General features: G+C 61.7%; 52 protein-coding genes (1 of these 52 cut by a window edge). 15 read left to right on the forward strand and 37 right to left on the reverse strand.

Annotation, left to right across the window (positions count from 1 at the left end; all coding sequences use genetic code 11):
* The 3 genes from ASE71_RS11850 to ASE71_RS11860 form a co-directional block, all read right to left on the reverse strand.
* A protein-coding gene (locus ASE71_RS11850; RefSeq protein ID WP_034799514.1) for an ABC transporter ATP-binding protein crosses the window boundary here: on the reverse strand, positions 1-244 show its 5' end (the start). It extends 695 nt beyond the left edge of the window; the window shows 244 of its 939 coding nt (coding positions 1-244); the start codon lies at positions 242-244; its stop codon lies off the left edge, out of view.
* Positions 241-1,410: an ABC transporter permease gene (locus tag ASE71_RS11855; protein WP_060518252.1), complete on the reverse strand. Its 1,170-nt coding sequence runs from the start codon at positions 1,408-1,410 to the stop codon at positions 241-243. Before ASE71_RS11855 ends, ASE71_RS11850 begins: the two co-directional genes overlap by 4 nt.
* Before the next feature lie 99 nt (positions 1,411-1,509).
* Complete coding sequence (locus ASE71_RS11860) at positions 1,510-2,421, reverse strand: ABC transporter substrate-binding protein (RefSeq protein ID WP_060518255.1); 912 nt, start codon at positions 2,419-2,421, stop codon at positions 1,510-1,512.
* Between the two features lie 335 nt (positions 2,422-2,756).
* Between ASE71_RS11860 and ASE71_RS11865 the strand changes: the two genes are divergently transcribed.
* Together ASE71_RS11865 and ASE71_RS11870 are read left to right on the forward strand one after the other, a co-directional pair.
* Complete coding sequence (locus ASE71_RS11865; RefSeq protein WP_060518257.1) at positions 2,757-3,224, forward strand: hypothetical protein; 468 nt, start codon at positions 2,757-2,759, stop codon at positions 3,222-3,224.
* Positions 3,221-4,597: an FAD-containing oxidoreductase gene (locus ASE71_RS11870; RefSeq protein ID WP_060518259.1), complete on the forward strand. Its 1,377-nt coding sequence runs from the start codon at positions 3,221-3,223 to the stop codon at positions 4,595-4,597. The genes ASE71_RS11865 and ASE71_RS11870 overlap by 4 nt, the downstream gene beginning before the upstream one ends.
* Before the next feature lie 26 nt (positions 4,598-4,623).
* Here the strand turns inward: ASE71_RS11870 and ASE71_RS11875 are convergent, their stop codons facing one another.
* From ASE71_RS11875 to ASE71_RS11910, 8 genes are all read right to left on the reverse strand, one after another.
* Positions 4,624-5,775, reverse strand: coding sequence for a M20 aminoacylase family protein (locus ASE71_RS11875; protein ID WP_060518261.1), 1,152 nt, complete (start codon positions 5,773-5,775; stop codon positions 4,624-4,626).
* Positions 5,776-5,785: 10 nt separating this feature from the next.
* Positions 5,786-6,550 carry an ABC transporter ATP-binding protein gene (locus tag ASE71_RS11880; RefSeq protein WP_090426603.1) on the reverse strand — a complete coding sequence of 255 codons (765 nt, stop codon included), beginning with the start codon at positions 6,548-6,550 and terminating at the stop codon, positions 5,786-5,788.
* A 36-nt stretch (positions 6,551-6,586) separates the two neighbouring features.
* Positions 6,587-7,288 carry an ABC transporter permease gene (locus tag ASE71_RS11885; RefSeq protein WP_060518265.1) on the reverse strand — a complete coding sequence of 234 codons (702 nt, stop codon included), beginning with the start codon at positions 7,286-7,288 and terminating at the stop codon, positions 6,587-6,589.
* Positions 7,288-8,001: an ABC transporter permease gene (locus ASE71_RS11890; protein ID WP_034799489.1), complete on the reverse strand. Its 714-nt coding sequence runs from the start codon at positions 7,999-8,001 to the stop codon at positions 7,288-7,290. The genes ASE71_RS11885 and ASE71_RS11890 overlap by 1 nt, the downstream gene beginning before the upstream one ends.
* A 160-nt stretch (positions 8,002-8,161) precedes the next feature.
* Positions 8,162-8,962 carry a transporter substrate-binding domain-containing protein gene (locus tag ASE71_RS11895; protein WP_060518267.1) on the reverse strand — a complete coding sequence of 267 codons (801 nt, stop codon included), beginning with the start codon at positions 8,960-8,962 and terminating at the stop codon, positions 8,162-8,164.
* Between the two features lie 28 nt (positions 8,963-8,990).
* Positions 8,991-9,794 (reverse strand): dimethylarginine dimethylaminohydrolase family protein, encoded by an 804-nt coding sequence (locus tag ASE71_RS11900; protein WP_034799482.1) that lies wholly within the window; start codon positions 9,792-9,794, stop codon positions 8,991-8,993.
* A 31-nt stretch (positions 9,795-9,825) separates the two neighbouring features.
* A complete protein-coding gene (gene ctlX / locus ASE71_RS11905) occupies positions 9,826-10,797 on the reverse strand; it encodes a citrulline utilization hydrolase CtlX (RefSeq protein ID WP_060518269.1) in 972 nt (323 codons plus the stop codon).
* A 1-nt stretch (position 10,798) separates the two neighbouring features.
* On the reverse strand, positions 10,799-11,881 hold the full coding sequence (locus tag ASE71_RS11910; RefSeq protein ID WP_060518271.1) for an ornithine cyclodeaminase: 1,083 nt from the start codon (positions 11,879-11,881) through the stop codon (positions 10,799-10,801).
* 92 nt (positions 11,882-11,973) lie between these two features.
* On the opposite strand from ASE71_RS11910, the gene ASE71_RS11915 reads away from it, so the two are divergent.
* From ASE71_RS11915 to ASE71_RS11935, 5 genes are all read left to right on the forward strand, one after another.
* Positions 11,974-12,399 carry an Lrp/AsnC family transcriptional regulator gene (locus ASE71_RS11915; protein WP_034799473.1) on the forward strand — a complete coding sequence of 142 codons (426 nt, stop codon included), beginning with the start codon at positions 11,974-11,976 and terminating at the stop codon, positions 12,397-12,399.
* A gap of 52 nt (positions 12,400-12,451) precedes the next feature.
* Entirely contained in the window at positions 12,452-12,973 is a 522-nt protein-coding gene (locus ASE71_RS11920; protein ID WP_060518337.1) for a hypothetical protein, read from the forward strand.
* A gap of 28 nt (positions 12,974-13,001) precedes the next feature.
* Positions 13,002-13,514, forward strand: a complete 513-nt coding sequence (locus ASE71_RS11925) for a GNAT family N-acetyltransferase (protein WP_090426536.1) — start codon at positions 13,002-13,004, stop codon at positions 13,512-13,514.
* A 69-nt stretch (positions 13,515-13,583) separates the two neighbouring features.
* A complete protein-coding gene (locus tag ASE71_RS11930; protein WP_060518273.1) occupies positions 13,584-13,979 on the forward strand; it encodes a MarR family winged helix-turn-helix transcriptional regulator in 396 nt (131 codons plus the stop codon).
* 185 nt (positions 13,980-14,164) lie between these two features.
* The gene (locus ASE71_RS11935; RefSeq protein ID WP_060518275.1) at positions 14,165-15,460 is read left to right on the forward strand and encodes an MFS transporter; all 1,296 of its coding nucleotides are present in this window, start codon (positions 14,165-14,167) and stop codon (positions 15,458-15,460) included.
* A gap of 81 nt (positions 15,461-15,541) precedes the next feature.
* Here the strand turns inward: ASE71_RS11935 and ASE71_RS11940 are convergent, their stop codons facing one another.
* The 3 genes from ASE71_RS11940 to ASE71_RS11950 form a co-directional block, all read right to left on the reverse strand.
* Positions 15,542-15,970, reverse strand: coding sequence for an OsmC family protein (locus tag ASE71_RS11940; RefSeq protein ID WP_060518277.1), 429 nt, complete (start codon positions 15,968-15,970; stop codon positions 15,542-15,544).
* Positions 15,971-16,095: 125 nt separating this feature from the next.
* Positions 16,096-17,685, reverse strand: coding sequence for an ABC transporter substrate-binding protein (locus ASE71_RS11945; RefSeq protein ID WP_060518279.1), 1,590 nt, complete (start codon positions 17,683-17,685; stop codon positions 16,096-16,098).
* A 10-nt stretch (positions 17,686-17,695) separates the two neighbouring features.
* On the reverse strand, positions 17,696-18,379 hold the full coding sequence (locus tag ASE71_RS11950) for a helix-turn-helix domain-containing protein (RefSeq protein ID WP_034799462.1): 684 nt from the start codon (positions 18,377-18,379) through the stop codon (positions 17,696-17,698).
* A gap of 129 nt (positions 18,380-18,508) precedes the next feature.
* On the opposite strand from ASE71_RS11950, the gene ASE71_RS11955 reads away from it, so the two are divergent.
* The 5 genes from ASE71_RS11955 to ASE71_RS11975 all read left to right on the forward strand — a co-directional run bounded on the left by ASE71_RS11955 (position 18,509) and on the right by ASE71_RS11975 (position 22,646).
* Positions 18,509-19,582 (forward strand): ABC transporter permease, encoded by a 1,074-nt coding sequence (locus ASE71_RS11955; protein ID WP_051659494.1) that lies wholly within the window; start codon positions 18,509-18,511, stop codon positions 19,580-19,582.
* A gap of 13 nt (positions 19,583-19,595) precedes the next feature.
* Positions 19,596-20,501 (forward strand): ABC transporter permease, encoded by a 906-nt coding sequence (locus ASE71_RS11960; protein ID WP_034799460.1) that lies wholly within the window; start codon positions 19,596-19,598, stop codon positions 20,499-20,501.
* Positions 20,501-21,334, forward strand: a complete 834-nt coding sequence (locus ASE71_RS11965) for an ABC transporter ATP-binding protein (RefSeq protein WP_034799458.1) — start codon at positions 20,501-20,503, stop codon at positions 21,332-21,334. The genes ASE71_RS11960 and ASE71_RS11965 overlap by 1 nt, the downstream gene beginning before the upstream one ends.
* A complete protein-coding gene (locus ASE71_RS11970; protein ID WP_060518341.1) occupies positions 21,331-22,071 on the forward strand; it encodes an ABC transporter ATP-binding protein in 741 nt (246 codons plus the stop codon). The genes ASE71_RS11965 and ASE71_RS11970 overlap by 4 nt, the downstream gene beginning before the upstream one ends.
* Positions 22,072-22,139: 68 nt before the next feature.
* Entirely contained in the window at positions 22,140-22,646 is a 507-nt protein-coding gene (locus ASE71_RS11975) for a GAF domain-containing protein (protein ID WP_034799456.1), read from the forward strand.
* Positions 22,647-22,689: 43 nt separating this feature from the next.
* Here the strand turns inward: ASE71_RS11975 and ASE71_RS11980 are convergent, their stop codons facing one another.
* The 15 genes from ASE71_RS11980 to ASE71_RS12050 form a co-directional block, all read right to left on the reverse strand.
* A complete protein-coding gene (locus ASE71_RS11980; RefSeq protein WP_060518281.1) occupies positions 22,690-23,781 on the reverse strand; it encodes an ABC transporter ATP-binding protein in 1,092 nt (363 codons plus the stop codon).
* A gap of 85 nt (positions 23,782-23,866) precedes the next feature.
* Positions 23,867-25,321, reverse strand: a complete 1,455-nt coding sequence (locus ASE71_RS11985; RefSeq protein WP_034799450.1) for an extracellular solute-binding protein — start codon at positions 25,319-25,321, stop codon at positions 23,867-23,869.
* Between the two features lie 40 nt (positions 25,322-25,361).
* Positions 25,362-26,390, reverse strand: a complete 1,029-nt coding sequence (locus ASE71_RS11990) for a carbohydrate ABC transporter permease (RefSeq protein ID WP_034799447.1) — start codon at positions 26,388-26,390, stop codon at positions 25,362-25,364.
* Positions 26,387-27,262 carry a carbohydrate ABC transporter permease gene (locus tag ASE71_RS11995; protein WP_034799444.1) on the reverse strand — a complete coding sequence of 292 codons (876 nt, stop codon included), beginning with the start codon at positions 27,260-27,262 and terminating at the stop codon, positions 26,387-26,389. The genes ASE71_RS11990 and ASE71_RS11995 overlap by 4 nt, the downstream gene beginning before the upstream one ends.
* Entirely contained in the window at positions 27,259-28,191 is a 933-nt protein-coding gene (gene rbsK, locus ASE71_RS12000) for a ribokinase (protein WP_060518283.1), read from the reverse strand. The genes ASE71_RS11995 and rbsK overlap by 4 nt, the downstream gene beginning before the upstream one ends.
* Positions 28,192-28,294: 103 nt before the next feature.
* Positions 28,295-28,747 carry an RbsD/FucU family protein gene (locus tag ASE71_RS12005; RefSeq protein ID WP_060518285.1) on the reverse strand — a complete coding sequence of 151 codons (453 nt, stop codon included), beginning with the start codon at positions 28,745-28,747 and terminating at the stop codon, positions 28,295-28,297.
* Between the two features lie 134 nt (positions 28,748-28,881).
* Positions 28,882-31,266 (reverse strand): aldehyde dehydrogenase family protein, encoded by a 2,385-nt coding sequence (locus ASE71_RS12010; protein WP_060518287.1) that lies wholly within the window; start codon positions 31,264-31,266, stop codon positions 28,882-28,884.
* A 5-nt stretch (positions 31,267-31,271) separates the two neighbouring features.
* The gene (gene deoC / locus ASE71_RS12015) at positions 31,272-32,285 is read right to left on the reverse strand and encodes a deoxyribose-phosphate aldolase (protein WP_060518289.1); all 1,014 of its coding nucleotides are present in this window, start codon (positions 32,283-32,285) and stop codon (positions 31,272-31,274) included.
* Positions 32,286-32,458: 173 nt separating this feature from the next.
* Positions 32,459-33,190 carry a DeoR family transcriptional regulator gene (locus tag ASE71_RS12020; protein ID WP_034799429.1) on the reverse strand — a complete coding sequence of 244 codons (732 nt, stop codon included), beginning with the start codon at positions 33,188-33,190 and terminating at the stop codon, positions 32,459-32,461.
* 222 nt (positions 33,191-33,412) lie between these two features.
* Positions 33,413-35,215 carry an aminopeptidase P family protein gene (locus tag ASE71_RS12025; RefSeq protein ID WP_082566306.1) on the reverse strand — a complete coding sequence of 601 codons (1,803 nt, stop codon included), beginning with the start codon at positions 35,213-35,215 and terminating at the stop codon, positions 33,413-33,415.
* Positions 35,216-35,225: 10 nt separating this feature from the next.
* Complete coding sequence (locus ASE71_RS12030; protein ID WP_063891153.1) at positions 35,226-36,248, reverse strand: ABC transporter ATP-binding protein; 1,023 nt, start codon at positions 36,246-36,248, stop codon at positions 35,226-35,228.
* A gap of 2 nt (positions 36,249-36,250) precedes the next feature.
* Entirely contained in the window at positions 36,251-37,264 is a 1,014-nt protein-coding gene (locus ASE71_RS12035) for an ABC transporter ATP-binding protein (protein WP_060518295.1), read from the reverse strand.
* Between the two features lies 1 nt (position 37,265).
* On the reverse strand, positions 37,266-38,135 hold the full coding sequence (locus tag ASE71_RS12040) for an ABC transporter permease (protein WP_034799417.1): 870 nt from the start codon (positions 38,133-38,135) through the stop codon (positions 37,266-37,268).
* Entirely contained in the window at positions 38,132-39,073 is a 942-nt protein-coding gene (locus ASE71_RS12045) for an ABC transporter permease (protein WP_060518297.1), read from the reverse strand. The genes ASE71_RS12040 and ASE71_RS12045 overlap by 4 nt, the downstream gene beginning before the upstream one ends.
* Positions 39,074-39,136: 63 nt before the next feature.
* Positions 39,137-40,714 carry an ABC transporter substrate-binding protein gene (locus ASE71_RS12050; protein WP_060518299.1) on the reverse strand — a complete coding sequence of 526 codons (1,578 nt, stop codon included), beginning with the start codon at positions 40,712-40,714 and terminating at the stop codon, positions 39,137-39,139.
* Between the two features lie 228 nt (positions 40,715-40,942).
* Here ASE71_RS12050 and ASE71_RS12055 point away from each other — a divergent pair, with 228 nt between their 5' ends.
* A complete protein-coding gene (locus ASE71_RS12055; protein ID WP_082566307.1) occupies positions 40,943-41,563 on the forward strand; it encodes a helix-turn-helix domain-containing protein in 621 nt (206 codons plus the stop codon).
* A gap of 71 nt (positions 41,564-41,634) precedes the next feature.
* Here ASE71_RS12055 and ASE71_RS12060 read toward each other — a convergent pair whose 3' ends face one another.
* Both ASE71_RS12060 and ASE71_RS12065 read right to left on the reverse strand, forming a co-directional pair.
* Positions 41,635-42,666, reverse strand: a complete 1,032-nt coding sequence (locus ASE71_RS12060; RefSeq protein WP_060518302.1) for a trans-3-hydroxy-L-proline dehydratase — start codon at positions 42,664-42,666, stop codon at positions 41,635-41,637.
* 685 nt (positions 42,667-43,351) lie between these two features.
* Complete coding sequence (locus ASE71_RS12065; RefSeq protein ID WP_060518304.1) at positions 43,352-43,879, reverse strand: hypothetical protein; 528 nt, start codon at positions 43,877-43,879, stop codon at positions 43,352-43,354.
* Between the two features lie 303 nt (positions 43,880-44,182).
* On the opposite strand from ASE71_RS12065, the gene ASE71_RS12070 reads away from it, so the two are divergent.
* The gene (locus ASE71_RS12070; RefSeq protein WP_060518306.1) at positions 44,183-44,536 is read left to right on the forward strand and encodes a hypothetical protein; all 354 of its coding nucleotides are present in this window, start codon (positions 44,183-44,185) and stop codon (positions 44,534-44,536) included.
* Positions 44,537-44,592: 56 nt separating this feature from the next.
* Here the strand turns inward: ASE71_RS12070 and ASE71_RS12075 are convergent, their stop codons facing one another.
* Entirely contained in the window at positions 44,593-44,952 is a 360-nt protein-coding gene (locus ASE71_RS12075) for a hypothetical protein (protein WP_060518308.1), read from the reverse strand.
* Positions 44,953-45,351: 399 nt separating this feature from the next.
* Between ASE71_RS12075 and ASE71_RS36905 the strand changes: the two genes are divergently transcribed.
* Positions 45,352-46,005 (forward strand): metallophosphoesterase, encoded by a 654-nt coding sequence (locus ASE71_RS36905; protein WP_274533435.1) that lies wholly within the window; start codon positions 45,352-45,354, stop codon positions 46,003-46,005.
* Between the two features lie 203 nt (positions 46,006-46,208).
* On the opposite strand, the gene ASE71_RS12090 is transcribed toward ASE71_RS36905, so the two are convergent.
* The 5 genes from ASE71_RS12090 to ASE71_RS12110 form a co-directional block, all read right to left on the reverse strand.
* The gene (locus ASE71_RS12090) at positions 46,209-47,372 is read right to left on the reverse strand and encodes a hypothetical protein (RefSeq protein ID WP_060518314.1); all 1,164 of its coding nucleotides are present in this window, start codon (positions 47,370-47,372) and stop codon (positions 46,209-46,211) included.
* Between the two features lie 672 nt (positions 47,373-48,044).
* The gene (locus ASE71_RS12095) at positions 48,045-48,377 is read right to left on the reverse strand and encodes a hypothetical protein (RefSeq protein WP_060518316.1); all 333 of its coding nucleotides are present in this window, start codon (positions 48,375-48,377) and stop codon (positions 48,045-48,047) included.
* Positions 48,378-48,645: 268 nt separating this feature from the next.
* Positions 48,646-52,146, reverse strand: a complete 3,501-nt coding sequence (locus ASE71_RS12100) for an AAA family ATPase (RefSeq protein ID WP_060518318.1) — start codon at positions 52,144-52,146, stop codon at positions 48,646-48,648.
* Complete coding sequence (locus tag ASE71_RS12105) at positions 52,146-53,408, reverse strand: metallophosphoesterase family protein (RefSeq protein WP_060518320.1); 1,263 nt, start codon at positions 53,406-53,408, stop codon at positions 52,146-52,148. The genes ASE71_RS12100 and ASE71_RS12105 overlap by 1 nt, the downstream gene beginning before the upstream one ends.
* A gap of 105 nt (positions 53,409-53,513) precedes the next feature.
* Entirely contained in the window at positions 53,514-54,446 is a 933-nt protein-coding gene (locus ASE71_RS12110; protein WP_060518322.1) for an ATP-binding protein, read from the reverse strand.
* Positions 54,447-55,847 lie beyond the last annotated feature (1,401 nt).

The raw sequence follows: 55,847 nt of genomic DNA on the forward strand, positions 1-55,847 counted from the left end.
GGATTGCGTAGCCGATCCGCCGGCGCAACTCATAACCGGGCAGCGAACGATTGTCCTCGCCATCGAGACGGATCGCGCCCGAGGTCGGCTCGACCAGCCGGTTGACCATGCGCAAGAGCGTGGTCTTGCCGGAGCCGGAGGTGCCGACGACGACGGTGACCGTACGCGGCGCGATCGTCAGGCTGACGTCGTCGACAACGGTGCTTTCGCCATATCGCTTGGTGATGTTCTCGATCTCGATCATGCGGCCTCTGCCTGCCTGGTGTTGGGTGTGGCCATCTCGATCACCGCGTCGAGCACGATCGCCGCGGCGAACGCCAGCACGACCGTCGGGACGGCGCCGAGCAGCACGAGGTCCATCGCGGTCTGACCGACGCCCTGAAAGACGAAGACGCCGAAGCCGCCGCCGCCGATCAACGCGGCAATGGTCGCAAGGCCGATATTCTGGACGAGCACGATGCGGATGCCGGTGAGAATCACCGGGAAGGCCAGCGGAAATTCGATGCCGACCAGCCGCTGCCAATCGGTCATGCCGATGCCACGCGCGGCATCATTCGCGTCCCGCGGAACGCCTGCCAGACCGACGACGGTGTTGGCGACGACAGGCAGCAGCGAATAGAGAAAGAGCGCAACAAAGGCCGGGGCAACACCGATGCCACGAATGCCGATCGCAGCCGCACCCGGCACATGGAGGGCGATCCAGCCGAGCGGCGCGATGAGAATGCCGAAGAGCGCAATCGACGGGATCGTCTGGATCGCGTTCAGGACGCCGAGCAACCCATCGCGCAGCCGCGTGACGCGGTGGCAGAGGATGCCGAGCGGGATGCCGACGAGGGTCGCAGCCACGAGCGAACCGAGCGCCAGGGTCACATGCTTGCGGCCCTCCGCCCAAAACGTGTCCACCCGGCTTGCATATTCCTTGAGAATCGACAGGCCGTCCCAGGCGCCTGCAAGAAGGATGGCCGAAGCAAAGGCCAGCACGACGGCGAGAACGACGACGCGCACGAAGGGCGCCGGGCGCAGTCGCGTCAAGGCGTCGGCAGCGAGCAGCCCGAAGGCAAAGAGCATGATCCAGAAGCCCGAAGCCGGCGAGACGCGGGCATAGGTGTTGGCTTCGGGTGTCAGATGCGTGGCGGCAACGCCTATGCCGAGCGCCAGCGCGGCGAGCGCGACAAAGGCGGCAGCGAGACGCAGGTAAGCGGGCGATCGGACCAGCGCGACGATGACCGCGCAGACCACGATGCCCAACAGCACGGCACTCCACCCCGAAGGCAGGGCGTCGGCCACCGACTTGACCTCACCGGCGACGATACGGTTGGCACGAAACGTTGCAAAAGGCGCTATGAAGGCGCCGCCGAGCGCCAGGGCCGCAATGATCGCTCCGAGCTTGTCAAAGCGGAGTGCTTTCAAACCACATTCCCTCCCCGCCTGTGCCGGCGCATCTCCGGCACCTGCAGGCCTATCCCCGGAACGCCAGCCATCCGACCAGCGTCCCGGATCTCCGTCAACTTATTTCAGAAAGCCGTTCTTCTTCAGGAAGTCCTCGGCGACCGCCTTGGCCGGTTCGCCGCCGACCTGCACGCGACCGTTCAGGTCTTGCAGCGTCACCAGGTCCAGTTTCTCGAACACGGGCTTCAAGAGTTCCTCGATCTGCGGGTTTTCCTTGAGCACCGCTTCGCGAATGATCGGGGCCGGCTGATAGACGGGCTGGACGGCCTTGTCGTCTTCCAGGACCACGAGCCCGGACGGGGCGATGCCGCCGTCGGTGCCATAGACCATGGCTGCGTTCGCACCGTTGGTCTGGTTCGCCGCGGCCGCGATCGTTGCTGCGGTATCACCGCCGGAAAGCGTGATCAGTTGGTCCTGCTTCAAGGTGAAGCCGTAGGTGGTTTGGAAGGCCGGCAGTGCGGCGGCCGAATTCACGAATTCCGACGACGCCGCCAGCACGACCTTGCCGCCGCCAGCAATGTACTTGCCGAAATCGCTCAGCGTCTTCAGCTTGTTTTCGTCAGCGACTTCCTTGCGCAGGCCGATCGCCCAGGTGTTGTTGGCCGGCGATGGCGTCAGCCAGACGATCTTGTTGGCATCGTAGTCTAGCTTCTTGGCCGTCTCGTAGCCCTTGGCAGCATCCTTCCAGACCGGATCGTCGGCCTTTTCGAAGAAGAAGGCGGCATTGCCCGTATATTCCGGATAGATGTCGATCTCGCCGGCGGTGATCGCCTTGCGTACGACCGGCGTCGCCCCAAGCTGGACGCGATCGACCGTCTTGATGTTGTTGGCGTTGAGCACGGCAAGGATGATGTTGCCGAGCACCCCGCCCTCCGTGTCGATCTTCGAGGATACGACCACATCGGCGCTCGCCGCGGCGGCAGTCAAGGTGAAGGCAAGGGCAGTTCCGATAAGCAGTCTGGTCAGGCGCATAGGTTTCTCCTCGGATTTCGATCCGCAAGTTTGATCACGGAACGTCCGCTCCGTCGGGGCAAGCCATTCCATATATGTCAGCCCCCGGCAAAAAATAGGGTTGCATCCAGAGACTGTGGCAGGCGAATATTTTCCTACATTGATAAACACGATCGAAAGCATAGACTACCGTTTATGGCGGTAGCTGATTGGGCGTTGCAATCGCCGGCGTTGTCGGCCACTCTGATCGCGGCCCGCCAGAAACATCCGCTTTCACTCTTGGTTGCGATGCCGCTCGACCCGAACCGCTTGGGGGCTGGTGGCTTGGGTTCGCCCGGCGAACGTTCGGGGACACGATGTCGATCTATTTTCTGACGCTCATTATCGGCGTGGTCGCTGGCCTGCGCACCATGACCGCACCCGCCGCCGTCAGTATTGGCGCAGCCGCGGGATGGCTGCCGCTCAGCGGTACCTGGGCGGCCTTCATGGGCTTTCGCTTCACACCTTACATCTTCGGCCTTCTGGCCCTAGTTGAGTTCGTCACCGACCAATTGCCGAGCACACCGAGCCGAAAGGTGCCGCAACAGTTCGGCGCCCGCATCGTCAGCGGCGCGTTCTGCGGGGCCGCGCTCGGATTGACCGGACATGCTATGCTCCAAGGATTGGTCGCCGGCATCATCGGTGCCGTCATCGGCACGCTCGGCGGCTATGAAGCCCGCAAGCGCCTCGTTGCGGCCATCGGCGGCAAGGACCTGCCGATCGCCCTTCTCGAGGATGCTGTTGCCGTTCTCCTCGCACTCTGGGTGGTGTCCTCGGTCTCATGACGAAACATTTCGACGCAATCATCATCGGTGCCGGCCAGGCCGGCCCATCGCTTGCCGGCCGGCTGACGGCAGCGGGCAAAAACGTCGCGCTGATCGAGCGCAAGCACTTCGGCGGCACCTGCGTCAACACCGGCTGCATGCCGACCAAGGCGATGGTCGCGAGCGCCTATGCCGCGCATCTGGCGCGACGGGGCGCGGACTATGGCGTGACGACCGGACCCATCACCATCGACTTTACCCGCGTCATGGCGCGCAAGGACACGGTGCGGTTCACGTCCAGGGGAAATATCGAAAACTGGCTGAAAGGCATGGAGAACTGCACCGTCTTCGAAGGCCATGCGCGCTTCGAAAGCCCGCATGAGATCCGAGTCGGCGACGCGCTGCTCTCGGCCGACCAGATCTTTCTGAATGTCGGCGGACGCGCCGCAACCCCGGATTTCCCTGGTGTCGCCGAGGTGCCCTATCTCACCAACGTCTCGATCATGGATCTCGACACCCTGCCCCGCCACCTGATCGTCGTCGGCGGCAGCTATATCGGACTCGAGTTTGCGCAGATGTTCCGTCGCTTCGGCTCCGAGGTCACCGTAATCGAGAAGGGGCCGCGGCTGATCGGCCGGGAGGATGCGGACGTTTCCGACGCCATTCTCGCGATCCTCGAAAAAGAGGGCATCCAGTTTCGCCTCAATGCCGAATGCATCCGCTTTGCCAGGAGCGGCGACGATGTCGTCGCCGGCGTGGATTGCACGGCGGGCGCACCCGAGATCGTCGGCTCTCACCTGCTGCTGGCAACCGGCCGCCGGCCGAACACGGACGACCTCGATCTCGGCCGGAGCGGCGTCAAGACTGACGCCCGCGGCTATGTTGAAGTCGACGAGACGCTTAAGACCAACGTGCCGCACATCTTCGCGATGGGCGACTGCAATGGCCGCGGCGCCTTCACCCATACGGCCTATAACGACTTCGAGATTATCGCCGCCAATCTGCTCGACGGAGAGGCGCGGAAGGTCAGCGATCGCATTTCAACCTACGGCCTATTTATCGATCCGCCGCTCGGCCGCGCCGGCATGACCGAGACCGAGGCGCGCAAGTCGGGGCGCAAGCTGCTCATCGGTACGAGGCCGATGACCCGCGTCGGCCGCGCCGTGGAAAAGGGCGAGACCGAAGGCTTCATGAAGGTGATCGTCGATGCCGACAGCAAGGAGATCCTCGGTGCATCGATCCTCGGAACGAGCGGCGACGAGGCAGTGCAGAGCATCCTCGACGTGATGTATGCGGGCAAGCCATACACGACGATCACGCACGCGGTTCATATCCACCCGACCGTGTCGGAACTGATCCCGACGGTCTTTGGAGACATGCACCCGGCGACCTGAGCGGCCGGGCAATTGATGCCGCGCGCTTAAACGAGCGCTGCGCGTGCGAGCTGGTAGAAATAGGTCGCGCCGCGCTCAAGGATGTCGTCGTTGAAATCGTAGCGGGTTGTGTGCAGCCCGCTGCTGTCGCCATTGCCGATCAGCACATAGGCGCCCGGCACCTTTTCCAGCAGGAAGGAGAAGTCCTCGCTGCCCATCAGCGGCTCGGGCAGTTCGACATAGGCATCCGCGCCGAATGTGTCGGCGATCACCGCACGCGCATCCTCGACCGCCTCAGCATCGTTGATCGTCGCGGGATACCCGACCTGCCAGTCAAAGACGGCTTCGGCGTTGTAGCTTTCCGCCTGCAGGCGGGCGACCTGCTCGACGCGCTCCTGCAACTGCTTGCGGACAACAGGATCCATCGCGCGCATGCTGATTTCCAGCACTGCGGTATCCGGAATGATATTCGAGGCCGAACCCGCCTGGAACGAACCGACCGTCAACACGGACGGCTGGTGCGGCGACACATTGCGCGACACCAGCGTCTGCAGCGCCATCACCACGCTGGAACCGATGACGACCGGATCGACCGTCAGTTCCGGCTGGGCGCCGTGGCCGCCCTTACCCTTGATCGTCAGCGTCAGCACGTCGATCGATGCCGCCATGGCACCGGCGCGGCTGGAGAACTGGCCGACTGGAAGACCCGGCCAGTTGTGAAGCGCATAGACCCGCTCGCAAGGGAAGCGCTCGAAAAGGCCGTCTTCGATCATCAGCTTGCCGCCGCCGAAGTTTTCCTCGGCCGGCTGGAAGATCAGATGAACCGTACCGTTGAAGCTTTCGTCCTTCGACAGCGCCCAGGCGGCACCGAGCAACATGCTGGTGTGACCGTCGTGGCCGCAGGCGTGCATCGCGCCAGGATGCTTGCTCTGGTAAGCAAGACCGGTCTCTTCGTGCATCGGCAGCGCGTCCATGTCGGCGCGAAAGCCGATGGCGCGGTTGCTGTTGCCGCGCTTCAGCGTCGCAACGATGCCGGTTGTCGCAAGACCGCGGGTGACCTCGAAGCCCCAGGACTGCAGCAGTCCCGCAACGAACTCGGAGGTCTTCACCTCGGAAAGGCCGATCTCGGGCATTTCGTGCAGCTTGTGGCGGATATCGACGAGTTCGGGCAGGAACTCGGAAAAATTGGTGTCGCGCATCGGGGCCTCCTCAAGCCATCTGCAGGAACTGGCGCAGCCGCGCCGATTGCGGGTCACGCATCATCTGCTGGGGGGCGCCGCGTTCTTCGACCAAACCCTTGTGCAGGAAGATCACTTCGCTGGAGATATCACGGGCGAGTGACATTTCGTGGGTGACCATCACCATGGTGCGGCCCTCTTCGGCAAGCTTCTTGATGACGAGCAGCACCTCGTTGACGAGTTCCGGATCGAGCGCCGAGGTCGGCTCGTCGAAGAGCATCACTTCCGGCTTCATTGCCAACGCGCGGGCGATTGCCGCGCGCTGCTGCTGACCGCCCGAGAGCTGATTGGGATAATGGTCGCGCTTGGGCGTGATGCCGACCTTCTCCATCAGCAGTTCGGCTTCGCCGATCGCATCCTTCTTGGTCATGCCGAGCACGTGGATCGGCCCTTCGATGATGTTTTCGAGAATGGTCTTGTGGGACCAGAGGTTGAAGCTCTGGAACACCATGCCGAGGCGCGTGCGGATATGTTCGAGCTGCCGCTTGTCGGCTGCATGGAACTTGCCGTCCTTGCCCTTGACGGTGCGGATCACCTCGCCCGAGACGGAGATCTCGCCCTCGTCCGGCGTCTCCAGATAGTTGATGCAGCGCAGAAGCGTGCTCTTGCCCGAGCCGCTGCTGCCGATCAGCGAGATGACGTCGCCGGACTTCGCCTCGAAGGAGACGCCTTTCAGCACCTCGACGGACCCGAAGCTCTTGTGAATGTTCTTCACCGAAAGCGCTGATGCGACCATGTTCATTCCTCTCGCGCGCCGTGGCGCGTCTCCTCTTTATGCCTTCGCCGTGCGGTAGCGCGTGAGCCGCTTCTCGACGACGCCCATGATGCGCGTCAGGATGAACACGACGGTGAAATAGATGATGCCGGCGGCAATCAGCGGTTCGAAGATCAGCAGCGACTGGCGCTGCAGCATGCGGGCGGTGCCCATGACCTCAAGAATGGTGATGGTCGAGGCAAGCGACGTCGTCTTCAGCAGGATGATCAGGTCACCCGTCAAAACCGGCAGGCACGAGCGGAACGCCTGCGGCAAGGTGATGCGGCGCAGGACCATCAACGAGCGCATGCCGATCGATTTTGCCGCCTCGATCTGGCCGCGCGGGATCGCCTTGATCGCGCCGCGGATGACCTCGGCATTGTAGGAAGCCTGGTTGAGGCTGAGTGCAAAGATCGCATACCACAGGCCATCACGCAGATAGGGCCAGAGGAAGCTATGGCGCACCCAGGTGCCGGGTAGGATTTGCCCGAGGCCGTAATAGATCAGGTAGATCTGCACCAAAAGCGGCGTACCACGGAAGGCGAAGGTAAAGACATAGGCCGGAACCGAAAGCACGCGGCGACCGGAAAGCCGGGCGAGCGCCACGAGCGTGCCGATGACGAGGCCGAAGACGCCGGCGACCGCCGTCAGAAGCAGCGTGAGCGGTGTCGCCTTGATCAGCGCCGGCAGGAAGCCGACGACGTTGGAGATCGTTTCCATCAGTTGTGCCCCCGATTGAGGCGGCGCTCGATCTGGGCGATCACCAGGACGGACACGAGCGTAATTGCCAGAAACAGAATGGCCGTCAGCCCGTAGAAGAAGATGTACTGCTTGGTGCCTGCCGCCGCGCGATAGCCCGTGTAGAGCAGCTCGCTGAAGGAGCCGAGCACGCTGATGATGGCGCTTTCCTTGGTGATAGACAGCCAGAGATTGCCCATACCGGGGACCGCGTGGCGCATCATCTGCGGGAAGATGATGCGGGTGAAGACCTTGCGCCTGTTCATGCCGATCGAAACCGCCGCCTCGATCTGGCCCGGCGGCACGGAGAGGAAGGCCGAGCGCAGCACCTCGGTCATGAAGGCGCCGGAGACGAAGGCGAGCGCGATGATCGCCGCCCAGAACGAGCTGAACTGGAAGGTTTCGGCGACGAGCCCGAAGTGCTTCAACAGCCGCTCGGCACCGCTCGCGACCGAGAAATAAAGAAGCAGGATGACGAGCAACTCAGGCAGCGAGCGCACGACCGTCGTGTAGATATCGGCAAGGAAACGCGGGATCCGGTGCTTCGACAGTTTGCCGGCAGCGCCCAGGAAGCCGAAGAGAACCGCAACCGCATAGGCGACCACGGAGACCTGAAGGGTCATCACCAGGCCCCAGGCGAAATCGTCGCCCCAGCCCTCGCCGCCCCAGGCAAGCAATTGCCAGTAATAGTCCATCCGTCGTTACCTGTTCCCGATTGTCTCGTCAGCCCCTACGCCGCTGCCCGATCGGTGCGGGCAAGGTGGCTGTAGCGGTTGCTGCGATGGTGCCCCGGCGCTGCGGCCGGTTTTGGCGAATGAGGGCGGCGACGCTGGCCGCCGCCCTCCAAAATTCGGTTTACTTCTTGCCGAAGATCCACTTGTCGACGAGCTTCTGCGTCGTGCCGTCCTTTTCGAGCGCGGCAAGGCCGGCATTGACCTTGTCGAGGGTCGCAGCGTCACCCTTGCGGACGGCATAGGCGACGCCTTCGCCGAGCGTGACGTTCTTCGGCACTTCGACCTTGACCTCGTAGTCGGCGCCTTCAGGCGTCTTCAGGAAGGTCTGGATGTAGAGGTCGGGGATGAGCACGTAGTCGACGCGACCGGCGATGAGGTCGGCGACCGAGTTGTCGGCGGTGTCGTAGCTCTTGGCTTCGGCGCCGGTCAGGTACTTGGCGACATAGGCCGACTGCACGCTCGACGTCTGCACGCCGATGATCTTGCCCTCGACGCTTGCCGGGTCGATGATCTTGCCAGAACCGTCGGCGGCGTCGGCCGTCTTGATCTCGCTCGTGTCACCCTTGGAGCCAACGAAGGACGTGCCTTCGGTGTAATAGGGCGTCGAGAAATCGACGACCTGGCGGCGCTCGTCGGTGATCGAGAAGGCGCCGATGATGAAATCGACCTTGTTTTCCTTCAGCGACGGGATGAGACCGTCCCAGGCCATCTGGTTGATGTCGCACTTGACAGCCATCTTATCGCAGAGCGCGCGGGACAGATCGGCTTCAAGGCCCTCCCACTCGCCGCCGGCGTTCACCTGGGTGAAGGGCATGTAGGGCTCTGGCGTCATGCCGAGGCGCAGCGTCTCCTCGGCATACGCGCTGCCGGCAGCCATGGAAAGGGCGATCCCTGCGAACAGGGCGGTCTTCAACGTCTTCATAATGTTCCTCCTCGGGGATTGCGTCGGATCACAGCGTGTTGCTGAACCAGCGTAGCGACATGCAGGAAAGACCTGCGTCAATCTTGCCGATCTCCGTCGTCTTCATCGGCACGACCTTGTAGCCGAGCTTGTCGAGCATCTCGATCGTGCGCGGGAAGTCCGAGCCGACCATGACGACGTCGTTGACGCGCAGCGCATTCGCTGCCGGCTCTTCGCCTTCGGGAATGATCACCTGCTTGAAGCGCTCGAAGGCGCCGGACTTGGCGAGGCGCGCGGTCGAAAGCACGGTCTCGTCGTCGAGCAGCGAGCAATCGGTCTTGAAGTGCAGCACGCCTTCCGGCGTCGCAACGATCTCGCTCTTGCGGCCGAGCTTGGTCAGGCAGGCCTGAAGGGCTTCGGCGCCAACCTTGTTGGTACGGGCCGAAAGACCGATCATCACGCTTTCGCGGGTGGTCAGAACGTCGCCGCCATCGGCAAAGCCGGTGCCTGGCAGATCGAGAACCGTTTCGAACATGGCGCGAAGCGTCGGCTCGATCTCCGGCGTTTCCTTGACGCGGGTTTCGGCACCCGGACGCAAGAGGATCGCGCCTTCGGTGAAGACCAGCGCCGGATCTTCGACGAAGATCGAGTCCGGGAAGGCTTCGAGCGCCGGCAGCACCGTCACCTTGACGCCCGCGTCCTTCATCGCCGCGATATAGGCATCGTGTTCTGCCTTTACACCTTCGAAGGTGGGGTTGCCGCGGTCATCGGCGCGAAGGCCGTTGACGACCGACTTCGACGGGGTGCGGACGATGATGTTGTTGAACTGGTAGACGGGGCGTGACTGCGACATTTGTAGTACCTTTGGCTTGGATGAGGTGCTTCTATCGATCGGACATGGCGGCGTAAAGCGGTTGCTTGTTCACGTTTTCCCGACGTGACAGGTGAACGCCAGCGAGCATGCAGCGCACGGAGCCGCCCGCGAGCTCGATGGTCGGAACGTCGAAGGCGAGAACACGGGCAGAGATTTCGAGCGCCTTGATCTGGTCGGCGCGGAGCGAAGCGAGCGCGCGAGCCGACATGACCACGACGCGGCCATCGGCACCGTCGAGTTCGATGGCATTGCCGGCGAAGTTCTCGATTTGCTCCAGCGTCAGATCGATGACCTGGCGGCCGGTTTCCTCAAGCCGCAAGCAGATCTCCTGGCGACGGGCGAGATCCGGGATCATGCTCGTGCCGATCAGCGCAAACTCGGTGCCAATGCACATCAGCACGTTGGTGTGGTAGATCGAGTTGCCCTGGCGATCGACCGCGCCGAAGATCATCGGCTCGAAATTGAAGTGTGTACAGAAGCGTTCTAGCGCCACTTCATTGGTGCGGTTGGAACGTGCGGCATAGGCGACGCGACCGATATGGTCGAGCACCATGGCGCCCGTGCCTTCGAGATAGACGCCGTCCTTTTCAAGGCCGGAGTAATCGATCACGTCCTGAACGCGGTACTCGTTCTTCAGCATCTCGATGATGTCGGAGCGGCGCTCGCTTTGGCGGCTTTCCGAATACATCGGATAGATCGCGACATGGCCACCCGAATGGGTCGAGAACCAGTTGTTGGGGAACACCGAGTCCGGCCGCGTCGTCGTCTCGTCTTCGAAGAGATGGACTGCGACGCCGGCGTTCGAAAGCCCGTCGGCCATGCGGCTCACCTCGTCATAGGCGGCCTTGGCGATCGCAGTCGGCTGGCGCGCCGCGTCGGTCGCCTGGAAGGCATTGTCCTTGGCCGTCATCGGGTTGGGGCCGAAGTGGTGCGGGCGGATCATCACGACGCCCTTCGGCGCCTGTACGGACAGTCTCTTCATGTTATGCGGCACTCCGCTCGGCAGGGACCGCCGGCTGCTGCCGGAACAGGCCGTAGAGATCGCGCGGATGGTCCGGCTGGGTCGTCAGGTCGAGCTCGGTGTAGAATGCGGTACCCTGGATCTTGTCGCGCAGGAAGCGCAGGGCCGAGAAGTCTTCGGTAGCAAAACCGACGGAATCGAAGATGGTGATCTGGGCGCTCGAGCGACGGCCTTCGGCCTCGCCGGCAATCACCTGCCAGAGTTCGACGACCGGGAAGTCCGGCGCCATCTGCTGGATCTCGCCCTCGATGCGGGTCTGTTCCGGATATTCGACGAAGACGTCGGCGCGGCGCAGGATGTCCCCCTGCAACTCCGTCTTGCCGGGGCAGTCGCCACCGACCGCGTTGATGTGCACGCCGGCGCCGACCATGTTGTCGGAAAGGATCGTGGCATTGCGCTTGTCGGCGGTAACGGTGGTGATGATGTCCGCACCGGATACGGCTTCTTCAGCCGTGGCAGCGACGACGATGTCGAAGTCCATATCCGAGAGGTTGTTGCAGAACTTGGCGGCGGCTTCCGCATCGATATCGAAGACCTGAAGGCGCTTGACGCCAAGAAGGGCGCGGAAGGCGAGCGCCTGGAATTCGGACTGGGCGCCGAGACCGATGATCGCCATCGAGCGGGCATCAGGACGTGCGAGGTACTTCGCGGCAAGCGCCGATGTCGCCGCCGTGCGCAGTCCCGTCATGATCGTCATTTCGGAAACGAGACAGGGGTAGCCGGTGCTGACGTCGGAAAGAACGCCGAAGGCGGTCACCGTCTGCAGGCCGACATTGGGGTTCTTCGGATGGCCGTTGACGTATTTGAAGCCGTAGTGCTCGCCGTCCGAGGTCGGCATCAACTCGATGACGCCGGTCTTCGAGTGGCTCGCAAGCCGCGGAGTTTTTTCGAAAACGTTCCATCGGCGGAAATCGTCTTCGATGTATTCCGCAAGACCCACAAGAAACGTCTCAATGCCGATCGATTTGACCAGCTCGATTACGTTGCCGACACCGACATACTGAACCACGTTTAAAACTCCATCGGAGAAATTCGATGAAGTCAGCCTAGGCTTGCAAGAAGTGAGTTGAAATTTTAAACCTGCGCAAAATTACAGGGCATATTGAGCAATTTGCACAATCGTAATATACACCTTTCATGCATATCTTCGATGACCTCGACCACCAGCTCATCTCGCTCCTGCGAGAAGACGGGCGCGCGCCCTACTCCAAGATCGCTGCGGTGCTCGGCATATCGAGGGCGACCGTGCAGACTCGCATCGACCGGCTGCTCGAAAGCGGCGCGGTCCTGGGCTTCACGCTGCGCGTGCGGCAGGATTATGACGATCGCGCCATCCGTGCGATCATGATGATCGAGGTGAGCGGCCGAAACACCACCAAGGTGATCAAATACCTGCGCGGCCTGCCGGAACTTTATGCCCTGCACACCACCAACGGCGGTTGGGACCTGGTCGCCGAAATCCGCGCCAACAGCCTCAGCGATTTCGACCGCATCCTGCGCGAAGTGCGCGACGTCGAGGGCGTGTCGAACAGCGAAACGAGCATTCTGCTCAGCACCGTCTAACGCTCCTACCCATCATCTGCGCAGCTCGCGCACGACCAAGACAGGCATGACCATGAGCCATATCCCCCAGATCGACTACCACACCGCCTCGGATGAAATCCGCGCCGCCCACGACGAGGAGGTGCGCGTGCGTGGCCGCATGACCAACATGAAGCGCACGCTTTTACATTCGCCGGTCGCGCACCGGATCTATGCGGAATGGTTCACGCTCCGCGAGGAACTACGCCCTACCCTCGACGACAGGGCGATCTGGTTCCTCTCCCATTCCATTTCGGAGGCCATGAAATCCCCGATCGCCATGGGTTTCTTCCGCCGCGCCTTCGCCAACGCCGGTCTCGACTTTCACACCGTTCAACCGACCGAGGACGAACAGCGCCTGATCGCCTTCGGCCGCGCCATCGTCGCCGACAGCAATGCCGTTCCGGAGGAAATCTGGGTTGGCCTCAAGGCACGCTACGACGCCAAGGCGCTGGTCGACCTCGTCGCTTTCTCCGGCATCATGGTGGCGACGGCGCTTTTCAACAATGTCGTCGAAGTGGAGTTCGACAAGGAACTGGAACCCTTCGTCGATTGAGACAGTGAAGAGCAGCGTGACAAACGATATGACGATCAGGCGCGCGACCGTCGCGGATGCGTCAAGCCTTGCGGCGATCAGCCTGGAAGTCTGGCTGAACACGTATATCAGGGATGGCGTCAACGCATTCTTTGCCGATTATGCGCTGGAGCACTTTACCACCGCGCGCTTCGAAGAAATTCTGGGCGACCGCAACGAGACCGTCTGGGTTTCGCAGAACGTTGTCAGTATCGACGGCTTCTTGCGCATGTCCGCGAATTCGCCGGCACCGGTCGATATCGCCTCCGACCTGGAAATCACGACGCTCTATGTCCAGCCCCACCACCATGGTCGCGGCCTCGGGAAAGCTCTTCTGAAAACCGGCCTGCAATTCTGCCTGCACACTGGCCAGCCAGGCACCTGGTTGGCGGTGAACGCCGAAAACGAAAAAGCCACGGCCTTCTACCTCGCGAGTGGCTTTGAGATGGCGGGACAAACCCATTTCACGATCGGCGACCAGGTTTACCCCAACCACGTTCTTCAGTTTCGCTTGGACCGCTGATCGCTTCGAACAGCGCCTTCACACCACGAAACGGTTGACGCCGATCAATTGCGTGTATATACACACATTATGTCTCGTTGCTATTGTGCCCTCTTACGCAAAGCCACCCGGCGAGTGACGTCAGTCTATGACGACGCGCTGCAGCCGATTGGTCTTAACCTTGCCCAGTTCAGCCTGCTTCGGCACATCGCACGCGATGAACCGATCTCGATGACCGAGCTTGGCCGCAAGATCGAACTCGAGCGATCGACGGTCAGCCGCAACGTCAAGGTGCTGGAGGGAATGGGATTGGCCGCAACTGGAAGCGGAAAGGATCAGCGGGAGGCCATTGTCGAACTTACGGAGAGCGGCCACCGAATACTGGCTGACGGCGCGCCGCTCTGGCAGGCCGCTCAGGACAAGATCGAGGCGCGGCTGGGAGCCGACGCCGCCACCCAGCTGAAGGACCTGCTGCTGGCGCTCTAGCGCCTCGTTTCCAGACCAACTTTCTGGTCGCAGTCTGCGACTTGAGGCCAGAAGAATCCGGGCAGCCTAAGCCGCCAGGAACCGGCAGAAAACTGCCAAACAACAGCTCAATCTGCGACCTGCGCTCCGAAAGCCCGCGCAGCGCTGTCGCACGCCCTAAAAACACCGACGAAAGGAAGTCGACGATGCTCGGTCCGGCGCTTGCGCGTTATCTTGCCATACGCAATATCCACTACGGCTGGGCTGTCGCCGCCGTCACCTTCCTGGTCATGCTTTCGACAGCCGGCGCCATGGGCTCGGCCGGCGTGCTCATCAAACCGCTCGAGACCGAATTCGGCTGGACCAATGCGCAAATCTCGCTGGCGCTCGCCATCCGGCTTTGCCTTTTCGGTCTGCTCGGTCCGTTCGCAGCCTCGTTCATGAACCATTTCGGCGTGCGCCCGGTCGTGTCTACGGCGCTGATCCTGATCATCTCCGGCATCGCCGCCTCGTTCTACATGACGGAACTCTGGCACCTGGTGGCGATCTGGGGCGTCGTGCTCGGCGTGGGTACCGGCATGACGGCGCTGGTGCTCGGCGCGACGGTCGCAACGCGCTGGTTCGACAAACGGCGCGGGCTCGTCGTCGGGCTGATGACCGCCAGCAACGCCACCGGCCAGCTGGTCTTCCTGCCGTTGCTCGCTTCTCTCACCGAAACGATCGGCTGGCGCTCGGCGCTGACGCTGATCATCGTCATCCTGCTTGCGGCCTTCACCCTGGTCCTGCTTCTGATGCAGGATCGCCCTGGGGACCTTGGCCTTGCGCCCTTCGGCGGCAAGCAAATGGTGGCGGCGCCGCCGAAGGCGAAGAGCTTCGGGGAACTGCTGATGGCACCGATCCGGGCGCTTTCCGACGCCGCCAAGACCAACACCTTCTGGGTGCTGTTTGCGACCTTCTTCGTCTGCGGCTTCAGCACCAACGGGCTGATCCAGACCCATTGGGTTTCGATCTGCGGCGATGTTGGTATTGCCCCCGTCGCAGCAGCGAGCCTGCTGGCGCTGATCGGCGTATTCGATCTGATCGGCACCATCGGTTCCGGCTGGCTCTCGGACCGTTATGACAACCGCTGGCTGCTCTTCTGGTTCTACGGCCTTCGCGGCCTGTCGCTGATGTTCCTGCCGTTCAGCGGCTTCAACATCTACACGCTGTCGATCTTTGCGATCTTCTACGGCCTGGATTGGGTCGCGACGGTACCGCCGACGGTGAAACTTTCGGCCGAACGCTTCGGTCCGGAACGCGCCGCCCTCGTCTTCGGCTGGGTCTTCACCGGTCACCAGCTGGGTGCGGCCAGTGCGACCTTCCTCGCAGGCGCCAGCCGGACGTCGCTTGAAACCTATACGCCGGCGCTGATTGCCGCCGGGATGCTCTGCATTGTCGCGGCCCTGCTGGTGCTGACGATCGGTCGGCGTCAACCGGAGGCGCTTACGCCGCAACCGGCCTGAGTCCTTCTGCCAGTTGCATCGAAAAGGGCGGGCTGCCAATGGCAGCCCGCCCTTTTGTTGGACGCTGAGACCCAATGAACGTCAGTGGGCAAACTCGGTCACGAATTCCGGATTGCCGCGGATCGTATTGCTAACGGTGCAGATCTCGTTTTCGGCGGCTTCCGCGATCGCATGGCGGACCGTGTCGTCAAAATCACCCTTGATGTCGAAGACGATGTTGAATTTTGCGACGCGGGACGGCTCGTCATGGGCTTTCTCGCCCGTCACCTTGGCACTCACTTCCGTCAGCCGGTCGAGCACGCCAAAACGGCTGGCGGCGATGCGGGCGCTCAGCACCAGGCAGCTTGCGAGCGACGCATAGAGCAGATCGAGCGGGCCGTAGCCCGCCTGCGACGGGCCGGTGACGATATCGAGTTCACCACCGGTGACCGAGGTCACATGCGGAAAGCCGGTCTTGCCGACCACAGCCGTCGCACCGGTTTCCCGCGTTCTCACCTTCACATCCGCCATGTCGTAAAACCTTCCCAGAACTTATCAAACCGATCGGTAGAAACACGTCGCCCCGGGCCGGAAGGCCCAGGGCGTTTTGATATGTGCGCCTTTTTCTCATCGGCGCAAGGGCGATCGCTGGCGGATCAGTTCTTCTTCACCAGGCGGTAGAAGACATAGTCCGAGATGGCGCCATTGACGTAGCCTTCGACCTTGTCCTTCATCGCGACCTGGGTCGCGGCCTGGAACATGATCACGATCGGCGACTTTTCCTGCACCTTGCGCTGCAGGTCGACATAAAGCGCGTCGCGCTTGGCCGGATCGGCTTCCTTGAGGGCTGCCTTGGTCGCTTCGTTGAGTTCCGCCGGAACCGCCCAGCCGTTACGCCAGGTGGTCGTCGACTGATACTTGTCGTCGGCGTTGTCTTCGTTATAGGCGAAGGCCTTGGCGTTCGAATGCGGGTCCATGAAGTCCGGGCCCCAATAGAGCAGCATCGCTTCGTGGGTGCGCGCGCGGTACTTGGTGATGACCTGGCTGCCGGTGCCCGGGATGATCTCGAAGTTGATCCCGGCTTCGGCGAAGGACGCCTGCAGTGACTGCGCCATGTCGGTGAACGGCGTCGAGTTGATGACGTCGAGGGTCACCTTGATCGGCGTCTTGATGCCGGCATCGGCCAGGATCTTCTTCGCCTTCTCGACGTCGTAGCTGTAGGGGGTCTCGTCGAGCGAGCCCGGGAAGCCCTTCGGCCAGAAGGCCTGGTGAACTTCCATCTGGCCCTTGAGGAAGCTGTCGGTCATGCCCTTGTAGTCGACCAGGTAGCGGGCGGCTTCCCAGACGGCTTCCGGCTGCAGTGCCGCGTCCTTCTGGTTGAACGACAGGAAGTGTACGGCGGCCTGCGGATAGGATTCGACCTTCACGCCGTCCTTGCCTTCAAGACCCGAAACCTGGTCCGGGGTCAGGTTCTTCGCCATGTCGACGTCGCCGGTCTGCAGCATCAGCTGCTGGGTTGCGGCTTCGGCCACGTGACGGATGATGACGCCCTTGATAACAGGAGCGCCGCCGAAGTAGTTCGGGTTGCTCGCAAGGTTGAGCAGCTCGCCGGCGCGGAAGGCCTTGAGCACGAACGGGCCGGTGCCGGCCGAATTGGCCTTGAGCCACGCATTGCCGAAGTCGCCATCGGCCTCGTTGGCCTTGACGGTTTCCGCGTCGATCACCGAAGCCGGGCGAGCGGCGAGAACGTTGAGAACGAAGGCCGACGAGAAGTCGCCGTCATACTTGACCGTGACCTTGTTACCTTCGGCGGTCACCATCTTGTCGATGTTTTCGGGCGTCCAGCCGAGCTGCGTCAGGATGAAGGCCGGCGCCTTGTTGAGAACGACGACGCGCTTGAAGGAGTAGACGACGTCTTCGCCACGCAGCGGATTGCCGGAGGAAAAGGTAACGCCATCACGCAGCGTGAAGGTGATCGTCTTTGCCGCATCGTCGACCGTCCATTCGGAGGCAAGACCCGGCGCCAGCTTCTTCACGTCGGGCGCATCGTACTGCACCAGGCGGTCATAGGTCTGGGTGACGTATTCGCCCGAGGAGAACTCGTAGGCCTCGGCCGGGTCGATGCTGACGATGTCGTCGATATTCTGGGCAACGACCAACACATCGGCTGGCGTTTCGGCGAGTGCGGCCGGCGCCACGCTCATCATCAGGGACGCCGCGAAGACCGCGGCCTTGAACATTCTCATCATCATTCTCCTATTTTCGATGAGGCTTGGTTTTTGTCGGTGCCGGCTTCAGCGCCGATTGCGGCTGACCGGTCTCGTTGGATTGGGAAGCGCGGGGCCGGAAGAGCGGCAGGGTGCCGGTCCAGATCAACCGCACGGGTGCGTCTGTCTTGTTCCACCAGTAGTGGGGCTGGATGCCGCGGAAGTGCAGGCCGTCGCCAGGCGAAAGCATGGTGTCGTCGCCATCGAGCCCGAAGAGGATCTCGCCTTCGAGCATGTAGACGAGCTCTTCGCCCTCATGGCTGAAGACCTCGGAGCGATGCCCCGGCGGAATGGTGATGACGAAACTCGAAAGCTGGTTGCCGGCGAAATCCGCGCCAATGCGCTCATAGGAAACAGGCGAGCCGCCGACCGAAAACACCATGCGCCCCTCGGCGCGCGAAAGCCCGGTGTCGATCGCCGGTGCCAGGATGAAATGGTTGAGTTCGGCGCCCAGGCCTTGCGCAATCTGGGCCAGTGTGCCGAGCGAGGGCATGGCAAGATCGCGCTCGATCTGGCTCAAATAGCCGACCGAAACGCCCGCTGCGTCGCTGAGCGTCTGCAGGGTCATATGCATCTGCCGGCGGCGCGCACGCACCAGCGCGCCCACCTTCGGCTGCCCTGCCCCGGCCGATTTGCCCGAAGCGGCCTGCGTATCCTCTGACGGATCGCTCACAGCGGTTATTCCTCCCGTTTCCGCCCCAGTAAAATTTTTTTGATTTAAGCAAACTTATTTATATACTCCAAGCAAATTTTTGCGGTATCGACAAGTGAGACCGCAAGCGAAGAGGGATGGTGACGCCACGTGGCAAACGACAGCACGACAGCAGCAGCGCCGGCGCGCCGCGCCGCCAGACCCAGTCGGGGACGGCAGCGCCTTCTTTCACTGGCAGGCTTCCTGGTAACGCTTGCGATAACCTTCCTCGGCCTGCTCGCAATCACCTTCTTCATCGGCCGCATCGTGCCGATCGACCCGGTTCTGGCTGTCGTCGGCGACCGCGCACCCGTCGCCGTCTATGAGCGCGTGCGCCAGGAAATGGGGCTCGACCAGCCGCTGATCACGCAGTTCGTCAGCTACGTACGTGACGTCGCCACCTTCAATTTCGGAACATCGGTTTCGACGGGCAAGCCGGTTATCGAGGACCTCGCTCGCGTCTTCCCGGCAACACTCGAAATGGCGACGCTCGGCATCATGCTCGGCGTGCTGATCGGCGTGCCGCTCGGTGTTTTTGCCGCCGCCCGCCGTGGCTCCTGGCTCGATCAGGGCATCCGCGTCATCGGTCTGCTCGGTTATTCGGTGCCTGCCTTCTGGCTCGGTCTCGTCGGCCTGGCGATTTTCTACGCGAAGCTGAAATGGGTCGGCGGCCCCGGCCGTGTCGACATCTTTTACGACGGCATGGTGTCGCCGGTCACGGGCCTGATCCTTGTCGACAGCATCATTGCTGGCGAATGGGAGATCTTCCGCAACGCCGTCTGGCACCTGATCCTGCCGGCGTCCTGCCTCGGCTTCTTCTCGCTCGCCTATATCGCCCGCATGACGCGCTCCTTCATGCTCGACCAGCTGAGCCAGGAATATGTGACGACCGCCCGGGTCAAAGGCGTGCCGGAGCGCCTGGTCATCTGGCGCCATGCCTTCCGGCCGATCCGCGTGCCGCTGATCACCGTTATCGGCCTGTCCTATGCCGGCCTGCTCGAAGGCTCCGTGATGATCGAGACGATCTTCTCCTGGCCCGGCATCGGCAACTACCTGACCGTCGCTCTGCTCAATGCCGACATGTCGGCCGTGCTCGGCTCGACCCTCGTCATCGGCGCGGTCTTCATCGGCATCAACAAGATTTCGGACGTGCTCTACCGCGTGCTCGATCCGCGTGCACGCTAAGGGAGGAGCGACCATGACCACACTTCGCGACTGGCTGATCGACGACAGCCCCGCCTCGCCGATGCAGGCGCGCCTCGGGCGCTTCTATCGCATCTTCGGCGCGCTGATGCGCAATCCGCTCGCCGTTGTCGGCGCCGTCATCATCCTCGTTCTGGTGCTGACCGCGCTCTTTGCGCCGTGGCTCGCCACCCATGATCCGCTGCGCCAGTCGCTGAGCGAACGCCTGCTGCCGCCGAGTGCTGCCCACTGGATGGGAACCGACGAACTCGGCCGCGACATCTGGTCCCGCGTTGTCTACGGTTCACGCATCACGCTGGCCATCGTCACGCTGGTTGCAGTGCTCGCAGCCCCCGCCGGCCTGGTGATCGGCGTGGCCGCCGGTTATTTCGGTGGCTGGGTCGACCGTATACTGATGGGCATTACCGATATCTTCCTGTCGCTGCCGAAGCTCATCCTGGCGCTTGCCTTCGTTGCGGCCCTTGGTCCCGGCATCGAGAACGCGATCATCGCCATCGCGATCACCTCCTGGCCCGGCTATGCCCGTGTCGCTCGTGCGGAGACGCTGACCTTCAAGAACTCCGAATTCATTTCGGCGGTGCGTCTGCTCGGCGCGTCGAGCCTCCGGGTCAATCTCGGCCACGTGCTCCCGCTCTGCACCTCATCGATGATCGTCCGCGTCACGCTCGACATGGCCGGCATCATCCTGACGGCCGCCGGTCTCGGCTTCATCGGACTTGGCGCTCAGCCGCCACTTCCCGAATGGGGCGCGATGATCTCGCGCGGTCGCTCCTTCATTCTCGATCAGTGGTGGGTCGCGACCATGCCCGGCTTTGCCATCATTCTCGTTAGCCTCGGCTTCTGCTTCCTCGGTGATGGCCTGCGCGACGTGCTCGATCCGAAGAGCGGGGAGCAGCGCTGATGAGCAATCTTCTCGAAGTCGAAAACCTGCGCGTCACCTTCCCGACGCCCCGCGGTGATCTCGAAGTCGTGCGCGGCATCTCCTTCACCCTCGGCCGCGAACGCCTCGGCATCGTCGGCGAGAGCGGCTCGGGCAAGTCGATGACCGGTCGCTCGATCCTGCAGCTGATCCGGGCACCGGGTCGGGTCACCGCCGACAAGCTCGTCTTCGACGGCGTCGACCTCCTGAAGCAGTCCGAGCGGCAGATGCGCGCCATCCGCGGCGCCCGCATTTCCATGGTGATGCAAGACCCGAAGTTCTCGCTGAACCCGGTCATGACCATCGGCGAGCAGATCGCCGAAGCGTTGCTGACGCACCAGAAGCTGCCGCGCCGCGAGGTCAACGCGCGCGTGCTTACGATGCTGGAATCGGTGCGCATTGCAGATCCGGAACGCGTCGCCAAGCTCTACCCGCACGAAGTCTCCGGTGGCATGGGCCAACGCGTGATGATCGCGATGATGCTGATCCCCGAGCCGGACCTTCTGATCGCCGACGAGCCGACCTCGGCGCTCGACGTTTCCGTCCAGGCCCAGGTGCTCGACATCATCGACGAACTGGTGAAACGCAAGGGCATGGGCCTGATCTTCATCAGCCATGACCTCAATCTCGTCTCCAGCTATTGCGACCGCATCCTCGTGATGAACACCGGCGAGGTGGTCGAGGAATGCAAGGCCGGCGAACTGATGGCGGCCAAGCACCCCTATACGCGCGGGCTGATCGCCTCCATTCCGCGCCTCGATGAAACACGGGACGAGCTGCCGGTGCTCGACCGCAGCGCATGGGCCAAGGCATGACCGCGCTCTCTCTGAAGAACCTCGACATCTCGTACGGCGACGTGCAGATCACCCACGACGTCAATCTCGATATCGCCGACGGCGAGAGCTTTGCCCTTGTCGGCGAAAGCGGCTCGGGAAAATCGACGGTGCTGAAGGCGATCGCAGGTCTCGCGCCGGAATGGACCGGCGAGATCGCCGTGCTCGGCTCGCCCCGCGGCCACGGCATCGACCGCGCCTTTTCGCGTCAGTGCCAGATGGTGTTCCAGGATCCCTACGGCTCGCTGCATCCGCGAAAGACGGTCGACGCCACGCTCGGCGAAGCGCTGACGATCCACGGCATCGGCGACCGCAACGCCCGCATCGAGGAGGTCATGACCTCGGTCGGCCTCGATCGCAAGTTCCGCTTCCGCTTTCCGCACCAGCTCTCGGGCGGCCAGCGCCAGCGCGTGGCAATCGCCCGGGCGCTGATGCTGAAGCCGAAGGTGCTCTTACTCGACGAGCCGACATCCGCGCTCGACGTTTCGGTCCAGGCCGAAATCCTCAACCTGTTGAAGCGCCTCCGGCGCGAGCAGAACCTCACCTTCCTGATGGTCACCCACAACCTGGCGGTCGTCTCCTTCCTCTGCGATCGCCTCGCTGTCATGCGCCAGGGCCGGATCGTCGAGATTGCCGATGTCGCCGACCTCAAGCGCGGTGACCTCAAGGATCCCTATTCGCGCGAGCTGATGCAGATCAGCGCCGCGCATGCCAACTAGGATGGGACAACACCGACGATTTATCGTCTGTCCCCTTCTAAGATATCGAGTAACCCCAAGGACATAGCATGAACAGTGAACAGATCGCTGCCGCGCTGGCGGAATTCGACGCGGCCATTGCCAAGACCACCGATGCCGATGCGGTATGGACCGCATTGCAGACGCTTAGCCGCCAGGTGATCGGCGCCAAGCTCTTCACCATCATGACCGTAGACATGGTCAACGAAGTCGCGCGCCGCGCCTACACCTCGCACCCCGCGGAGTACCCGACCTCGGGCACCAAGCCGATCCGCTACGACAGCTGGTTCGACATCGTGCACAAGGCGCACCAGACCTTCGTCGCCAACACCATCGCCGATATCGCCAAGGTTTTCCCGGACCACGAGACGATCTGGTCGCTCGGCTGCGGCTCGGTTGCCAACATCCCGGTCGTTGTCGGCGGCGAGCTGCTCGGCACCGTCAACTGCCTCGACGTCGAGCATCACTACACGCCGGAGCGCGTGGCACTCTCCAAGCACCTGGAGCTGCCGGCGAAGCTCGCCTTCCTCGCCGCAGCACGCGCCGAGAAGAAGTAAGACAGCAGGCCGGAGGCGTCATCGCCTTCGGCCATCCATCCGCTCAGCGGCCGATCGCCCCACCGGTTTCCTTCAGGAAGAAATGCATTTTCTCCGTCTCGATCGGCACCGCGATCTGATCGTCGGGGCCGATGCGTGACGCGGCGTGAACCTGCGCCGTGAAAGCGGCAGGCCCGACCCGGCCAAGAGCCAGCGTATGCGGGCCGAGCGGTTCGATATCGCGCACGATCAGCCTGACTGTTGGCGCATTGGCGTCCGTCGCCATCGTATGTTCCGGCCGGATGCCGAGCACGACCGCTTTTCCGACGTAGGCGCCGAGTTTTTCGGCGCAGTTTTCCGGGATAGCCACCGCCACGTCCCCATCCGCTATGAACTGCATCCCTCCATCGCCGCGCTCCAGCCGCCCCTCGAGGAAATTCATGCTCGGCGCACCGATGAAGGCGGCGACGAAAAGATTGGCGGGGGCCTCATAGAGCGTGATCGGATCGGCCGCCTGCTCGATGCGGCCCTGGTTCATGACGACGACGCGGTCGGCCATGGTCATGGCTTCCACCTGATCGTGGGTCACGTAAACGGCAGTCGTCTGAAGACGCCGGTGCAAGAGCTTGATTTCGGTGCGCATTTCGATGCGAAGTTTGGCATCTAGGTTCGACAGCGGCTCGTCGAAGAGGAAGACATCCGGCTGGCGTACGATCGCCCGGCCGATCGCCACGCGCTGGCGCTGGCCGCCCGATAGTGCGCTCGGCTTGCGATTGAGATAGGCGCCGAGGTTGAGGATGCGAGCGGCATCCGTTACCGCCTTTTCGATCTCCGCCTTCGGCGTGCCGCGCACCTTCATGCCGTAGCCGATGTTCTCGGCGACCGTCATGTGCGGATAGAGCGCGTAATTCTGAAACACCATGGAGCAATTGCGCAGGCCCGGTCTGAGATCGGTCACGTCGCGATCGCCAATCCGGATCGAACCCGAAGTCGCAGTTTCGAGGCCGGCAATCATCCTGAGCGTCGTCGTCTTGCCGCAGCCGGAGGGACCGACGAGCACGACGAACTCACGATCGGCAATGTCGAGATCGAGCGGCGGAATGACGGTGACGCTCCCGAAGGACTTGGTGATCTGCTGCAATCGGACCTGTGACATGCTGTAGCCTCTGATGCTGTCTGTGCCCGGTCTCGCCGGGGACGGTGGCGCCCGCCCCGATCGTTTCGGGGCGGGCGTGGGTTCGTTACTGCTGCGGCAAGCCCATCGAGGCGCGATAGGCGGCAAGCTGCTTGTCGCGGCCGAACTCGTCGGTCAGCTTGTTCCACTGTTCCGCGACGCTATCGAGCGCCTGTTGCGGCGTCACTTCGCCGGCAAGCGCCTTGGAAAGCTCGATCTCCAGCACTTCGGTATAGGAGAAGTAGCCGGGAAGGCGCATGTCGAGCGCGATGTTCTTGGCGGTCACCGCCTCCTTCTGCGCACCAAGATATTCCTTCGCCTCACGCTCGGAGAAGATCTTCGACCAGAGATCGAGATTGGTCGTGTGCGAGATGCGGTAAGGGTTCACACCGGTGCCGCCGGTAATCGCCGCCTGGCCCGAGACGGCCGGGCTCGTCAGGTACTGGATGTAGTTCCAGGCTGCTTCCTGCTTGGTCGAGGTCGCGGGAACTGCCGCCTGCCAACCGCCGAAGGCCATGAAGGAGGTCTGGACGACGTGGTCGAACTTGTCCCACTTCTTGGTCTTGTAGTTCCAGATCTCGTCCGATCCCGGCAGCGATGCCGAGCCGACATTGCCGGCCACCTTCGACTGCTTCGGGTCGGCACCGATGACGCCGGTATCACCCCAGCCGATCGATTCCGCCACCTGGCCGCCGGCAAAAGCGGCGTTCACTTCGCCGAAGGAGAAGTTCAGCGCGTTCGGCGGCGCGAGCTTTGAGGCCCGGATGTATTCCTCGAGGCCACGAACCCAGCCGGGATTGTTGACCTGCGCATCCATCGTTTCCGGATTGAAGAACATGGCGCCCGGATTGTCCGGATGGCTGGTATAACCGGCCACGTGGCTGAACAGGAACCAGAATTGCTGGCCGCCGCGGCGGAAGGCTTCCGCCGTGCCCCAGAGGTTGTTGGCCGGCTGGTTGAAGTATTCGGCGATGTCCAGGTACTGCTTCCAGGTCTTCGGCGGCGCCAGATCGTAGCCGTACTTTTCCTTGAAGGCCTTCTGGTTGTCGGCGTTCTCGAAGAGGTCGATTCGGTAGCTGTAGGTATGGGCGTCGCCGTCCATCGTCTGCGACAGCACCTTGCCGTTCCAGACCATCAGCTGTTCGCGGTAGACGGGCGCGATATCGTCCCAGTCGGCGCCCTTCTGCATGTCGGCCGGCATTTCCGACAGGAAGTCGGTGAAATCAGGGGCCCAGGCCGGTGCAAAGGCGATCACGTCGAAAGCGTCTTCGCCAGAGGTCAGCGAGGTCACGATCTTCGGATAGAGCTCCGACCACGGGAACTCGACGACCTTGACCTTGCCGCAGGTCTTTTCCTCCCAGCCTTTGGCCGCAAGCTGCAGCGCCGAGGCAATGTAAGGACCGGTCTGTGTGGTCGCCGTCAGTTCGACGCCGGTGTAATCCGGGTCGCAGGCGAGCGCCGTTCCCGCGCTCCCCGATGCGAGTGCGGCGAGAGATGCAGATGCCAGTAGCAATTTCCTCATTCTATCCTCCCTGTGAATGAATGCATGCCAAAGCGGTTGGTTACTTGATCGCTCCAAGAAGCAGGCCGGAGCGCATGAGCCGGCTCAAAAGCCCGGCCATGACCATCATCGGAATGATGGCAACGAGGGCGGCAGCGGAAATCGCCCACCATTCGTCGCCGCGCTGGCTGTTCTGGCCGGCAACGAGAATGGGCAGCGTCTGCCATTTGGAGTTGGTCAGGAACAGCGCGAACAGGAACTCGTTCCAGACGAAGGCGAGCGTGATCATGAAGGTGGCGATCAGACCCGGCTTCGACATCGGCAGCACAATGCCGAAGAAGATCCGCCACGACGGCACGTTGTCGACCATCGCCGCCTCCTCGACCTCCACCGGCAGCGCCTCGAAGAAGTCGCGCATCAGCCAGATGACGATCGGCAGCGAGAAAGCGATATAGGCGAAAGTGAGGCCGATATAGCTGTCGACCAGCTTGAAGCCGAGTTTGCCCATCTCGGTGTACATCAGGTAGAGCGCAAAGGCAGCGACGATCGGCGGGAACATGCGCTGGCTGACGAACCAGAAGACGATGTCGTTGTTGCCAAGTTCCGGCCCCGGAAGGCGAAAGCGGCTCGAGATCACCGCAAGCGCGAGCGCTGCGACAAAGGCATAGACCAGCGAGATGCCCTGGCCGTAGCCAAGCACATGGCGGCCGAGCAGGAAGCCGCCGAAGGCGATCACCACGAAGATCAGTGCCGAGAGCAGGCGAAAGCGGAAGGTGAAGCGCACCAGCGCATAGGCTGCCATGGCGCCGATGAAGGTCGCGGCGATCGACGCCGAAAGGCCGATGATTGTCGAGGCCAGGAAGGTGTTGAAGAACTGGCCACGCTGGCCCGACAACAGCTCGCTCCAGGCCGTCAAGCTCGGTTCGAAATCAACGAAGGGCAGATAGGTCGGCCCGCCGACGACGGCGATCGGCGTCTTGAACGAGGTGATCAGCACCCAATAGAGCGGAAAGAAGGTGATGGCGAGCCAGACGAGGCAGCCGCCGAGCGCCAGCCAGCGCCGTTTCCCTTTGAGAGTGCGCACGCTCATTTGTGCTTCTCCAGATAGGGCTTGAGGATGGCGAGATAGACGAGACCGATGACTGTGATGACAATCAGGAACAGGAACGAAAGCGCCGAGGTGTAGCCGAGGTTGAACTTCTTGAAGCCTTCCTGATAGGCAAACAGCGTCAGCGTCTCGGTCGATATCCCCGGCCCGCCGCCGGTCATGACGAAGACCGTGTCGATGATCTTGTAGCTCTCGATCAGCCGGATGAAGACGACGGCAACCGAGATCGGCAGGAGCATAGGAAAGGTGATGTCGCGGAACTGCTGCCAGGGCGTGGCATTTTCGAGCGCGGCCGCCTCGTAGACGTCGTCGGGCAAGGTCTGTAGCCCGGCAAGTAGCATGAGGATGACGAAAGGCGTCCATTGCCAGACCTCGACGGCAATGATCGAGCCGAGCGCCCAGCTGGTCTGGGTGAGGAACGGCAGGTTGGGGAACCCGATTGCCGTCATCAGCTCGTTGAGCGGGCCCATCGTCGGGTTCAGCACCTGGCGGGCGATCAGCGCGACGGCGACCGGCGCCACCAGCATCGGCAGCAGGAAGCTGACGCGGAAGATGCCCTCTCCCGGCACTCTTGAATTCAACGCCAACGCCACCGAAAGGCCGATCACATATTGCAGCCCGACGGAGATGAAGGCGATCAGCGTCGTCGTTCCCGCCACATGCCAGAACCGCGGGTTCTGCAGGAGATCGAGATAGTTGCCGAAGCCGACGAAGCGGGCCGGCGTCGGCGGCACCAGCCGCATGCTCATGAAGCTGGTCGTCAGCGAATAGACGAGCGGGAAGATCGAGATCATCAGCACGATGATCAGCGCCGGCCAGATGAAGAAGTGCTTGATCGGGTCGTTGCGCGTCATGCGGACGCCCCGCGCGCAAGCAGCGCCTCGATCTCGGCAAGCGTCGGCATGGCGGGCGCGGTGCCGCGGCGGGTGACCGCGATGCCGGCGGTGGCGCAGCCGAAGCGTACAGCGTCAACCGGTGAAAGGTCGCGGGCGAGCGCTGCGGAGAAGCCTCCGACAAAAGCGTCCCCCGCCCCGGTCGTGTCGATTACCGGCCCGCTGGCGATCGCCGGCACCAGCACCGACTGCTCGTGGTTGTGATAGAGCACGCCGCGTTCACCGAGCGTGATCAGCGCCGTTTTCGCACCCTTCTTCAGGATCGCGTCACCGGCACGACGAACGTCGTCTTCCGTGGCGAGCGCAAAACCGACGATGGCTGCGGCTTCCGTCTCGTTCGGCACAAGATAATCGCAGAGCGGATAGATCGCATCCGGGAAGGCTTCGGCCGGTGCCGGGTTGAAGACGGTGATGACGCCGGCCGCATGGGCAATTTCGAGCGCCAGCCGAGCGGCGGCCACCGGCTGCTCCAATTGGGTGACGAAGATGCGCGAACCTTCGATCGTCTCGCGCGCGGCCTCGACATCGTCGATCCCGATCGAGCCGGCGGCTCCCGGATAGACGATGATAGCGTTTTCGCCGTTCTGGTCGTTGACATAGATGAAGGCAGCCCCCGTAGGCAGATCGTCCATCTCAACGATCTTCGGCGTCACGCCGGCCTCGGCATAGGTGCGCAGCGCCATCTCGCCAAAGGTGTCGCAGCCGAGCTTGGAGATGAAGGAAACGGGACTTCCCGCCCGAGCACAGGCGACCGCCTGGTTCGAGCCCTTGCCTCCCGGCCCGACGGAAAAGCCGCTGCCGGTAATCGTTTCACCGACAACCGGCATGCGCCGCGCCAGATAGGCCGTGTCGGCCACGAAGATGCCAAGGATCGAAACACCAGTCTTCATTCAAGCCTCCCCCTGCGACCGCACCGCAAGCAAAGCGGCGTGCCCAGGCAATCTCTCGCGATTTCATCTGTCGTCTCGTGCCGCGCGGCGACCGCGCGGTCCGTCAGGTCTTGGGCGGAATGACGCCCTTGGTGAACAGGAAGCAGCCATAGAAGCGCGTCTCGCCCGTGGTGATGACGCAATAGGCCTTCTTGGCTTCCTCGTAGAACTTGAAGCGCTCGATGCCGTACATCGGCGCCGATTTACCCTCAGCGCGATCGATTACCGCCTGCACTTCCTGCTGCACGGGCAGCACTTCGTCGGGCGCACCCATCACCTCCATGCGCCCGGCCGAAGGCTGCAGCGGCGTATCGAGCGGCAGCACGGAAAGCACCGCTTCGACGGCACGCGCGGCCGAGACGTTGTCGATGCGCAACAGCGTGCCCAGCGTGGTCTTGCGGGCAATGGCGTCGGACGGGAAGTTGGTGTCGGAAATGACCAGCGTGTCGCCGTGTCCCATGGACCTGAGCGCGTGCAGCACATCGGCGTTCAGCGCCGGATCGATATTCTTCAGCATACAGTCCTCCTCCTGGCGCGCTCCGGTTTCCGTGGCGCGCAATGCATTCCCCCTTGCAGGCGAGCGCGTCTCCCTACTGTTCACTTGTCCCACAGCGCGGGCCGGCTCCCCCCGCCCCGCGCGTGGTGGCTCTCCTACTCGCCGTAGGGGATCCAGATGTTCTTGACGTCCGTCGCGCGGCGCAGATAGGCCGGGCCTTCTGCCGCCTCGCGATCGAGCCAGTTCGTCGCCTTTCCGTAGTCGACAAAGGTGCGCTTCAGGTTGCCGACCGAGAGCCTCTCCACGAGGGTCGAAAGTTCCGCCGAGCCGAAAGCCCAGAGCGCATCCACGTCGTTGTGGCTTGCGAGCGTCTTTGCCAGTTCGATCGTCGAACCGGTGACGATGTTGACGACACCGGCCGGGACGTCTGATGTTTCGAGCACCGTATAGAAATCGGTGGCCGCCAGCGGATGCTGTTCGCTCGGCACCACGACGACACGGTTGCCGGTGGCGATCAGCGGCGCGACCAGACTGATCATGCCAAGCAGCGGCGCTTCCGGCGGGCAAACGACGCCGACGACACCGATCGCCTCGGGGATCGCAAGTGCTACGCCGCGAAGCGGCGGCTGGTGGATCGCGCCTTCGTACTTGTCGGCCCAGGCGCCATAGGTGAAGAGGCGTGCGATCGAGGCTTCGACTTCCGCCTTGGCGTTGGCCGCAGACGCGCCGGTCATGTCGGCGATCCGATCGGCGAATTCGCCCGCACGGCCACTCAGGTTTTCGGCGATGTAGTAGAGGATCTGCGCGCGGTTGTGCGTCGTTGCCGACGACCAGCCGGATGCGGCTTGCGCTGCGACGACTGCGTTGCGGATGTCCTTGCGGTTGCCCTCGCCGACCTCGCCAAGCACCTTGCCCTTGGGCGAGAGCACGTTGCGGTTATAGTTGCCATCCGGCCGTGCCTGCTTGCCGCCGATGAAAAGCTTGGCGGTACGGTCGACGTCAGGCATGGCGAAATCGCCAGCCACGGGCTTCAATGCCGGTTCGACGGCGGCGGGACGCGGCTTGCGGCCGGCCCAAGCCTTCGGCTTCAGATATTCGTAGCAGCCCTCGCGACCACCCTCGCGGCCGAAGCCGGATTCGCGCTTGCCGCCGAAACCGGCAGACGCATCGAAGAGGTTAGTCGCATTGACCCAAACCACACCGGCGGCGAGCTTGGCCGCGACATGCAATGCCAGGCCGATGGTCTCGCTCCAGACGCTGGCGGCAAGGCCGTAGCGCGTATGGTTGGCAAGCTGGATCGCCTCTTCCGGGGTGCGGAAGGTCATGGAGACGGCGACGGGGCCGAAGATCTCTTCCGTCGCAACGATCGAGGTCGGCTGCACGCCGGTGAGCAGGGTCGGCGGATAGAAGCTGCCGCCCTTCGGCAGTTCGATCTTCGGCTGATGCAGCGCTGCTCCTTCGGAGACGCCCTTGGCGACCAGGTCTTCGATCCGCTGCAACTGCACCGGCGCGACGATTGCCGCCATGTCGATCGCCTTGTCGAGCGGATGGCCGACGCGCAGCGTCTGCATGCGGCGCTTCAGGCGCTCGTAGAACAGCGGTGCCACGCCTTCCTGCACGAGGATGCGCGAGCCGGCGCAGCAAACCTGGCCCTGGTTGAACCAGATGGCGTCAACCACGCCTTCGACGGCGCCGTCGATATCAGCGTCGTCAAAGACGATGAAGGGTGACTTGCCGCCGAGTTCGAGCGTCAGCGACTTGCCGGTGCCGGCGGTGCGCTCACGGATGAGGCGGCCGACTTCGGTCGAGCCGGTAAAAGCGATCTTGTCGATGTCCGCATGCTCGACAATCAGCGCGCCGGTTTCACCTTCGCCGGTAACGACGTTGAGCACGCCGGCCGGAAGACCTGCTGCAGCGGCCAGTTCGGCAAAGAGCAGCGCCGTCAGCGGCGTGAATTCCGCCGGTTTCAGGATCACCGTGTTACCGAGCGCCAGAGCGGGCGCGACCTTCCAGGCGAGCATCAGGAACGGGAAGTTCCAGGGAATGATCTGGCCGACGACGCCGACCGGAACCTGATCGGCAAATTCGGTTTCCTGCAGCTGGGCCCAGCCGGCATGGTGATAGAAGTGACGGGCGGCAAGCGGCACGTCGATGTCGCGCGTCTCGCGGATCGGTTTGCCGTTGTCGAGCGCCTCGACCACGGCAATCAGACGCGCATGGCGCTGGATCATGCGGGCGAGCGCATAGAGATGACGGGCGCGGGCATGGCCCGGCAGTTTTGCCCAGGCGGCTTGCGCCTTGCGGGCAGCGGCAACCGCATCGTCGACGTCCTTGGCACCGCCGAGCGCGATCTTTGCAAGCAGCTTGCCGGTTGCCGGCTCCTTCGTCTCGAAGGTCTTGCCCGAGGCGGAGGCGACGAAGGCGCCGTTGATGAAGTGGCCGAATTCGCCCTTGTGACGGGCGAGCCACTGGCGGGCTTCCGTATCGGCTTCAGGGGCTGGACCATAGGACATTTCGTCAAAATACCTTGCGACAGTCATCGGGATCATCCAATCGGGTGACGGTTGAGGGCCGAGTAGGCGCCGGTAACGTGATGCTCGAGCTGACGCTCGATATCGGCAAGCAGGCTCGATGCGCCGATGCGAAAGAGATCCGGCTCAAGCCATTCGCGGCCAAGCTCGTCCTTCATCAGGAACTGGTAGTTCAGGATGTCCTTGGCCGCCGAAATGCCGCCGGCCGGCTTGTAGCCGACCTTGAGGCCGGTCTGTTCCTGATAGGCGCGGATCATGCGCAGCATGACGAGCGTGACCAGCAGCGTCGCATTGACGCCTTCCTTGCCGGTCGAGGTCTTGATGAAATCGGCGCCAGCCATCATGCAGACGAGCGAAGCGCGCGCGACGTTGCGCAGCGTCTTCAGGTCGCCGGTCGCAAGAATAGCCTTCACATGAGCGTCACCGCAGGCGGCACGGAAATCGCGCATCTCGTCATAGAGTGCCTGCCAGTTGCCCGTCAGCACATGCTCGCGGGTGATGACGATATCGATTTCCTTGGCGCCATCGGCGACGGAGGCTTCGATCTCGCGCAGCTTCACGTCATGCGGGATCAGGCCGGCAGGAAAACCGGTGGAGACGGCTGCCACCGGGATACCGGACCCTTCGAGCGCCTCGACGGCGGTGGAAACGAAACGATGGTAGACGCACACGGCACCGGTCGTGATACCGCGACTGCCCATGCCGATCGCATCGAGCAGATCCTGGCGCACCGGTTGGCGCGCCTTGGCGCAGAGCCGCTTGACGCGCTCCGTCGTGTCGTCGCCATTGAGCGTCGTGAGGTCGATGCAGGTAACGGCTTTCAACAGCCAGGCGGCCTGCGCGTCCTTCTTCACCGTGCGGCGACCGGGCAGCGTCGCAACGCGACGCTCGGCGGCCGACAGATTGACGCGCTGGTCCAGCACCCAGCCAAGATCGAGATCGATGCCGTTGTTGCGCGGCCAGTTATGGCCCGCCGCCGGCGAATGCGCGGCCTTCGGCGCGCCAGTTTTCACAGCAAGGTCTTCCAAGCGATGGCTCCTTGAACTCCCTGTCACGACCAGCCGCACTCGAGCACAGCCGCCGAGAACTCATTTTTGTTATTTTTCTATCGAATTTTTGTGACTATTCCATCAAGAACAGAGAGTGTCAAGCGAGACACGGCCGTTTTGACGATTTCGTAATATTTTTGCGGATGCCGCCTTCACAGGCCCGGCAGCTGCGTTTCGCCCTCTTCGGTGATGATAGAGCGAAAAACGCCGATTGGCGCGAAAAAAGCCGGCTTCAGCTTGCCGATCTTGCTGAGGTCGACGACCAGATGGCTCTCGCGCGCCAGCGAGATGACCTTCTGCTTCACCGACACCTCGTGGAAATGCACGCAGGTCGCACCACGCGCCGGATCGATGCCGGCGGCCGACAGGAAGGCGACGTTGATGCCGAGCGAATCGAGAGTCTCCAGACCGGAGTTGCCGGAAAAAGACGCAGACGAAGGGTGATAGACGCCACCAAGCATGACGATCCGAACATTCGGCTTATGGGTCAGCTTCTCCGCCACGTTCAGAGAATAACATACTGCTGTTATTGAATAATTCTCGGGAACGAGGTCGACGAGATATTCGAGTGTGGTGCCGCAATCGATGAAGATCGTCTCGTCCGGGCGGATATGGCGCGCCGCGTGGACACAGGCCTCGCGCTTGGCGGCAGCGTGGCTGTCGGCCTCGCGTGCCAGCTCGTAGGGCGCATCGCCTTCGATCTCCGACGCCGGCACGATATGTCCGCCGAGAAAAGCAAACTGGCCGGGATTGTCGGCAACGTCACGACGGATCGTCATTTCAGAGACGCCGAGCAGGGCCGCGGCGTCGCGCAAGTGCAGGACTCTCCGTCCTGAAAGGGCATCTGCGAGCTGGATGATGCGGGCTGTCTTGCGGCTGACCATAATTTCTTCCGTGTCCGACGAGTTCTGCAGCCGTTCATGGCGTGAACAGATTTTGTGAAAAATATCACAAATCCTCTCCCCCAAGCAAGAGGAGTCACATTGATTGAAAGCGACCTGATCGCGGCCGGGGAGCCGATCGCCAAAAATGACAACGGCGGACCAACCGGCCCGCCGCTCCACTGTCGTCATATCAATCCGCGAGAAGAAGCGGACGAGGCGCTATCACGCGCTGATCGGCGCCGTCCGGTCGGAAAGCCAGTCCACCGTCTCCGGTTCAAGCAAGCCGTCCAGTTCCTGCGCGACGCGACGGTGATAGGCATCGATCCAGGTCCGCTCGGCCGCCGTCAGCAAGCCGAAATCGGCCAGCCGCAGATCGATCGGCACCAGCGTCAGGCTGCGGAAGCTCAGGAAACCGTCGCCGTCGTCGACCACCTCCACCTGGTTTTCGATGCGGATGCCGTAGGCGCCGGCCTTGTAGTAGCCCGGCTCGATCGTCGTCACCATGCCCGGCTTCAGCTCGATCTCGTTGACGCGGCGATCGAAGCGCTGCGGCTGTTCGTGGACCGAGAGAAAGTGACCGACCCCATGGCCGGTGCCGTGGTCATAATCGAGACCAAGATCCCAGAGCGGGCGGCGGGCAAAGGCGTCGAGCTGGTGGCCGAAGCTTCCCCTGGGGAATTTCAGCGATGCCATAGAGATCAACCCCTTAAGGACGGCCGTGTAGGCCCGCCGGATCTCGTCGCTGACCGGACCGATCGCCGTCGTGCGCGTGGCATCGGTGGTGCCGGTCAGATACTGCCCGCCAGAATCGAGCAGATAGACACCGTCCTTGCGGATCAGCCCGTTGCTCGCCTCGGTGGCTGCGTAGTGACACATGGCGGCATGACCGCCGGCTGCCGAAATCGAGCGGAAGCTCGGCTCGACGAAACTTTCGGCCATCTGGCGATAGGCGAGGATACGCTCTTCCGCTTCCAGTTCGGTCACCGGTTTGCCGCTCGCCTCCCGTTCGGCGGCGTGCCGCTCGAGCCAGGCAAAGAAGCGAACCCAGGCGGCGCCGTCCAGACGGTGACAATCGCGGAAGCCCGAGAGCTCGGTCGTGTTCTTGTGCATCTTGGCGAGCGTGATCGGGCTCTTCGCGAGCTGCACGGTGCCGCCTGCGGCGCGTGTGGCATGGGCCGTGGCCGACGGGGCAAATCCGGGATCGATCAGCGCCGTGCGTCCGGCCGCCATCGCCCTGACGCGGTCGAGCAACTTGCCAGGCTCGGCAATGGCAACATCGTCAAGCTCGAAGTCCGAGAGGTCGTTCGGAAGCTTGCGATGATCGACCAGCCATTCCGTTTGCCCGGCGCGGTCGAAGATCAGGAAGGACTGCGGCATCGGGTTGAAGGCGACGTCGCGGCCGCGGACATTGAGGAACCACGCGATATTGTCCGGCTGCGCCTCGATCAAAAGATCGGCCCCCTGCTCCGCCAGCATGGTGGCGATGCGGCGCTTCTTCTCGGCAACGCTTTCGCCGGCATTGGCGACCGGGAAGGCGGTGATCTTGCCGAGCGGTTTTTCCGGCTGGTCGGTCCAGATCGCGTCGACAAGATCCCCGTCGACAGGCGTCCAGACGCCACCCGCCAGCTCGACCGAGCGGCTGCAATCCGCATCCCAGGTGGACGGTAGCAGCATCGCATTGAAGCCGACGCGTTCGCCGTTGCGCAGATTGTTCTTCAGCCAATCCTTGAGCGGTGCGTCATAGAAGTGTTCGATCGCGAAGGTGCCGAGATCCACTTCGTCGCGCACCTGCACCTGATAGCGACCATCGACGAAGATCGCGGCGCGGTCGCGCATGACGATCGCCACGCCGGCCGAGCCAGTGAAGCCGGTGACAAAGGCCAGTCGATGGTCGTGTGGCGCGCAGTATTCGCCCTGATGTTCGTCGAAGCGCGGCACGAGGTAGCCGTCGAGCCCCGCTTCCGCAAGTTTGCGCCGCAGCGCGCCGATGCGGCCGGAGATATCCGGCCTTGCTCTCGTATCCATGATGTCTTTCCTATCGAGTGGCGTTTGAGGCGTCGCCGATCGTCTCGGCGAAATGGCAGGCGGTCATGCCCGATCCGACCGGGCGCAACGCCGGCTTTTCGCGGCGGCAGCGTTCGGTCGCGTGCGGGCAGCGCACGTGGAAGGGGCAGCCGGGCGGGATGGCGAGCGGGCTCGGCAGCTCACCCGACAGTGCCGGCGTGCGACGCCTGGCGCCCGGGTCAAGCGACGGTGCGGCAGCAAGCAGTCCCTTGGAATAGGGATGCATCGGCTTCGAAAACAGCGCCTCCGACGGGCCTATTTCGACGATGGCGCCGAGATAGATGACGGCGACGCGGTGCGAGACATGGCGTACGAGGCGAAGGTCGTGGGCAACGAACAGCACCGTCAGGCCCAGCTCGTCCTGAAGTTCGATCAGGAGATTGACGACCTGCGCCTGCACCGAAACGTCGAGCGCGGAAACGAGTTCGTCGGCGACCAGGCAGGTCGGTTCCAGCGACAGCGCCCGCGCAATGCCGATGCGCTGGCGCTGGCCGCCGGAGAACTCGTGCGGGAACTTATCCGCGGCCCCTTCGGGCAGCCGCACCAGATCCAGCAGCTCGTCGACGCGACGATCGATCGCCGCTCCATCGCGCATGCGATGCACCGTGATCGCCTCTCGCAAGGTATCGCGCACGGTCATGCGGGGGTTGAGCGAGGTATAGGGGTCCTGAAACATCATCTGGACGCGCCGGTTATAGGCGCGCCTCCGTGCCCCCTTGAGGCCGACGACGCTCTCGCCCTCGAACAGGATATCGCCTGATGTCGGCCGGTGCAGGCCGGCGATCAGGCGCGCAAGCGTGGACTTGCCGCAGCCGGATTCACCGACGATCCCGAGCGTCTCGCCGGGCATCACATCGAGATCGATGCCGTTGACCGCCGAGACGACCTGCTGCGGACGGCGGGCGAGCGTGTCGGACAGCGAGCGCCGTTTCTCGAACTGGATCGACAGCGCACGCAGCGAAAGCAAAGGCGTTGTGCTTGCTGAAGTGGGCATGATCATTGCGCCGCCTCCCGCGGTCCGAAATGCGCTTGGGCATCTTCAAGATGATGGCAGGCAACGAGCCGCGACGAACCAATCACTTCGAGCGCTGGCCGAATGTCAGGACATTCGCGTCCTGCGACCGGACAGCGGGCGCTGAAGGCGCAGCCGCCTGGAAGCGCGTTCAACGCCGGCGGCGCGCCGGGGATCGAATAGAGCGGCGTTCGCGGCGCAACGTCGCGCGGGATCGAGCGCAACAACCCCAAGGAATAGGGATGGCGCGCGTCGGCGATCACATCCGTCGTCGTACCGACTTCGCAAAGCCTGCCACCATACATGACGGCCACGCGATCGCAGGTCTCGGCGACGACACCCATGTCATGGGTGACGAGGATCACCGCCATGCCGAGATCGCGGCTCAGCGACTGGATGAGCCTGAGGATCTGGTCCTGGATGGTGACATCGAGCGCCGTCGTCGGCTCGTCGGCCAACAGCAGCTTCGGATTGGAGGCAAGCGCAATGGCGATCATCACCCGCTGGCGCATGCCGCCGGAGAACTCGTGCGGGAAATCGTCGAGACGATTGCGGGCGCCGGGGATGCCGACGAGATCGAGCAGTTCGATCGCGCGTGCCTTCCGCGCTTTTGCGTCGAGGTTCGTATGCGCCACGAGGTTTTCCTGGATCTGCAGGCCGACCGTCAGCAGTGGATTGAGCGACGACATCGGCTCCTGGAAGATCATCGCAATCTCGCGGCCGCGGATGCGCCGGAGACGCGCCTCGTCGAGCGGAACGAGGTCGCGGCCGTTCCAGAGGATTTCGCCGGCGACCCGGCCGCGCGGCCGGATGATGCCGAGGATCGAGCGCAGCGTGATGCTCTTGCCCGAGCCGGATTCGCCGACCAGCCCAAGGATCTCGCCCTGCCCCACCTGGAACGAGACGTCGTCCACCGCGACCAGTGGGCGATCTTGCGGGCCGAACTCGGTTCGAAGGTGCCTGACGTCGAGCACGACCGGTTTTTCTGTGCTTTTCATCTCAGCGCCCCTTCGGCCGAAGCAGATCGGCCAGCGCGTCGCCGACGAGGCTGAAGCCGAGCCCGGTCAGAACGATGGCGATGCCGGGCATCAGGCTCATCCACCAGGCCGTCATCAGGAAGTTGCGGCCCTCCGCGATCAAGACGCCCCATTCGGCAGCCGGCGGCTGTGCGCCGAGGCCGAGATAGCCGAGCGACGAGCCGAGCAGGATCGCGAGCGCCATATCGGTCATCCAATAGACGAGGATTGGCGAGATCGCGTTCGGCAGCAGATGGCGGAAGATGATGCGGCGATCGGAGTAGCCGAGAACCCGGCCGGCCGCGGCATAGTCGTTGGCCTTCTGCGCCATGATTTCGGCGCGCGTCAGCCGGGCGTAATAGACCCAGTTCACCGCGGTGATCGCCACATACATGTTGACGAGGCCAGGGCCCAGCACCGCGACGATCGCGATCACCAGCACCAGGAAGGGAAAGGTGATGATCGCGTCGACGCAACGGCCGAAGATCACGTCGGCAATGCCGCCGTAGTAACCGACGAAGGCGCCAACGGTGAGGCCGATCAAAAGCGCGAAGATCGTCGCGAAGAAGGCCATCTGCATGTCGACGCGATAGGCCCAGATGACGCGCGAGAGCACATCGCGGCCGAAATTGTCGGTGCCGAAGGGATGCGCAAGGCTCGGCCCCTGCTGGATCGCCTGGAGGTCGAAGGCAAGCGGGTCGTAAGGAGCAAAGAGCTGAGGGAACACCGCAAGCGCCAGCGACAGGCCGAGAATGACAATGCCGATCACGAAAGAAGGACGGGCGAAGGCGCGTGCCAGAAAGGCGGCGAGCCGTCCCCGCGTCCGCGAATGGGTGAGAGTCAGGACCGTCATGATTGGCGAAGCCTCGGATCGAGCCAGGATTGCACGACATCCGTCAAGAGGAAGACGACGGAGACGAGCACGGCGAAGGTGAGCGTCAGGCCCTGGATCAGCGGATAGTCGCGGGCAAAGATCGCCTCCAGCATCAGCCGGCCGACACCAGGAATGGCAAAAACCGTCTCGGTCACCAGCGTGCCGCTCATCAGGTTGCCGATCGACAACCCCAGCAGAGTGACCGTCGAAACGAGCGCATTGCGCAACACGTGCCGGGTCATGATGATGCGCGGCGACAGGCCCTTGGCCCGCGCGAACTGCACATAGTCGGCGTCGAGCACCTCGATCAGCGAGGCGCGCAGATTGCGCAGGATGATCGCCGACGTATAGAGCGCGACGCTGAGTGCGGGCAGGATCAGGTGATAGAGATTGGCGAAAAAGGTCTTGCCGTAGCCGCCGACCGGAAACCAGCGCAACTGCGCCGCAAGCACGGTGAGCAGCAGGAGCCCGATGTAAAAGACGGGCATGGAAAGACCGACCTGAAAGACGCTGCGGATGGCAACATCGACAGGGCTGTTGACGCGCGCTGCCGCGAGGAAGGCGAGCGGCCCGGCGAGGAACACAGCAAGCACGACCGCATAGAGCGCCAGGAAGATCGTCGTCGGCAACCGGCTGAGAATGACCTCGGTCACCGGCGCCTTCAACATGATCGAGCGGCCGAGATCGCCGGTCAGCGTGTTCTTGACGAAGACGAGGAACTGCACCGGCAACGGCTCATCGAGACCGAGATTGTGCCGGATCTGTTCAAGCTGCGCATCGGTCGCCTTGGCCTCGGCCATGGCGATGGCCGGATCTCCCGGCAAAAGGCGCACGAGCAGGAAGATGAAGATCATCACCAACAGGAACGTCGGGATGATCTGCAGCAGCCGTGCAACGAGATAGGAAAGTGAGGGCATGGTTCCAACCTTCAACGGAGAACCGGGCGGCTTGCCGCCCGGTTTTCGCAGATCGTTCCGCTATCAGTCGGCGCGCCAGGCTTCAGAGAAGTCATTGGCGCCGAGCGGCGTCTGGACGTAGCCTTCGATCGATTTCGAGACGGCGACGGCAAACGGCGTTTCGAACAGGAAGAGCAACGGTGCCTCGGCCGCGTAGATCTCCTGCATGCGCTTGTATTCGTCCTTGCGCTTGGCCGGATCGGTCTCGACGTTGGAGGCCTCGAACAGCGTGTTGAATTCCTGGTTGTTCCAGCCGGTGCCGACGGCCTGACGCTGCTTGTAATAGCCGAGCCAGCCGGTCACCTGCGCCGGGTCGTTGACGTCGTTCGCCCAGCCATAGGAGTGGATGTCGAAATCGCCGGACCGGTTCTTCTCGCCGCGGGTCGGGTTGTCGACCTGCTCGACCTTGAGGTTGACGCCGAGTGGCGCCCACATCTGCTGAAGTGCGGTAAACAATGTTGCGTCGTCGGCACTGCCGGCAAGCGTGGTGAGCTTAACCTCGAAGCCGCCGCTGAGGCCGGCTTCCGACAGCAACTGCTTGGCCTTTTCCGGATCGTAGGGGTAAAGCGGCGCCGGACCGTAATGCAGCTGCGTCGCAGCCGACATCAGCGAGGTCATCGGCTTGCCGGTATCGAAGGTCACGAGCTTGATCAGCACGCTCTTGTCGGTCGCATAGTTCAGCGCCTGGCGCACCTTGACGTCGGCAAGCGGGTTCTTCGCGCCGTCCTTCTTCGCCTCGCGCGTATTGATCGGCGCGTAGACGATGCGGGTCGAGGGGAAGAGCTCCATCTTCAGGTTCGGATCGGCGCCGAGCTCGCCGACACGGGCAAACGGAATGAACTCGGCGGCGTCGACTTCGCCGGCCTGAAGCTTGAGGATGCGGGTCGCGTCATCTGGAATGACGAGGAATTCCACCCGGTCGAGATAGGGCAGCGGCTTGCCGTCTTCGCCCTGGCGCCAGTAGTTCGGGTTGCGTTCGAAGCTCATGCTCGAGCCCTGCACATGGCTCTTCATGACGAAGGGCCCCGATGTCACCGGACCAGCCGAGAAGAAGGCGCGCGCCTTTTCCTGGTCGGTCGCGCCGGCCGCCTTTTCGAAGGCTGCCTTTGGCATGATGCCGGTGTTGAAAGTCGCAAGGATCGAGATGATCGTCGGGTCGGGATTTTTCAGCGACACAGTGATCTTGTTGCCATCGGCCGTGACCGCTTCGACGGCGCCGAGCAGCCCCGCCCAAGGGCCGAGTTCGGCATTGCGTGCCCGATCCAGCGAGAAGACGACGTCGGCGCCGGTAAGGTCGGAGCCGTCGGAAAACTTGAGGCCGCTTCGAAGCGTCAGGGTGATGGTCTTGCCATCTGCCGAAACCCCGTGAGCCTCGGCGAGACCCGGCACGATCGAACCATCAGGACCGTTGCGGAGCAGCGTTTCGTAGAGACCGTTCACCATCCAGAGATCGGGATTGCGGTCGGCGTAAACGGGATCGATGACGGTCGAGTCGTCGTAACGGGCGAAGGTCATCGCGCCACCGCGTTCGATCGCAAACGCCGAGGTGGCCGCAAGCAGACCCAGCGTCGTGCCGAGCAGAATAGGCAATATAGGTTTCATCTCACTCCTCCTTTTGACTGCAGCCGACATCGATCGCGCGCTGAACACGTTTATTGGATATTGGATCCAATTTTTCTTAGTGTTTTTTTGCCGCCGACGGATTGCCGCGAAGACGTTCTTGTAGTTCCCCTTTTCAAGAAGGCTGGCATACGATCTGATCGGCTTGCCGAACCAACTTTAGCTGGACTAAAGTACATCGATAGACGTGAGTCAAGCGGAAAGAAAGTCATGCCCCTGAAGATCGAAGAGGCGCCCGGAGCCCATGAAGGCGCCTCCCTCCCCGAAGCCTCGACACCCGCCTCGCTCGGGCAAATGCTCAGAGCCCGCCGTAAGGAAATCGGCAAGACCATGAAGGACGTGGCGCGCGAGGCCGGGCTGACGGAAGGCTTCATCAGCCAGATCGAGCGCGGCATTTCCACCCCGTCGCTAATCTCGCTGTACAACGTCGCCAATGCGCTCGGCACCAGCGTCGACACCTTCCTGTCGCAGCCGCCGCAGCATTCGCATTCGATGGTCTCGCACGCAGGGGAACGCCCCGGCTACAATGTCGAGACCAAGGAGCGCGTCTACGAACTGATCGAACGCGGCTTTCCGGGCGCGGCGCTCAACGGCTGCATCACCCATATGCCGCCGGGCTATGCGTCGGAACTGACCAGCCACGAGGGCGAGGACTTCCTTTACCTGATCGAGGGCGAGATGCTCTACCAGATCGATGGCAAGGACTATCTGCTGAAGGCCGGCGACACGCTGCACTTCCCCGCCTCGCTGCCGCACCGCGCCCGCAATGTCGGCGCGGGACCGGCCCGCGAACTCTGGGTCGGCACCACCCGGATCATCAAGGAAGACTGAACCGGCAGAACAATCCAAAGGCCTGGGCCGAAAGGTACGGGCCGCAACGAGGCGGCCCGCAAAGGCAGACCTTACTGCTTGCGCGGCCAGGTGTCGGCAAGGCGGTAGCCGGCTGGCCACGGATCGGCCGGGTCGAGCATCACCTGGTGCGTGCCGGTGATCCAGGCACGTCCGGAGATCTCAGGCACGATCGCCGGGCGTCCGCCGACCGTCGTTTCGCCGACGATGCGGCAATTGAAGGTCGAATCGATGATCGAGTGGCCGCTGAAGCGCTGGCCGACCTTCATCAGCCCACGCGCGTGCAGCACCGCCATGCGCGCCGAGCAGCCGGTGCCGGTCGGCGAGCGGTCGAGCTTGGCCGGCTGGATGACCACGGTGTTGCGGCCATGCAGAATGCCGTCCTTTTCTTCGACCGGCATCGTCAGCTGGCAGAAGGAGATATGATCCCATTCCGGATTTTCCGGATGGGTGAAGCCGAGCTGTTCGTTGGCCGCGCGGGTGATCTTGATGCCGGTTTCGGCAAGCTCGCGCGCCTCGTCTGGCGTCACCGAGAAACCAAGAGCGCAAGCGTCGGTGATGACGAAGCTGTCGCCGCCATAGGCGGTATCGACCGTCAGCGTGCCCAGACCCTCGACTTCGAGCTTGGCGTCGAGCTTGTCGGCAAAGGACGGCACGTTGGTGACGGTGATGCGCTCGGCCTTGCCGTTGCGGCACTCGGCAACGACGTTGACCAGTCCACCGGGCGCTTCCAGCACCATGCGCGTTTCCGGCTCCTGCATCGGTACGATGCCGCTGTCGAGCAGAACGGTGGAGACGCAGATCGAATTCGAACCGGACATCGGCGGCGTATCTTCGGGCTCCATGATGATGAAGCCCATGGTCGCGCGCGGGTCCTTCGGCGGCACAAGCAGATTGATGTGGCGGAAGACGCCACCGCGCGGCTCGTTGAGCACGAAATTGCGCAGCGTCTGGTCTTCGGCGATGAAGCGGCGCTGTTCCCAGAGCGTGTTTCCAGGCGGCGGCGCGACGCCGCCGACGATGACGTCGCCGACTTCCCCTTCCGCGTGGCAGGAAACGATATGAACGACCTTGTTGCTGCGCATGCGCTTTCTCCTTCCGTGACGGTGGACGGACGCCACCCGGGCGCGCCCTTCACTTGCGGCCGCTCCCCCATTTCACCGGGTGACGCGATGGCGTCGCCCGTCGACGAAACGACTCTTAGAAAAATTGGATCCAATATACAATCTGAAAATACTCATAATCCAAATCCGGCCAGAGAGGCCTGCAAATGTTAAAAGTAAGCTCTTAGTGCCCACGGCAAGCTAAAGCTTCCGCAAAAGGAAGCCTCAACGTTCCCAGGACGAGAAACGCGAATATCCAACGCGTTAGCGCGGCTCACCGGCCCTTTCGGAATAAGCGGGTGATGGGCCAGATTTATTTTCATCAGGCTCGGGTTATGATCGATCTACGGCCGCCGCGGGTGAACGCAGACACCGCTTGCTACGGGACATTTGGCGCAGCGGCGCGTTGCCTCTGCCGACCACTGATTCCGGATTGCCACTCGCGCTAGATCGTTATTCGCCTTCTCAAACTTCGCTCACGATGTCAGTGGCTTGCACATCCGCCTTTGCGGGAACGACCGATAAAGACTTCATGCCCACCTGTAAGATTAAGATCGAAGTAGCGCGCCGTGCCGATTGCTTGCGTTGTCCCGCTGGCAACGACCTTGTAAACTTGAGGGAGCGTTCCACGCTAAATTCGACCGCCTCCTTTTTATCGGAACGTATTTTATAGCTTGGTCCTCCCCGAGGGGCGCGAACACATAATGTACTGGAAGGCCAGGAGGGCCGGAAACCCAAGTAGGTTGCTGAGCATGTCGCGACCGGCATTGAGCGGTGAAATCGCACCCAGCCCAAGCAGCTTCGCTGACAGCGTGAGTGTGAGGAAGGCAGACATCAGGGAAAAAGCCCAGAAAAGAGCGCGCACGGGTCTGAGCCTCTCCCTGTTTCCCACCGCGTTCTTGGCGAGAACCCTCTCGGCCTCAGGAGTCCAGGTCTCATCGAAATGGGAGAGATGACGAAACACGGTTTTACTCATCGCGAACGCTAGAACCGCGTACAGTATAAGAAGCGGAATTTTCACCGTCATTAGGTCGCCGGACGACAGGAAAACCGACAATGCCATCATCACGATCGTAATCGAGCCGCAAAGGCTGACCGCCTGCGGAAAAGACAACCCTAGTTTGTTCCTAACTGAGAACAGCGCTTTCTCCACGCCGTCGATGAGCGCTTCGTCGATCCTGACCAGACCTTCCATCCCAATCGTCCCTCGGAAAAGGTAATATCATTCGGCGTCGGCGCTACTCAACTAATTACTATACGCTAATATGTGTATACCGATTGCCCGCGAAGCAGCCTCCGAATGGACGGCCCCATATAGGTAATGCACCACGTTGACCGTTCTGCGGGGTGCGGTCAAACAATGGGCGGTGCATTATCCTCAGACGATCTTGCGTTGCTCCGCGGTTTCCATACAATTCAAAACCGTCGCTCTGCATATCTCGATTTCCAACGTCCGCACGCTTTGAAATCCCCGATCAGCTGGCGGACAGCCTTTCGCATGTCGGAGGACGACCTGCTGACCGCTTTGGTGTTTGGCCACTCGCGTACCTCGACGGCGCCACGCTATGGCGGATTCTACCAAATCACGTTTTGGCCGACCTGGACCGAAGGCGGGGCGACTAACGGCACCGTCGAGCCGGATGTGTTATTGGACTTTAAACTTGGCGATCCCCCGACTTCCGTGCAGTTGATCGTTGAAGCGAAGTTCGGCATCTATCCTACGCAGTACGCCGACCAATGGGTTCGTCAGTGGATGGCCCACCGCGCAGCTAATGGGATGGCGGCCGCATCACCGATGTTCACTTTATGTTCCATCAGGCGACGGAGTCAAGCCCCGACCTCGCTCTCTTGAATAGGGACCGCGGCGAACTAAAGGGCATTGAGAGGCGGGAAAAGGGGGTCGTCTGCTCAATGAGCATCGTATCTTGGGCCTAGTAAGTGCCTGACCTTGTCTACGACGATCTGCAATTTTTCCCATTCCGGTAGATTCTTTTCGGCAACGCGGTGCTGGATCGCCGTCAACATCCAGCCGGCTGCCTCTACCCTCCCCGCTTCTTTGTGCGCGTTAAAAATCTCAAGGCACGCGACAATTCGCGGCCGTGGCGAGCCTTCTTCCAATGGGATTGTCGCGGCAAGCCTTTGAGCTTTCACATATGCCTCCGAGATGCGCCGCCGACTGTCCGCATCGCTATTGGCTATGACTTCCGACGTAAAAACCAAGGTCTCCAACAGATCGTCAGTTTCATTTTGAGCACTTTTCTTAGGCATTCTGAGCCTCACTCGCTTTCGAACGGACTGAAACCAACGACCACAAATCCTTACCGTGCCGTTTAGGACCACCATAGATTGTGTCTAGCGTGAAAATAGAAAGCGCGAGCGTCTCGTCAATAAAAGACATCGGAGTTGCTTGCCTTAAAATGCCTTGGCGGGCGGACAAGGCAGATGGTCATCGGTACCGGTGCGCCGCGGTTTATGCGGAACGAAGCCGCAACAACGTTGCGGCAGCGAATTGCCGCCATGGGTCGCGGGCATCACCTTTCCGGGAAACGAGCAACTCGATGACGATTGCGCGCGTTTGGAGCTAACAGTTAGAGTTCACGACTTTGCTCAACCCAATACTAAGGGTTACTCGGCTCGGCTGAGCGGCACACATTTGCAATTGGCGACATTCACGGGCGAGCAGACCTCCTCGAGTCGTTACTGATTGCCATCGACAAACGCGCTGACGACATGATGATCGATTACTCGATCGTTTTTCTCGGCGATATCACCGATCGCGGTCCTGAGAGCAAACGGGCATTGGAGTTGGTCGAGGAGACTATTTCAAGTAGACCCAGCTCATCGCTGATCCTCGGAAATCACGACTGGTTCCCGATCCGGATTCTGGACGAGCTGTCCGGCGACCATGCCGCGATGGCATTGGATCACTGGATATACAATATGGGTGGCGGCTCGACGCTCCTGTCGTACGGGTTTGATCCCGAAGGTTTCACTGTTGCCGATCCGGATGAAAACTTCCCCCGCGGACACCTGGATTTGCTCCGCAACGCAGTCAGCCACGTCGAATTGGAAAGCCATTCTCGTCCATGCCGGGCTCGCTCCGGGGATCTCGTTGGCCCAACAGTCGAGACGGGACATGATGCGGATCGCCGAGCCATTTCTATCGTCTACGGAAAACTTCGAGAAGATCGTCGTACACGGCCACACCGTGACGCCCTCGCGCAGGTGCGAGAAGGCAAGAACCGCATCGGAATACGACACCGGAGCCTACGCCACGGGCCGCCTTACTGCGGTTCACCTGCATCCGGACGGCAACACTGAGTTTCTCGAAACAAGCACCACGCTCCCCGGGATCGTCGACCTTGTCGCCCCGCTGCACGTGTAGGGCTGTGATCACTGGCGTGGAGCCAGGGTGCAATTTGTTCTCCCGAGACAGGGCCACACGTGTTTCGTTAATGATGAGCGGGATCGGTCACGACCTCGCTCATCTATATGGATCTCTGGCAGTGTTGGTCGGGGCCGAATCAAGATTCCTTCGGCGTCTTATCCGTTGGGCCCTCGTATTGAGCATACGCGTCCAGCATCATTTGCGTATACTCACTCGTACTCGAGGTCATTTCGCCCAGTCCGGGCCAAGCAAACGGGATCGTGGACCAACTCGAGACAATTTCCACTTCCAGGCCCAGCAGCTCTGCTACAGCCAAAGCCTGAACGGGGTCCTTGCCCATGGGCCACAGATCTTCCTCGAGGGCAATCCAGACGCCAGTCTCGTCATCGACACTGATCTCCGCCTGAAGTGCGCCCAGCTTCTCGCTGATGTTGGCAGCGTCATCAAGCAACGCGCTCCTTATGAGAAGGATGATCTTCTCTTCATTCATGTCGAGTTTTGGCCGGTCATCGACAGAGCGAAATACGGGTTCGTCTCCATCCACTGCGTCGTGAGCTTTCACGGGCTGGAAGGACTTGCCGTCGTCATCCGACCAGAAGGCTGTGTCAAAGATGTCAAGGGGCGATGCCCCGCATCCGGGGCAATGCCAGAGGTTCTGAGCGATCTGGGCGCCGGTAATCTTTCCATCGCAATGTAGACAGAACCAAACGGCCGACTCGTCGCGGCTCAGCGGGTGCCGAACAACACCGCGAAGATCGGGTTTTGTAGATCGCCGAGGCCAATCGGCGGCGATTTTCGCGCGAACTTGAAGCGCTCGATCTCTGGCCAGACTGAGTGCTCTCTCCAGGAAATCTGGATCGAGGACAGGGCATCCCCCTTCCTGGTCGGCAAATGTCTCGACGATCGGGGGCACGCCGGGGTTCTCTGGCACCCTGATGCTCCATCCCTCACCTGCTATGATGACGTCGTGCAGAACCTCTTGAAGGCGGTATGAATGGTCTCCAATCACCCCATGTTCGGCTTGTTCAAGGTATGCGAAGCGCCGGTTCATAGTTTCAGGATCAACGTTGCGGAAGGTTGCCGCTGGTAGGGGGCGATCGACGAAGGCTTCGAGGCCCGCCATTTGTTCGGGAGCGACCTGCCAACAGCCTTTCTTGCTGGTAGCAATTAGCTTGGCCCAGTGAGGAAAACCCAGTTCCCTGGCAATCAGGTCGAGCGCCTGATGTAGCGCGATCCTGTTTTCGCGCGCGTATCGCTTGGCCAGGACTTTGAGGCTGCGGAGATGATTTGTTTCGGTCATTATCCATATCCTGGAATGATCCGACCATGTGCCCGCTAATGGCCAGACCATGCCTTTTGGCACAGAGTGACACTTCAGAAATGGAACGCTGACGTAGCTTTGCGTGGCGGGCACACCGGCCCGCGTGTAGGGCCACGATTTGTATGGCAAGCAGAACGATTGCGGTCAAGGCTTTCTGCTTTTGTCCACAGTGTCCGGCGCGTCGCGCCAGCTCCCGAGCTGGCTAGGGACGAGCACTCGTCAAGACCTCAGCCGAGCGTCGGATTATAGTTGGCTAGCCTGAACACCTCAGGCTGCAGGTCTCATTGTTGGTGCCTTGCATGCCGACGCAGCAGAGTAGGGAGTCGCCTTGTAAAGCAGCGAAAGGAAGCCCGAATGTCCTACTCCATCGCAACGTACTGGAAAGACGGCCCCTTGCGTGCCGTTTTCGGTCTTGGAGCTTTCTCTGATGTGAGTTCCGCAGAGGCGACCGCATCGTGCATCGCTTGCCTCGAAACACGGGCTGGCCGGACCGTGGTGAGCCTGAGCGATGGCGCCTTCATACCCGTAGAGCATGGGCGTAGGAAGGTTTCGCCTCCCCCTCGGAGTAGGCGAAAAGAATGCCACCGTGGTTTGGTCAAGCAAGACGCACTTCAACCTTTGCAAGAGGCGACCGTTTCCACAACCTCCTCATCAATCCCGAAAGCGCATCAGGTGGCCATGCCATCCGTTGTCGTCCTGGTAATAGAATCCAATAAAGTCCTTCCTAGAGAACAGCCCGTGGTCCTCAGCTAAGCCATCGCTGCCCTTGCCACCATCCTTTTCTACCCAAACGATCCAGACAGGTTTCAATCCCCGTGGCTTCGCAAAGGCTCCGATTACATCGGCGCGGACCACTGAAACGCCGAAATCTGCGCGGTATCGATCATGGGTGAACGCAGGTCTGCCGTCTTCACTCACATGGAAGGTCGACCAGCCATCGTTCGGCCCCAACTGTTGAGAGGTGAAAAGTGACGCGGTTGGCACATTGAATACTTTTTCGCTCGATACGCCGCTGTGATCGTACTCCCCCCTCTTGGTCGGGTATAGGAGCGATACGCAACCGTCCCACAATCGAGCTTAAATACATCAACTAAGAGTTTAACCATTCAGCACATAGTATCGTAGCCCGTTTGATTTCCGTCCCGACGACAGTCGGCGGGGTTGCCGCGTAGCATGCACCAGTGCGTTGTCTTCGAGTGAAGGGCCGCCACGGAGCGAGAGCGACGCTTCATCGAGCAGTCCGCTCCTAGTCTTACTCTGCCGCCACCACACGCAACCCACCTGCCCTCCCGACCTCTTCGAGATCATGCAGACAAACACTGGGGCAGACCTTCTTGGCGATGTGAGTGAGATGCTTGTGATGGGTGAAGTAGATCACCTGGCCGTGCATCCCCATTTCCGCGAAGAGACGAAACGCTTCTTCTGCACGGAAATCGTCGAAAGTCTCCATGATGTCGTCGGCGATGAACGGAACCGGAGTCCGCCTGGCGACGAACTCGTGATACCCGGCGACACGCAGCGCGAGATACAACTGCGAGCGAGTTCCATCGGACAGCTCGTTCGCTGCCCTCGATCCGCCTCCGGCCGACACGGCGATCAGAACGTCGCCGTCCTTCCCCGGCTGGGCGGCGACGCCTTCGTAGGCTCCCCGACTTATAATCCTGAAGGCTTCGGAGGCTCGGGCCATCATGCCACTGCGATGGCGGTCACGGTAAAGCTTGAGACCGTGCTCGGCCGCCGCCACGCCTGCGCGGAGTTCCATGTAACGTTGAGCGCTTTCTTCGATTTCGAGGAGGGTAGTCCTGCGCTGCGCGTCCAGAGACGCCACCTTCTCGTCGCCGCCGATCGCATCCAACGCGTCCCGCGCTTTGGAAAGGGCGTGAAAGTGATCTCGATATCGGACGTCCTGGTCCTCGAACACGGGGGCAAGTTTGGCAAGTTCGTCCTCCAGAACGGCCCGATCGACCCCGTCGGTCTGTACCTCGACTTCAGACATCGTCTTCGCGCCGGCGATTTGCATAAGCTCGAGCTCCGTCTCGGAAATAGAGCTTTCCATCTCACGGCGCTGTAGTGCGAGGTCCATGCAGGTCTCGACTTCGCCAAGCGTAGAGACCCCAAAGAACTCCGTCATCTCAGCGACGCGCGCCGCGAGGAGTTCCTGCTCGACCTTCATGGCGTGGTGCTTCTGCTGAACATCGTCGAGATCAAGCAACAGCTTGTCACGCCTGTCCGCATTCAAGCCGGCCGCCTTGATCTTGTCATGGATCGCTTGGAACAGTGTCAGAGGAGCATCGTCGGTCGACACGCCGAGCCTCTCTGCCAGCTCGTGCATCTTTGCTTCGAAGAGCGCCTTGTCCTGCTTCATCTTCTCGACGCGATCGACCAAGCTTTCCCTGGTCGTCACGGCCGACCCGAGTTGCTCGAGGACTGACAAGATTTCCGTCACGGCTCCCACGTCCGGAACGTCGCCCAGATCGTGCAGCCAGCATCCGGCACACACCGCCTGCCATTGCGATCGCCACGCTTCCGAGGCCGTCTGAGCTTGCTCGAGGAGTCGGGACCGCTCGACGACATCTCCCCTAAGCCGCTGCACATGTTCGGCAGCGCTGGCTGCAGCATGATAGGCGTCCAATGCCTCCTCGGCGGCAGCGACAAGCGCATTGTAGTCGGCGGACATATTGAAGGTCAGGTCGACGAGTCCAAGTGCGGCAAGCAACGACCGCTTCGCTTGCTCGACATTGTCTCGGATGTCAGCGATTTCCAGGTCGATGGCTGCCAGTTCAATTCTGGCCTTGAGCGCATGGTCGCGCTTGCGAAGCCAATCCTCGAGCTCCCAAGGATCGTAGACGGCTCCAACTCCAAACGTCAGCTCACCAAGTGATTGCTGGATTTCCGCAAGAACGGCTGCACGGCCCGCGCCCGCGTTTTCCTGCACCTTCTGCTGGCTTAGAATATCCGCGCCCACGGAAGCGCGGCGCAGAAGGAGTTGATTTAACCTACCTACCTCCCCGAAGTGCATGAGGCGCTGCGCGACCACTCGATCGTCAACCCGCATCGCTTCGACGAAGGCATCGGCTGTAACGGCGTTCAAAGCCTGACGGTGCAACGTCCAGGCCATTTCGCGGGCCGCCCGGGTGGCGACCGCACCTGCTTCATCGATGCTTCCTGTCTGCTCGCGGAGGCTTTCGATTTCCGCGTCGAGACGGCGCGCCTCGGGCTCGAGACGCTCGAGTTCGGTTCGCGAGGCCCGGTGTTGCTCTTCGGCCAGCGAGAAGCGGGACTTCCAGCCTTCCAGCCGCGTGTTCGGCGGCTGCGGCAAGGATCCCAAATCTTCGGCGGTTCCTTGCCATGGGCGAAGAGCTGCCAACGCCTCGGAGAGACCTGCCATAGCGGCATCGCGACGGCGTGCCAGCGAGCGAAGCGCGATATCTTGGTCGGATTTCGGCGCTGCTTTGACGACGGCCTGAAGCGCGTCAAAGGTCTTCCTCCGGTCGGGAGAGGCGTAGAGGTCGGCGTCGACGCCCTCACTTTCACGCGCAAGCGAGCGCTGGACCTTATCCAGTTCGCCCTGAGCCGCAACGAGCTTTTCATCGACACCGGATTTGGCACCGACCAGCGATCTCAAGGTGCCTACGGTCGCCGCGTCGAGGAGAAGGCGCTCCGGATTGGCTTCTTCCGACCTGCCCAGCTGCAGTAGCAGACCCTCGATCGACAAATCGTCCGCCCGACCCGCGAGCTTTGGTATATCTTTGTCCGCGGTCTGGTAACGAGCTCGAAGTTCCGAAAGGTCATCGATCTGCGATGCCGCCTCCAAGGCTGCAGCATCCACGACGATCCGCGAAATCTCCTCTTCGACGCTCCGCACCGAGTTCGACGCGTCCTGCAGCTTCACCCGCAATTCGATTTCCTGCCGCCTGAGCTCTGGTAACTCCCGGCGCCAGGCAGCCGACGGTTCGCGGACGATTTCAAGCTCGCCAAGTCGGCTCCTATGCGTCGCAAGCCGTGCCATGACAGGCAGAGCGTTCAGGATACGCTTGATCTCGTCGACCCGCCGTTGCGTACCTGCCCTTGCGTCGATGGCGTCATTGTAAAGGCGCGTCAGCCGATCGCGATCGCTTACAAGGCGCTGGTGCTCGCTTGCTTGGAGGTCAAAGGTATCACGCTGCTGCTTCAACTCGACGAGCCGTGCTTTCAACTCCCCGAGCACACCGCTTTTGGCACGGTACTTGTAGAAGCCATCCGCGTCGGCTCGGATCGATGTCAACTGCCTGCTCAGGTCGGAGAGCCCCGCGCTAGCTGCGAAAAGTAGCTCGCCGAGGTTGCCCTTGCTCGCGAGGATCGCCTCACCGCCTTTCACCAGACTTTCATTATCGAGCGAAAACATCGTCTTGAAGGCGTCGCGGTCGATGCCTCCGAGATCGGCGCAAATGTCCGCGTCCGGCACAGGACGCTCCATCTCGTCGAGGAGGCTGTTCTGGGGTCGCTTGATCCGGACGAGTTCGCGGTCTGCCCCTCCGACGTTGATACTCGCTCCAATGCGCATTGTCGGGTACGGGTGCAGGAAGGCGTACCTGCTGGTGGACCCAATGCCGAAGACGAGGTCGAGGATCGCGTCAAAGGTCGTCGATTTTCCGGCCTCGTTGGGACCGTAGATGAGATGAAGGTCTGGCGAGCCGCTTGGTCGGGGTCCGAAGTCCAGAACACCATCCGTGAATTTGCCGTAGCGAGCAAGATCCAGTCGATTGATCCGCATTATTCCCCCTGCCCTCCGCGCAGCCGAGCCACGACATCCGCGGATCCCTCGCGAGCGTAATCGCCCATGAGATTTCGGAATGAGGCCTCATCCGCTCCGAAGATATCCCTCAGTTCGACTGGCAGCTGGCCGCGAAGCTCTTCCGCGATCGCAGTGAGTTCCTGTTTGTAGGCAGCAGAGGTCAGAACGTCGCCGTCGATGATGGACGACAGCTCTGCAAGTGCGCCTCCGCTGCGGTCCATTCCCGGCTCCATGCATGCGGTCTGCATCTTGTCGATCCAGACGTCTCCGATCATCGCGCCACGCGTCTCCATCTCAGTTCTCAGGAGATCCAAGTCGCGCCGAATACGCCATGCCAGCGGGTTAGCCCCGTGCAGCTGGATGCGAGCCACGAGATGGTCGGCATTGACCGCCGACCGCAGGGTTTCGAGTTGCCTCGAGACCTGGCCGACCAATTCGTTCCAATCGCTCGCCTCCGACACGTCGACGTGCAGCCTTTCGAACTGCGCTACACTGGTGTGCCGTTCCTCGATCGTAACCGTGCGGTCGTCCTCGATCGTAACCAAGGAGACTGACTTGGGACCGTCCTCGTTGATGTCGCGCCCCTGGGGCATGCCGGGCATTACAATGGCCGAAGACGCGTCCGCGACAACCGACCGTTTATGAATATGCCCGAGCGCCCAATACTGGAATCCGCTCTGCTGCAAGTCCGCGACGCTGCAAGGTGCGTACAGATCGTGCTTTTCCGATCCCCCGAGGCTCGTATGCATGATGCCAATGTTGACCGCATCCGGGATTGGCAGCGCGTAGTGGCGGAGCAGGCTCTGCGGGGCGTGTGGCTTTGCAAAGCTCAGTCCATGGATCGCGACTGAGAAATGGCCACCACCCCGATCTACAGCTACCGCCTCGGAGGTCGCGCCGAATACCTTCACCGATTCTGGCATGACAAGTTCGGACGTGATCCTGGACAAGGCGTCGTGGTTGCCTCGAATGATAAATGTCCGGATGCCGGCGACGTGGAGACGATGAAGCTGCTCTGCAAGAAAGCGGGCCGTCTTCATCGACGTCTGATCGCCGTCGTAAAGATCGCCGGCGAGAACAAGAGCGTCGACCTGCTCTTCTAAGCATAGGTCGATTATGCGGACGAAGGCACGCCTGGTAGCCAAACCGATAAGATCGGAGAGCTCAGGATTGCGCAGAGCAAGCGTCTTTAAAGGTGAATCCAGGTGAACATCAGCGGTATGCAGGAAGCGATAAGCCAAATGAGTCCCTCTTGCCTTGACCCGATTTCATACAACACCCACTGATTCGGGGCGATAGAGAATTCGTGTTTTGTTCCGGTTTCCACAAGACCAAATCGGCGTTGATCATCTCGGCACACACCCTCCCCGCTCGAAGTAGGGATAGTGGTCGCCAGGCGCTCGCATGCGGTTCGCGGCCATCCGCAAGTGCTCAATAGTAATGCGGTCCGCATCCTCATGGATGGCCATCAGCCCAGCCCGCTGGACAAGATCCATTACCAATCCAATTTTTCCGGCGCTGTAACGGTGCAAATCCTTCGCCAATGTCTCGATCCCGGCCCGAGAAGCAAACGGCAGCCGGTCGTCGATCCTGTCGAGTAACAAGCGGAACATCTCGAATTCCGTACCGCTATCACCGAATAGTTTCACGGTATCATGGTAGAATTGACCATGGCGCATAGCGGTCTCGTAGATCGCGCAATGCAGACACTCCTCGCCAACCAATAAGATGTTGAACAACTTTGTCCGTGCCATCTCGTCAATGAACGCTCGAAACTCGGCAAACTGGTCTCGTCGGCGATTGCAGAGCAGGTAGTGCGCATCATCGATTATCAGCAGCTCCGTCTTAGCTGAGGCAAGACACAAGATGACGTACTCAGTTAATTCGTGGCCGCTGAGCCCGGGGACAGAGCAAGCACCGGCAAGAGAACACAGCCGGATTGCCGCCAACCGCAAATCCATGTTCTCGGTCGCCTCGAAGTAGATGATCGGCTGGCTCTTGTGTTCATAACCGCCGTCCTTTTGGAGCGACGCGTAGTAACGGCAGATCATGCTCTTGCCCGAGCGGCTCTCACCGAGCAGCCCGCCAATGCGACCGGAATCGTGCGCAGCACCGCCTGTTGGCCTATGGAAGCTCTCGATGAACGACACGCCGTTTTTGAAGATCGGATATCGATAGAGAAGTGTATTAATCAACTCCTGGCGCTTTTCTTTCGGCAGCGCAGATACGGCAATGCGTTCCTCGGGCGTTTTGAGCGGATCGGCATGAAATTTCGTCATCTCGCTACTCGCATCAAATAGGACACCGTTCGCGCACCGTTTCGGAACGCGTTCGAGTGGTCAGATTTTCGTTGAAGGAGCCGGTCGGCTCGATGGCCGTTTGTCAGGCGCGCGGATGCACTGGCGATATGTACGGCACTTTGTCTGTAAATTGTAGCGAGAAGGAGAAAATGGGCTCCATGGCAACCACCTTACGAAGCAGAACTAGCGAGTGGGACTTGAGACCTATCGCAGCCTCGCAGCGAGGTCATCGCGTTGAGGCGTCATTTTGAATCCGGCCCGCCTTGCGCAAGGACCTGTCCAGCAGGCACTTTGGGCGAGTTTGGGATGAACTTGATTTCGAAGACGCCGTCAGAATCAGATATGCATTGGGTACGGCCCGCCTTGGCCCCAGCAAGAACTTCGGCGAAGCGGTTTTCCGCTTCCGCCTTCTCCCAAACCTGAGCCGGCTCAAACAACCTGCGCACCTCTGTTCTTCAATTATTGCCCAACAGTACTCGATTCCGTGCGAGAACAAAACTCGCTGCTAGCCGCCAGGTCACGGGTTCAAGCCTTCAAATTTCCCTCAACGCGTACCAAGAAACGTGCTCCTTGCCTGGCAAAACACCGCGGCATCCGAATGCAGGGTCTTCCATTTCTTGCAGCAATCTGTGAGTGAATTCACAAGGCCCATACCCGTCACCAATCACAACGCACGGCATATGTTAGGGGTTAGTGGTCCGCGAGACAGCAGGGGGAATTACAAGCACTCAGAGATGTCCGAATTCCACGCGGGTTGCAGCAACACTCCGAAGGTGTTCTCACTACCCGCTGTCAGTATCGGCAGTCCCCACCCTGCCATCTGGCCCACGCTCATCGCGCGACAGCTTTTTCCGCCGCTTGAGTTCGACGTGGTCTACTCCCGGTCTGATGACGATGCGCCGGCCCAAGGGGCAGAAATCCGGCCCCAGTCCGTCGCCAAACGATTCGGAGGCACTCTCTGAATCCGTCGGAATTTCGTCAGGCATTTGACACCCCTGCGAGCAGCCTATCCAGAAGTCGCGTTTCTTTTTGGCGAACTCCGAAATAGAATAAAACACAATAACCCGTAAGTTATCTCCGTTGTCTCACCTTATATATCAACAACGAATGACGGATCGAATCCGGTTTTCTCTCCGGGATAACCCCTCGGGTTCGAAACGATCCTGGTCTTGCCGATTTGGTAATTCGCCCTTTGATGGACGTGTCCGTGTACCCATATCGCCGGTCCCTTCTGAACGATCATATTATCGAGCTCCGATGCATAGCAGGCGCTCAGTGGATCCCCTCTGAATGTATGGGGGATTGATCTAACCGACGGTGACCTTGCCCCGTTGAAATAATCCATTTTGAAGTAAGCTCTGGCCCATTGAGAGGACCAGG

The organism is Ensifer sp. Root954, from assembly GCF_001429005.1.
GTDB lineage: Bacteria > Pseudomonadota > Alphaproteobacteria > Rhizobiales > Rhizobiaceae > Ensifer > Ensifer adhaerens.

Excerpts from the sequence above, each read along its gene's own strand:
- ASE71_RS11970 (WP_060518341.1), top strand. The coding sequence starts at position 21,331 with ATGACCGCGCTCTCTCTGAAGAACCTCGACATCTCGTACGGCGACGTG.
- ASE71_RS12010 (WP_060518287.1), bottom strand. The coding sequence starts at position 31,266 with ATGACTGTCGCAAGGTATTTTGACGAAATGTCCTATGGTCCAGCCCCT.
- ASE71_RS12090 (WP_060518314.1), bottom strand. The coding sequence starts at position 47,372 with ATGACCGAAACAAATCATCTCCGCAGCCTCAAAGTCCTGGCCAAGCGA.
- ASE71_RS12110 (WP_060518322.1), bottom strand. The coding sequence starts at position 54,446 with ATGACGAAATTTCATGCCGATCCGCTCAAAACGCCCGAGGAACGCATT.
- ASE71_RS11975 (WP_034799456.1), top strand. The coding sequence starts at position 22,140 with ATGAACAGTGAACAGATCGCTGCCGCGCTGGCGGAATTCGACGCGGCC.
- ASE71_RS12035 (WP_060518295.1), bottom strand. The coding sequence starts at position 37,264 with ATGAAAAGCACAGAAAAACCGGTCGTGCTCGACGTCAGGCACCTTCGA.
- ASE71_RS11865 (WP_060518257.1), top strand. The coding sequence starts at position 2,757 with ATGTCGATCTATTTTCTGACGCTCATTATCGGCGTGGTCGCTGGCCTG.
- ASE71_RS11985 (WP_034799450.1), bottom strand. The coding sequence starts at position 25,321 with ATGAGGAAATTGCTACTGGCATCTGCATCTCTCGCCGCACTCGCATCG.
- ASE71_RS12065 (WP_060518304.1), bottom strand. The coding sequence starts at position 43,879 with ATGGAAGGTCTGGTCAGGATCGACGAAGCGCTCATCGACGGCGTGGAG.
- ASE71_RS11915 (WP_034799473.1), top strand. The coding sequence starts at position 11,974 with ATGCATATCTTCGATGACCTCGACCACCAGCTCATCTCGCTCCTGCGA.
- ASE71_RS12040 (WP_034799417.1), bottom strand. The coding sequence starts at position 38,135 with ATGACGGTCCTGACTCTCACCCATTCGCGGACGCGGGGACGGCTCGCC.
- ctlX (WP_060518269.1), bottom strand. The coding sequence starts at position 10,797 with ATGAAGAGACTGTCCGTACAGGCGCCGAAGGGCGTCGTGATGATCCGC.
- ASE71_RS11930 (WP_060518273.1), top strand. The coding sequence starts at position 13,584 with ATGTCTCGTTGCTATTGTGCCCTCTTACGCAAAGCCACCCGGCGAGTG.
- ASE71_RS11895 (WP_060518267.1), bottom strand. The coding sequence starts at position 8,962 with ATGAAGACGTTGAAGACCGCCCTGTTCGCAGGGATCGCCCTTTCCATG.
- ASE71_RS11870 (WP_060518259.1), top strand. The coding sequence starts at position 3,221 with ATGACGAAACATTTCGACGCAATCATCATCGGTGCCGGCCAGGCCGGC.
- ASE71_RS11995 (WP_034799444.1), bottom strand. The coding sequence starts at position 27,262 with ATGACGCGCAACGACCCGATCAAGCACTTCTTCATCTGGCCGGCGCTG.
- ASE71_RS12005 (WP_060518285.1), bottom strand. The coding sequence starts at position 28,747 with ATGCTGAAGAATATCGATCCGGCGCTGAACGCCGATGTGCTGCACGCG.
- ASE71_RS12070 (WP_060518306.1), top strand. The coding sequence starts at position 44,183 with ATGTCGGAGGACGACCTGCTGACCGCTTTGGTGTTTGGCCACTCGCGT.
- ASE71_RS11875 (WP_060518261.1), bottom strand. The coding sequence starts at position 5,775 with ATGCGCGACACCAATTTTTCCGAGTTCCTGCCCGAACTCGTCGATATC.
- ASE71_RS12020 (WP_034799429.1), bottom strand. The coding sequence starts at position 33,190 with ATGGTCAGCCGCAAGACAGCCCGCATCATCCAGCTCGCAGATGCCCTT.
- ASE71_RS11965 (WP_034799458.1), top strand. The coding sequence starts at position 20,501 with ATGAGCAATCTTCTCGAAGTCGAAAACCTGCGCGTCACCTTCCCGACG.
- rbsK (WP_060518283.1), bottom strand. The coding sequence starts at position 28,191 with ATGAAGACTGGTGTTTCGATCCTTGGCATCTTCGTGGCCGACACGGCC.
- ASE71_RS11960 (WP_034799460.1), top strand. The coding sequence starts at position 19,596 with ATGACCACACTTCGCGACTGGCTGATCGACGACAGCCCCGCCTCGCCG.
- ASE71_RS11925 (WP_090426536.1), top strand. The coding sequence starts at position 13,002 with ATGACGATCAGGCGCGCGACCGTCGCGGATGCGTCAAGCCTTGCGGCG.
- ASE71_RS12045 (WP_060518297.1), bottom strand. The coding sequence starts at position 39,073 with ATGCCCTCACTTTCCTATCTCGTTGCACGGCTGCTGCAGATCATCCCG.
- ASE71_RS11860 (WP_060518255.1), bottom strand. The coding sequence starts at position 2,421 with ATGCGCCTGACCAGACTGCTTATCGGAACTGCCCTTGCCTTCACCTTG.
- ASE71_RS11890 (WP_034799489.1), bottom strand. The coding sequence starts at position 8,001 with ATGGACTATTACTGGCAATTGCTTGCCTGGGGCGGCGAGGGCTGGGGC.
- ASE71_RS11990 (WP_034799447.1), bottom strand. The coding sequence starts at position 26,390 with ATGAGCGTGCGCACTCTCAAAGGGAAACGGCGCTGGCTGGCGCTCGGC.
- ASE71_RS12025 (WP_082566306.1), bottom strand. The coding sequence starts at position 35,215 with ATGGATACGAGAGCAAGGCCGGATATCTCCGGCCGCATCGGCGCGCTG.
- ASE71_RS11885 (WP_060518265.1), bottom strand. The coding sequence starts at position 7,288 with ATGGAAACGATCTCCAACGTCGTCGGCTTCCTGCCGGCGCTGATCAAG.
- ASE71_RS11935 (WP_060518275.1), top strand. The coding sequence starts at position 14,165 with ATGCTCGGTCCGGCGCTTGCGCGTTATCTTGCCATACGCAATATCCAC.
- ASE71_RS11900 (WP_034799482.1), bottom strand. The coding sequence starts at position 9,794 with ATGTCGCAGTCACGCCCCGTCTACCAGTTCAACAACATCATCGTCCGC.
- ASE71_RS12030 (WP_063891153.1), bottom strand. The coding sequence starts at position 36,248 with ATGCCCACTTCAGCAAGCACAACGCCTTTGCTTTCGCTGCGTGCGCTG.
- ASE71_RS11945 (WP_060518279.1), bottom strand. The coding sequence starts at position 17,685 with ATGAGAATGTTCAAGGCCGCGGTCTTCGCGGCGTCCCTGATGATGAGC.
- ASE71_RS12055 (WP_082566307.1), top strand. The coding sequence starts at position 40,943 with ATGCCCCTGAAGATCGAAGAGGCGCCCGGAGCCCATGAAGGCGCCTCC.
- ASE71_RS11880 (WP_090426603.1), bottom strand. The coding sequence starts at position 6,550 with ATGGTCGCATCAGCGCTTTCGGTGAAGAACATTCACAAGAGCTTCGGG.
- ASE71_RS11940 (WP_060518277.1), bottom strand. The coding sequence starts at position 15,970 with ATGGCGGATGTGAAGGTGAGAACGCGGGAAACCGGTGCGACGGCTGTG.
- ASE71_RS12075 (WP_060518308.1), bottom strand. The coding sequence starts at position 44,952 with ATGCCTAAGAAAAGTGCTCAAAATGAAACTGACGATCTGTTGGAGACC.
- ASE71_RS12050 (WP_060518299.1), bottom strand. The coding sequence starts at position 40,714 with ATGAAACCTATATTGCCTATTCTGCTCGGCACGACGCTGGGTCTGCTT.
- ASE71_RS11920 (WP_060518337.1), top strand. The coding sequence starts at position 12,452 with ATGAGCCATATCCCCCAGATCGACTACCACACCGCCTCGGATGAAATC.
- ASE71_RS11980 (WP_060518281.1), bottom strand. The coding sequence starts at position 23,781 with ATGTCACAGGTCCGATTGCAGCAGATCACCAAGTCCTTCGGGAGCGTC.
- ASE71_RS12060 (WP_060518302.1), bottom strand. The coding sequence starts at position 42,666 with ATGCGCAGCAACAAGGTCGTTCATATCGTTTCCTGCCACGCGGAAGGG.
- ASE71_RS12100 (WP_060518318.1), bottom strand. The coding sequence starts at position 52,146 with ATGCGGATCAATCGACTGGATCTTGCTCGCTACGGCAAATTCACGGAT.